Origin of the sequence: Priestia sp. JSM ZJ58, from assembly GCF_044383985.1 — a bacterium.
Taxonomy (GTDB): domain Bacteria; phylum Bacillota; class Bacilli; order Bacillales; family Bacillaceae_H; genus Priestia; species Priestia zanthoxyli.
Genome location: NZ_JBISEM010000001.1, coordinates 3,732,719 through 3,789,793, shown reverse-complemented (window position 1 = coordinate 3,789,793; position 57,075 = coordinate 3,732,719). Strand labels below are relative to the sequence as shown.

At 38.6% G+C, this 57,075-nt stretch carries 60 protein-coding genes and 3 riboswitches (2 of these 63 only partly in view); of the genes, 36 read left to right on the top strand and 24 right to left on the bottom strand.

What is annotated here, in order from left to right:
- Window positions 1–474, bottom strand: the 5' portion of a protein-coding gene (locus ACH6EI_RS19625) for a LysR family transcriptional regulator (RefSeq protein WP_028412217.1). Its footprint begins 402 nt before the window's first position; the window shows 474 of its 876 coding nt (coding positions 1–474); its start codon is at window positions 472–474; the stop codon falls past the left edge of the window.
- 161 nt (window positions 475–635) lie between these two features.
- On the opposite strand from ACH6EI_RS19625, the gene ACH6EI_RS19620 reads away from it, so the two are divergent.
- On the top strand, window positions 636–1,616 hold the full coding sequence (locus ACH6EI_RS19620; RefSeq protein ID WP_108674420.1) for a zinc-binding dehydrogenase: 981 nt from the start codon (window positions 636–638) through the stop codon (window positions 1,614–1,616).
- A gap of 235 nt (window positions 1,617–1,851) precedes the next feature.
- Window positions 1,852–2,418: a DedA family protein gene (locus tag ACH6EI_RS19615; RefSeq protein WP_223546326.1), complete on the top strand. Its 567-nt coding sequence runs from the start codon at window positions 1,852–1,854 to the stop codon at window positions 2,416–2,418.
- A gap of 117 nt (window positions 2,419–2,535) precedes the next feature.
- On the opposite strand, the gene atzF is transcribed toward ACH6EI_RS19615, so the two are convergent.
- From atzF to ACH6EI_RS19590, 5 genes are all read right to left on the bottom strand, one after another.
- Window positions 2,536–4,284 (bottom strand): allophanate hydrolase, encoded by a 1,749-nt coding sequence (gene atzF, locus ACH6EI_RS19610; protein ID WP_108674422.1) that lies wholly within the window; start codon window positions 4,282–4,284, stop codon window positions 2,536–2,538.
- 14 nt (window positions 4,285–4,298) lie between these two features.
- On the bottom strand, window positions 4,299–7,910 hold the full coding sequence (gene uca / locus ACH6EI_RS19605; protein ID WP_108674423.1) for an urea carboxylase: 3,612 nt from the start codon (window positions 7,908–7,910) through the stop codon (window positions 4,299–4,301).
- Between the two features lie 16 nt (window positions 7,911–7,926).
- The gene (locus tag ACH6EI_RS19600; protein ID WP_049163078.1) at window positions 7,927–8,580 is read right to left on the bottom strand and encodes an urea amidolyase associated protein UAAP2; all 654 of its coding nucleotides are present in this window, start codon (window positions 8,578–8,580) and stop codon (window positions 7,927–7,929) included.
- A 20-nt stretch (window positions 8,581–8,600) separates the two neighbouring features.
- On the bottom strand, window positions 8,601–9,338 hold the full coding sequence (locus ACH6EI_RS19595) for an urea amidolyase associated protein UAAP1 (protein ID WP_108674424.1): 738 nt from the start codon (window positions 9,336–9,338) through the stop codon (window positions 8,601–8,603).
- 47 nt (window positions 9,339–9,385) lie between these two features.
- A riboswitch (guanidine-I (ykkC/yxkD leader) is annotated at window positions 9,386–9,490 on the bottom strand.
- A gap of 124 nt (window positions 9,491–9,614) precedes the next feature.
- Window positions 9,615–10,964, bottom strand: a complete 1,350-nt coding sequence (locus ACH6EI_RS19590) for an APC family permease (RefSeq protein ID WP_108674425.1) — start codon at window positions 10,962–10,964, stop codon at window positions 9,615–9,617.
- Window positions 10,965–11,027: 63 nt separating this feature from the next.
- A riboswitch (guanidine-I (ykkC/yxkD leader) is annotated at window positions 11,028–11,129 on the bottom strand.
- Window positions 11,130–11,340: 211 nt separating this feature from the next.
- Window positions 11,341–11,442: riboswitch (purine riboswitch) on the top strand.
- A gap of 507 nt (window positions 11,443–11,949) precedes the next feature.
- Here ACH6EI_RS19590 and ACH6EI_RS19585 point away from each other — a divergent pair.
- Window positions 11,950–13,275: an amidohydrolase family protein gene (locus ACH6EI_RS19585; RefSeq protein WP_224979867.1), complete on the top strand. Its 1,326-nt coding sequence runs from the start codon at window positions 11,950–11,952 to the stop codon at window positions 13,273–13,275.
- Between the two features lie 29 nt (window positions 13,276–13,304).
- On the opposite strand, the gene ACH6EI_RS19580 is transcribed toward ACH6EI_RS19585, so the two are convergent.
- From ACH6EI_RS19580 to ACH6EI_RS19570, 3 genes are all read right to left on the bottom strand, one after another.
- Window positions 13,305–15,047 (bottom strand): putative ABC transporter permease subunit, encoded by a 1,743-nt coding sequence (locus tag ACH6EI_RS19580; RefSeq protein ID WP_108674427.1) that lies wholly within the window; start codon window positions 15,045–15,047, stop codon window positions 13,305–13,307.
- A complete protein-coding gene (locus tag ACH6EI_RS19575; protein WP_249887389.1) occupies window positions 15,044–15,823 on the bottom strand; it encodes an ABC transporter ATP-binding protein in 780 nt (259 codons plus the stop codon). The genes ACH6EI_RS19580 and ACH6EI_RS19575 overlap by 4 nt, the downstream gene beginning before the upstream one ends.
- 129 nt (window positions 15,824–15,952) lie before the next feature.
- Window positions 15,953–16,150 carry a cold-shock protein gene (locus ACH6EI_RS19570; RefSeq protein ID WP_013055689.1) on the bottom strand — a complete coding sequence of 66 codons (198 nt, stop codon included), beginning with the start codon at window positions 16,148–16,150 and terminating at the stop codon, window positions 15,953–15,955.
- A gap of 422 nt (window positions 16,151–16,572) precedes the next feature.
- On the opposite strand from ACH6EI_RS19570, the gene ACH6EI_RS19565 reads away from it, so the two are divergent.
- The 9 genes from ACH6EI_RS19565 to ACH6EI_RS19525 all read left to right on the top strand — a co-directional run bounded on the left by ACH6EI_RS19565 (window position 16,573) and on the right by ACH6EI_RS19525 (window position 23,462).
- The gene (locus ACH6EI_RS19565; RefSeq protein WP_108674428.1) at window positions 16,573–17,205 is read left to right on the top strand and encodes an NAD(P)-dependent oxidoreductase; all 633 of its coding nucleotides are present in this window, start codon (window positions 16,573–16,575) and stop codon (window positions 17,203–17,205) included.
- Window positions 17,206–17,379: 174 nt separating this feature from the next.
- Complete coding sequence (locus ACH6EI_RS19560; protein WP_028412234.1) at window positions 17,380–18,366, top strand: Gfo/Idh/MocA family protein; 987 nt, start codon at window positions 17,380–17,382, stop codon at window positions 18,364–18,366.
- A 573-nt stretch (window positions 18,367–18,939) separates the two neighbouring features.
- Complete coding sequence (locus ACH6EI_RS19555) at window positions 18,940–19,482, top strand: peroxiredoxin (protein ID WP_014461319.1); 543 nt, start codon at window positions 18,940–18,942, stop codon at window positions 19,480–19,482.
- Between the two features lie 116 nt (window positions 19,483–19,598).
- Window positions 19,599–20,042: a TlpA family protein disulfide reductase gene (locus ACH6EI_RS19550; protein ID WP_013055693.1), complete on the top strand. Its 444-nt coding sequence runs from the start codon at window positions 19,599–19,601 to the stop codon at window positions 20,040–20,042.
- A gap of 148 nt (window positions 20,043–20,190) precedes the next feature.
- On the top strand, window positions 20,191–20,325 hold the full coding sequence (locus tag ACH6EI_RS19545; RefSeq protein WP_255293446.1) for a hypothetical protein: 135 nt from the start codon (window positions 20,191–20,193) through the stop codon (window positions 20,323–20,325).
- Between the two features lie 244 nt (window positions 20,326–20,569).
- Window positions 20,570–21,181, top strand: a complete 612-nt coding sequence (locus ACH6EI_RS19540) for a sigma-70 family RNA polymerase sigma factor (protein ID WP_048020133.1) — start codon at window positions 20,570–20,572, stop codon at window positions 21,179–21,181.
- Window positions 21,174–21,320, top strand: coding sequence for a YvrJ family protein (locus ACH6EI_RS19535; protein WP_013055696.1), 147 nt, complete (start codon window positions 21,174–21,176; stop codon window positions 21,318–21,320). The genes ACH6EI_RS19540 and ACH6EI_RS19535 overlap by 8 nt, the downstream gene beginning before the upstream one ends.
- A 4-nt stretch (window positions 21,321–21,324) precedes the next feature.
- Complete coding sequence (locus ACH6EI_RS19530; protein ID WP_013055697.1) at window positions 21,325–21,552, top strand: helix-turn-helix domain-containing protein; 228 nt, start codon at window positions 21,325–21,327, stop codon at window positions 21,550–21,552.
- Window positions 21,553–21,929: 377 nt separating this feature from the next.
- On the top strand, window positions 21,930–23,462 hold the full coding sequence (locus ACH6EI_RS19525) for a diguanylate cyclase domain-containing protein (protein WP_226313276.1): 1,533 nt from the start codon (window positions 21,930–21,932) through the stop codon (window positions 23,460–23,462).
- A gap of 28 nt (window positions 23,463–23,490) precedes the next feature.
- Here ACH6EI_RS19525 and ACH6EI_RS19520 read toward each other — a convergent pair whose 3' ends face one another.
- The 5 genes from ACH6EI_RS19520 to ACH6EI_RS19500 form a co-directional block, all read right to left on the bottom strand.
- On the bottom strand, window positions 23,491–23,664 hold the full coding sequence (locus ACH6EI_RS19520; RefSeq protein WP_013055701.1) for a twin-arginine translocase TatA/TatE family subunit: 174 nt from the start codon (window positions 23,662–23,664) through the stop codon (window positions 23,491–23,493).
- A 73-nt stretch (window positions 23,665–23,737) separates the two neighbouring features.
- Window positions 23,738–24,052, bottom strand: coding sequence for a DMT family transporter (locus ACH6EI_RS19515; RefSeq protein ID WP_397377846.1), 315 nt, complete (start codon window positions 24,050–24,052; stop codon window positions 23,738–23,740).
- Between the two features lies 1 nt (window position 24,053).
- Window positions 24,054–24,395, bottom strand: a complete 342-nt coding sequence (sugE, locus tag ACH6EI_RS19510) for a quaternary ammonium compound efflux SMR transporter SugE (RefSeq protein ID WP_028412237.1) — start codon at window positions 24,393–24,395, stop codon at window positions 24,054–24,056.
- Between the two features lie 42 nt (window positions 24,396–24,437).
- Complete coding sequence (locus tag ACH6EI_RS19505) at window positions 24,438–25,028, bottom strand: TetR/AcrR family transcriptional regulator (protein WP_014461312.1); 591 nt, start codon at window positions 25,026–25,028, stop codon at window positions 24,438–24,440.
- Between the two features lie 83 nt (window positions 25,029–25,111).
- The gene (locus ACH6EI_RS19500) at window positions 25,112–25,765 is read right to left on the bottom strand and encodes a hypothetical protein (RefSeq protein WP_098999758.1); all 654 of its coding nucleotides are present in this window, start codon (window positions 25,763–25,765) and stop codon (window positions 25,112–25,114) included.
- A gap of 908 nt (window positions 25,766–26,673) precedes the next feature.
- On the opposite strand from ACH6EI_RS19500, the gene pgsB reads away from it, so the two are divergent.
- From pgsB to ACH6EI_RS19470, 6 genes are all read left to right on the top strand, one after another.
- Window positions 26,674–27,855 carry a poly-gamma-glutamate synthase PgsB gene (gene pgsB, locus ACH6EI_RS19495; RefSeq protein ID WP_014461310.1) on the top strand — a complete coding sequence of 394 codons (1,182 nt, stop codon included), beginning with the start codon at window positions 26,674–26,676 and terminating at the stop codon, window positions 27,853–27,855.
- Between the two features lie 16 nt (window positions 27,856–27,871).
- A complete protein-coding gene (pgsC, locus tag ACH6EI_RS19490; RefSeq protein ID WP_013055707.1) occupies window positions 27,872–28,321 on the top strand; it encodes a poly-gamma-glutamate biosynthesis protein PgsC in 450 nt (149 codons plus the stop codon).
- Between the two features lie 40 nt (window positions 28,322–28,361).
- A complete protein-coding gene (locus tag ACH6EI_RS19485; protein WP_028412240.1) occupies window positions 28,362–29,558 on the top strand; it encodes a CapA family protein in 1,197 nt (398 codons plus the stop codon).
- A 29-nt stretch (window positions 29,559–29,587) separates the two neighbouring features.
- Entirely contained in the window at window positions 29,588–31,150 is a 1,563-nt protein-coding gene (locus ACH6EI_RS19480) for a gamma-glutamyltransferase family protein (RefSeq protein WP_028412241.1), read from the top strand.
- A 20-nt stretch (window positions 31,151–31,170) separates the two neighbouring features.
- Window positions 31,171–31,374, top strand: a complete 204-nt coding sequence (locus ACH6EI_RS19475; protein WP_014461308.1) for a CapE family protein — start codon at window positions 31,171–31,173, stop codon at window positions 31,372–31,374.
- A 123-nt stretch (window positions 31,375–31,497) separates the two neighbouring features.
- Window positions 31,498–33,060, top strand: coding sequence for a gamma-glutamyltransferase family protein (locus ACH6EI_RS19470; RefSeq protein WP_063248241.1), 1,563 nt, complete (start codon window positions 31,498–31,500; stop codon window positions 33,058–33,060).
- 26 nt (window positions 33,061–33,086) lie between these two features.
- On the opposite strand, the gene ACH6EI_RS19465 is transcribed toward ACH6EI_RS19470, so the two are convergent.
- A complete protein-coding gene (locus ACH6EI_RS19465) occupies window positions 33,087–33,536 on the bottom strand; it encodes a staygreen family protein (protein WP_028412243.1) in 450 nt (149 codons plus the stop codon).
- 148 nt (window positions 33,537–33,684) lie between these two features.
- On the opposite strand from ACH6EI_RS19465, the gene ACH6EI_RS19460 reads away from it, so the two are divergent.
- From ACH6EI_RS19460 to ACH6EI_RS19450, 3 genes are all read left to right on the top strand, one after another.
- Window positions 33,685–33,852, top strand: coding sequence for a hypothetical protein (locus ACH6EI_RS19460; protein WP_014461305.1), 168 nt, complete (start codon window positions 33,685–33,687; stop codon window positions 33,850–33,852).
- 222 nt (window positions 33,853–34,074) lie between these two features.
- Window positions 34,075–34,548, top strand: coding sequence for a hypothetical protein (locus ACH6EI_RS19455; protein WP_028412244.1), 474 nt, complete (start codon window positions 34,075–34,077; stop codon window positions 34,546–34,548).
- Window positions 34,549–34,677: 129 nt separating this feature from the next.
- Window positions 34,678–35,337, top strand: a complete 660-nt coding sequence (locus tag ACH6EI_RS19450; RefSeq protein ID WP_028412245.1) for a haloacid dehalogenase type II — start codon at window positions 34,678–34,680, stop codon at window positions 35,335–35,337.
- Between the two features lie 30 nt (window positions 35,338–35,367).
- On the opposite strand, the gene ACH6EI_RS19445 is transcribed toward ACH6EI_RS19450, so the two are convergent.
- From ACH6EI_RS19445 to ACH6EI_RS19435, 3 genes are all read right to left on the bottom strand, one after another.
- On the bottom strand, window positions 35,368–35,550 hold the full coding sequence (locus tag ACH6EI_RS19445; protein ID WP_014461302.1) for a CsbD family protein: 183 nt from the start codon (window positions 35,548–35,550) through the stop codon (window positions 35,368–35,370).
- Window positions 35,551–35,690: 140 nt separating this feature from the next.
- The gene (locus tag ACH6EI_RS19440) at window positions 35,691–36,182 is read right to left on the bottom strand and encodes an NUDIX hydrolase (protein ID WP_108674431.1); all 492 of its coding nucleotides are present in this window, start codon (window positions 36,180–36,182) and stop codon (window positions 35,691–35,693) included.
- Between the two features lie 89 nt (window positions 36,183–36,271).
- Window positions 36,272–37,822, bottom strand: coding sequence for a glycoside hydrolase family 10-like protein (locus tag ACH6EI_RS19435; RefSeq protein WP_098999755.1), 1,551 nt, complete (start codon window positions 37,820–37,822; stop codon window positions 36,272–36,274).
- Between the two features lie 216 nt (window positions 37,823–38,038).
- Between ACH6EI_RS19435 and ACH6EI_RS19430 the strand changes: the two genes are divergently transcribed.
- The 12 genes from ACH6EI_RS19430 (at window position 38,039) to rpiA (ending at window position 48,332) form a co-directional block, all read left to right on the top strand.
- The gene (locus ACH6EI_RS19430; RefSeq protein ID WP_108674432.1) at window positions 38,039–38,893 is read left to right on the top strand and encodes a MurR/RpiR family transcriptional regulator; all 855 of its coding nucleotides are present in this window, start codon (window positions 38,039–38,041) and stop codon (window positions 38,891–38,893) included.
- A gap of 14 nt (window positions 38,894–38,907) precedes the next feature.
- Complete coding sequence (locus ACH6EI_RS19425; RefSeq protein WP_013082023.1) at window positions 38,908–39,213, top strand: PTS sugar transporter subunit IIB; 306 nt, start codon at window positions 38,908–38,910, stop codon at window positions 39,211–39,213.
- Between the two features lie 80 nt (window positions 39,214–39,293).
- Entirely contained in the window at window positions 39,294–40,595 is a 1,302-nt protein-coding gene (locus tag ACH6EI_RS19420; protein WP_014461298.1) for a PTS sugar transporter subunit IIC, read from the top strand.
- Window positions 40,596–40,649: 54 nt separating this feature from the next.
- Window positions 40,650–40,916 carry a hypothetical protein gene (locus tag ACH6EI_RS19415; protein WP_014461297.1) on the top strand — a complete coding sequence of 89 codons (267 nt, stop codon included), beginning with the start codon at window positions 40,650–40,652 and terminating at the stop codon, window positions 40,914–40,916.
- A gap of 16 nt (window positions 40,917–40,932) precedes the next feature.
- Entirely contained in the window at window positions 40,933–42,249 is a 1,317-nt protein-coding gene (locus tag ACH6EI_RS19410) for a 6-phospho-beta-glucosidase (protein WP_108674433.1), read from the top strand.
- 1 nt (window position 42,250) lies between these two features.
- The gene (gene anmK, locus ACH6EI_RS19405) at window positions 42,251–43,396 is read left to right on the top strand and encodes an anhydro-N-acetylmuramic acid kinase AnmK (RefSeq protein WP_108674434.1); all 1,146 of its coding nucleotides are present in this window, start codon (window positions 42,251–42,253) and stop codon (window positions 43,394–43,396) included.
- Between the two features lie 17 nt (window positions 43,397–43,413).
- Entirely contained in the window at window positions 43,414–43,749 is a 336-nt protein-coding gene (locus tag ACH6EI_RS19400; protein WP_013055725.1) for a PTS lactose/cellobiose transporter subunit IIA, read from the top strand.
- Window positions 43,746–44,834, top strand: a complete 1,089-nt coding sequence (locus ACH6EI_RS19395) for a DUF871 domain-containing protein (protein ID WP_108674435.1) — start codon at window positions 43,746–43,748, stop codon at window positions 44,832–44,834. The genes ACH6EI_RS19400 and ACH6EI_RS19395 overlap by 4 nt, the downstream gene beginning before the upstream one ends.
- Window positions 44,835–44,838: 4 nt before the next feature.
- On the top strand, window positions 44,839–45,732 hold the full coding sequence (locus tag ACH6EI_RS19390; RefSeq protein ID WP_108674864.1) for a BadF/BadG/BcrA/BcrD ATPase family protein: 894 nt from the start codon (window positions 44,839–44,841) through the stop codon (window positions 45,730–45,732).
- Between the two features lie 35 nt (window positions 45,733–45,767).
- Window positions 45,768–46,682: an N-acetylmuramic acid 6-phosphate etherase gene (gene murQ / locus ACH6EI_RS19385; RefSeq protein WP_028412256.1), complete on the top strand. Its 915-nt coding sequence runs from the start codon at window positions 45,768–45,770 to the stop codon at window positions 46,680–46,682.
- A 308-nt stretch (window positions 46,683–46,990) separates the two neighbouring features.
- Complete coding sequence (locus ACH6EI_RS19380; protein ID WP_098113749.1) at window positions 46,991–47,581, top strand: hypothetical protein; 591 nt, start codon at window positions 46,991–46,993, stop codon at window positions 47,579–47,581.
- 82 nt (window positions 47,582–47,663) lie between these two features.
- Window positions 47,664–48,332, top strand: a complete 669-nt coding sequence (rpiA, locus tag ACH6EI_RS19375) for a ribose-5-phosphate isomerase RpiA (RefSeq protein WP_108674436.1) — start codon at window positions 47,664–47,666, stop codon at window positions 48,330–48,332.
- Between the two features lie 32 nt (window positions 48,333–48,364).
- On the opposite strand, the gene ACH6EI_RS19370 is transcribed toward rpiA, so the two are convergent.
- Entirely contained in the window at window positions 48,365–48,958 is a 594-nt protein-coding gene (locus ACH6EI_RS19370) for a YdbC family protein (RefSeq protein WP_013055735.1), read from the bottom strand.
- A gap of 136 nt (window positions 48,959–49,094) precedes the next feature.
- On the opposite strand from ACH6EI_RS19370, the gene ACH6EI_RS19365 reads away from it, so the two are divergent.
- Complete coding sequence (locus ACH6EI_RS19365) at window positions 49,095–51,026, top strand: hypothetical protein (protein WP_108674437.1); 1,932 nt, start codon at window positions 49,095–49,097, stop codon at window positions 51,024–51,026.
- 58 nt (window positions 51,027–51,084) lie between these two features.
- Here ACH6EI_RS19365 and ACH6EI_RS19360 read toward each other — a convergent pair whose 3' ends face one another.
- Entirely contained in the window at window positions 51,085–52,131 is a 1,047-nt protein-coding gene (locus tag ACH6EI_RS19360; protein ID WP_108674438.1) for a L,D-transpeptidase family protein, read from the bottom strand.
- Window positions 52,132–52,696: 565 nt separating this feature from the next.
- Window positions 52,697–53,371: a class I SAM-dependent methyltransferase gene (locus tag ACH6EI_RS19355; protein ID WP_108674439.1), complete on the bottom strand. Its 675-nt coding sequence runs from the start codon at window positions 53,369–53,371 to the stop codon at window positions 52,697–52,699.
- Window positions 53,372–53,502: 131 nt separating this feature from the next.
- Here ACH6EI_RS19355 and ACH6EI_RS19350 point away from each other — a divergent pair, with 131 nt between their 5' ends.
- Complete coding sequence (locus ACH6EI_RS19350; protein ID WP_034269863.1) at window positions 53,503–54,372, top strand: LysR family transcriptional regulator; 870 nt, start codon at window positions 53,503–53,505, stop codon at window positions 54,370–54,372.
- 32 nt (window positions 54,373–54,404) lie between these two features.
- The gene (locus ACH6EI_RS19345) at window positions 54,405–54,758 is read left to right on the top strand and encodes a DUF4181 domain-containing protein (RefSeq protein WP_033578218.1); all 354 of its coding nucleotides are present in this window, start codon (window positions 54,405–54,407) and stop codon (window positions 54,756–54,758) included.
- 37 nt (window positions 54,759–54,795) lie between these two features.
- Here the strand turns inward: ACH6EI_RS19345 and ACH6EI_RS19340 are convergent, their stop codons facing one another.
- From ACH6EI_RS19340 to ACH6EI_RS19330, 3 genes are all read right to left on the bottom strand, one after another.
- Window positions 54,796–55,728 (bottom strand): aldo/keto reductase, encoded by a 933-nt coding sequence (locus tag ACH6EI_RS19340; protein ID WP_013055741.1) that lies wholly within the window; start codon window positions 55,726–55,728, stop codon window positions 54,796–54,798.
- A 184-nt stretch (window positions 55,729–55,912) separates the two neighbouring features.
- Window positions 55,913–56,635 carry a suppressor of fused domain protein gene (locus ACH6EI_RS19335; RefSeq protein ID WP_247807299.1) on the bottom strand — a complete coding sequence of 241 codons (723 nt, stop codon included), beginning with the start codon at window positions 56,633–56,635 and terminating at the stop codon, window positions 55,913–55,915.
- Window positions 56,636–57,058: 423 nt separating this feature from the next.
- Window positions 57,059–57,075, bottom strand: partial view of a YetF domain-containing protein gene (locus ACH6EI_RS19330; RefSeq protein ID WP_108674441.1) — the end only. 694 nt of this gene lie beyond the right edge of the window; the window shows 17 of its 711 coding nt (coding positions 695–711); the start codon falls outside the window, past its right edge — the gene reads right to left on this strand; it ends in the stop codon at window positions 57,059–57,061.

Sequence of the window (57,075 nt, the reverse complement as noted above, 5' to 3'; positions counted from 1 at the left end):
AATGACCGTATATTCGACTCCTGGTATTTGCAATCTTTGGGTTGTAATCGCAATATCAATTTCGTCGCTTTGTATCTTTTCAAGTAAAACAGAAGCAATACCAAACTGGCTGTAGCAGCGGATACCTGCATCTTTTATTCTTTCTAAAGCTTGTTCGGTAAAATACTCTACGGGAGAACCAATTTTTACGACCGGCAGCGCGTCGGGAGATGAAGCGGTCATTTTTAATTCAATTGAAGCAGCTTCTAGACTTTCAATTAACGGGACAATACGCGTGTACAGTTCTTTACCTTTTTCTGTTGGAATCATCTTTCTTGGTGCACGGATAAATAAACCTTCGCCTATTTCAGCTTCTAAAGCAGCTAAGTGCTGACTCATGGCCGGCTGTGTTAAGATCCTCGCTCTGGCTGCTTCAGAAACGGATCGATATTTGTAAATGCTAATAAAGCTGCGATACCATTCAAAATCAATCATTTATGCTATCCTTTCTTATAAATTTATTTATGGATATCTATTTATTTTCTAATTTGTATTATAGACAAGCTCTCTTTAAAATAAAAATAGTAAGCAAATCATTTTTAGATAAAATAATAAAAGTAACGCTAAGCAAATGATTTAAAAAGGAGAGTTAGACTGTGAAAGCATTATTATTGCAAGATAAAAATAAATGGACAGAAATGAAAGTAGAAGAAATAGAAAAACCTCTTCCAAATAAAGGGGAAGTAGTAGTTGAAGTTCACGCAGTGGGACTTAATCCAGTGGATTATAAAACGGCTACTAATGGAAATCCTCATTGGACATATCCTCACATTCTAGGTTTGGATGTAGCTGGGACAATTGATGAAGTTGGAGAAGGAGTAGTTGACTGGAAAAAAGGAGACCGCGTTGTCTATCACGGGGACTTTATGAAAAAAGGCGGATATGCTGAATATGCGGTCACAACTGCTCATTCAATTTCGCGCATTCCTGATGCTGTTACATTTGAAGAAGCTGCTGCTTTGCCTACTGCAGGTTACACGGCGTATGAAGCACTATTTCGTAAACTTCCAATGAACCATATTCAAACCATCTTAATTCACGGAGGAGCTGGAGGCGTAGGGGGCTTTGGCGTGCAGCTTGCTAAAAACGCTGGAAAAACCGTTTTCTCAACAGCTTCAGCACATAATCATGAGTATGTGAAGTCGTTAGGAGCTGATTATGTAATTGATTATCGCGAGGAAAACGTCGTGGAAAAAGTATTGGAGCTGACAAATGGCCGCGGCGTAGATGCTGTGCTTGATACGGTGAGCGCAAAGAACGCAACGGATTCTTTAGATATGATTGCCTATAGAGGACATTTAGCACATATTGCTGGTGCACCTGATTATACAAAAGTAAAGCCTTTTACAAAGGTGATTTCTTATCATGAAGTAGCTTTAAATGCTGCACACCACATTGATGACATGATGGCGCAAGCGGATTTAGCAAAAATGGGAGATGAGCTTTTAGCATTAGTAGCAGAGAAGAAAGTAGCTCCTATGATTGAGCGCATCATCTTGTTAAAAGAGGTGCCAAGTGCATTAGAAGAGCTTTCAAAACGACATGTGAAAGGGAAAATCATTGCTAAAATTAAATAATAACAGGACAGAAAAGACTCTTTTATTACAACTAATAAAAGAGTTTTTTTCTGCTATTTTCTTTTTTTGCGTTACTTCATTTATGAACTGCATATGATAGAAGATAATCAAATATAGCAAACGGGTGCGTATGAGCTTTTTTTACTAGTAAAATTGCTTTGAAATCGTGAAATTTTGAATAGTTTGAGTTATGATGAAAGAACGTGAAACTTGTGTGATTGAAAGGAGAAAAAAGGTGCAAGGGTTTATTGATTTTGTACAAAATTTAGGCATAGTGGGCATCTTTATTGCTACAGCAATCGAAGCTGCGGCAATTCCTTTTCCGTGTACGTTATCGATTTTGCTCATTGGCTCGGTTCTGCAGCTCTCAATATGGAAAATCCTTATGGTTTCAGCTGTCAATACCGTTATTTATATCGCATTCAACTATATTCCGTTCGTGATGGGATACAGGTTTGAATCTATTACCAAGCGCTGGTTTGGTGAAAAAAATATAAAGCGTGCCCAAAAGTGGTTTCATAAGTATGGAAAATGGAGTATTACGATTTCTCGGCCCATCAGTATCGCAAACTATATAACCTATTTGGCAGGCCTTAGTAAAATTAAATCTAAGGACTTTGTTTTATACAGCACATTAGGTATTTTTCCATGGTTTGTTTTTTTGCTCTATGTAGGAGGACTTGGAGATATTGAAAAAATCCAAAAATATTTGCATGATGTAGACCGTTTAATATTTGTTATTCTTATAATCGGAGTGATAGTTGGTGCAGGCTGGTGGATGAAAAAGAGAAAAAGTACATAAAAAAGACCGGACCAAATAAGTGATTCCTTAAAATAAGAGCGCTTTTATAGTAAGGTTTTTATAACTCAAAAGAGCCGCCTCTAAGTCGAAACCCTGACTTAGAGGCGGCTCTTTTATTCAACTATAAACAGCCCGCCAGCTTCTATAAGACGTAATATCCTCCGCATCTTCTGTCGCATGAGCTTCACAAAGAAAACCCGCTACTTCACTGCCGTCTTCAAGAGTGATTTTGCCTAGTCCGAGAGGAGAAGGGATAGAATCGGTAAAAGAGCCGAACAGTGATAAAGGCATTTCCCAAATTTCAACTTCAATTTTTTCTCCTTGTTGATGTGTTCGCAACAGCCCCGGTTTTGCTGGAGAAGTAGGCAGTTTAAAAAGCTGGTAATAAGGAGCGGTTTGGTCTTTTCGTACGAATGAAGCTCCGTGTTCAAGCATTTGAAATTCAAGTGGAAACCCGCGCATATGCAAACCGCAAACAGCTACTAAGGTTGTATCTTTTCTTGAATCAACCGTTCGTTCACCATTTAAAAATAATTCGCTAAGCCCGCAAATGAATTGTTCGCCGTCAAATGTAGAGAAAAATGAAATGCCAAACGGTAAATCAAGATCTGCATCTTGAGATGGAAGAGAGACAGCGCATAAGTCGAGCAAGTTACAATGGTTTGTAAAACGCCCCATGTCACTGTTTGTTTCAATTGGATTTTCTCTTACTTGTTCCCGCGTCCACGTTCCGCCTGCTGTCGGCATAACAAGAACAGCATTTTTAAGCTGATGATATGCTTTATGTTTAAAGGATTGAAGCTTATGTGAAGCTTGAAATAAAGCAGCAGCATCATATTCTGATTTAGCTCCTGAACGAAGGACTTGCTCGGTTACAGGAAATGCTGTTTCTTCATGAGAAGTAATAAATTCTCCTAAGTCAGCCCAGCGCTCCGCTACGTATGGGCCGTCATACAATAAAGCAGCTGCTTCGCTTAAATACGAGCCGTCAATGTATTCAATGGGAATAGATAAACCTTCAATCTTTTTCACTGCTTGCTTCCAAGCTTCCTCGTACTGCTCAGCAAACGGTCCGTAAAATGAGAGCGGTTCTTTTACCATACAAATTTTTTCAGGGAGAGCCGAAGAAGCCCGAACAACAGAGCGTGACCATGGATCTTGATCGTCTACCCCTCTAATAATAGAATCTACAAGCAGTACGTCACTCCATTCATGAGCAAAAGCAGTGACGCAGTCTAAGCTTTTACACGCCGGAACTACACCTGCAGATGGCCACGCTCCGAGAGAAGGTTTATAGCCAATTAAACGGTTTAAACCGGCTGGGACGCGTCCTGAACCTGCTGTATCGGTGCCTAAAGAAAAAGCAGCATGCCCGCGAGCTACGGATACAGCTGACCCTGAGCTCGATCCGCCGCTAATGAGCTCGGACTTTAACGCATTGTGCGTTTCGCCGTACGGGCTTCGTGTACCGACCAGCCCTGTAGCAAATTGATCCAAGTTGGTCTTTCCAAGAGGAATAGCACCTGCATCAGTAAGACGTTGAACAACCGTAGCATGTGCAGAAGGGATATACGTATATTCTTTACATCCGGCTGTCGTTGGTACATGTGCTATATCAATATTATCTTTAACGGCGAATGGAATTCCCCATAAAGGTAACGCTTCAGGGCTTAGGGTAGCTAAGCGATCGAGATAAGGTTTTAACTCACCGAGTGTAGGAGGGGTAATCCAAATGTTCATATCTTTGTCAGCTTCTACACGCGTAAGAATTTGATGTACTACATCTTCCGGAGTTAATTCTTTTTTGATATACATATCACGTAACCATTGAACCGAAAATGTTTTAGGCAAACTAACTGTTTTCATTGTATCCACCGTCCTTAATGAGTAATTGGAGAAAAGGCTTTTATACCGGCAATCAGCTGTCCAGCCTGTACTTCATCGCCGGGTTTTACATGAATAGAACTGATATATCCATCCATAGGTGCTAGCTGTGGAAACTCCATTTTCATGCTTTCTTCGATAATTAACGTATCGCCTTTTTTAACTTTTTGTCCTTCTTCAACAAGAACTTTCCATACGCTTCCCGGCATTGTACAGCGGGCGGCCTCCGTACCTTCAGGCAGCTCTTGTTCCGTAATTTCAGCTGTTTCATGTTCAGAGACGTACTCAGCTAAGCCGAGTGCTTTCCAATCTTCTCGTTCTGTTTGAAAAGCAGCCTGCTGGGTTTGACGAAAAGCAGCCGTGCTTTCTTCAATAGATGAAAGAAAATCTAAATATTCTCCAAGTTTAAACGTTGTCTCCGTAATATCTGCTTCAAATCTCCCGCGAAGAAAATCTTCGCGCAGTTTTAAAAGCTCATCTGCTTCTACTGGGTAAAATTGAATTTGATCAAAGAAACGAAGAAGCCACGGTTTTCCTGCTTCAAAACTTTCCGTTTGACGAAGTCGGTTCCACATTTGAATCGTGCGTCCCACAAATTGATAGCCCCCAGGACCTTCCATTCCGTATACGCACATATACGCACCGCCAATACCAACTGCATTTTCAGGCGTCCATGTACGAGCGGGATTATATTTCGTTGTCACTAAACGGTGACGAGGGTCTAGAGGCGTAGCAACAGGCGCGCCTAAATATACATCTCCAAGCCCCATTACAAGATAATTAGCGTCAAATACAACTCGTTTCACATCTTCAATGTGATCCAGACCGTTTACTCGGCGAATAAACTCTAGATTGCTTGGACACCAGGGGGCATCTGGACGAACGTTTTGCTGATAGCGTTCAATAGCCAATTGAGTCGCAGGATCATCCCATGAAAGCGGAAGTTTTACAATGCGAGACGGAACTTCCATTTCTTCAAGAGGAGGAAGCGCGCGATCAATAGCTGAAATGTGCTGACACAGTTCAAGAATAGACATCTTTGTTGCATCAATATGAATTTGAAGAGAACGGATACCAGGCGTTAAATCTAGAACTGGTAAATCCTTATGCTTTTGAATAGCTTCCATTAAAGCATGCACTTGGAAGCGAAGCAGCAGATCAAGCTCCATTTCTCCGTACTCCACAAGTATATTTGCATCGCCTGAGCAGCGGACGGAAAATGGGAAGCGTCTATTTTCCGTTTCGTTAATCAGCAGCGGATAATCGCTTTTGAGCGGCTGTGCTACTGGATTTGTAAGCACAGGAAGTGATGCAGATGTTCCGATATGCTGTAAAAAGTCTTCCTGCGTACATTTCAGTTTTTCAGCTTGTTCAAGGTCAATTAATTTAAACGAAATTTTATCTCCGGGATGAAGCTGTCCTATTTTCCAAAACTCTGCTGAAGCAGTCGTAACAGGGCAAACAAAGCCGCCAAGGCTCGGGCCGTCTGGGCCAAGTAAAATAGGCATATCTCCGGTTAAGTCTAAGGTGCCGATGGCATAGGCGTTGTCATGAATATTTGATGGATGCAAACCGGCTTCTCCTCCATCTTCACGGGTCCAAAAAGGAGCGGGACCTATTAACCTAACGCCTGTTCTAGAGCTGTTAAAATGAACTTCCCATTTTGTATCTGTTAGCTGCTGCAAGTACTCTGGCTGCAAAAACTCTTCTGTACAATGAGGGCCGGGAATCACTCCGATTGTCCATTCTTTAGACATGGTCGGCTGGTAGGAAAGAGCAAGTTCATTTTCAACGTGAGCGTAGTCAGAAACACGCAGTACATCTCCCGTGCGAAGTGCTCTTCCGCCGTGTCCTCCGAAACTTCCTAGTGTAAAAGTAGAAGAACTGCCTAATATTTTAGGCATATCAAGTCCGCCGCCAATCAGTAAATACGTGCGCATTCCTTCGGTTGCTTCACCAAATGAAAGAATTTGCCCTGGCTTTGCTTGAATGGTTTTATACATGGGAATTTCAGCGCCGTCTAATGTAGCCTGCATGTTAGCACCGGTAATACAAAAAGATACATTGTCTCTAAATTTATAAGAGCCGCCTCGGAGAGTCATTTCAATTCCCGGGGCATCCGGTGAATTTCCGAGAAGTTTGTTTCCTATGCGAAAAGCAAAAGGATCCATTGGACCGCACGGAGGAACTCCTACATTCCAGTGCCCGGTGCGTCCCGGGTAATCTTGAACAGTGGACTGAACGCCGCCGTCTAATACTTCAATTGCTTGTTCGCTCGGAGTATATGAGTTAAGCATTTGAGTATACACATCGCCTGTTTTACACGCTTTTTCTTCTAACAGTCCCTGCAAGTATTGAAGATTAGTAGTAACGCCGTATAATCTTGTCTCTTTTAAAGCAGCGCTCAATTTTAGAAGAGCTTCTTCTCGTGTTTTTCCATGAACGATAATTTTAGCGAGCATAGGATCATAAAGTGATGTTACAGTAATGCCGTCTCGCACCCATGTTTCAACTCGAGCACTTTTAGAGAAAATGGCTTGGTCGATTTGCCCGCCGCTTGGACGAAAATCATTTAAGCAATCTTCCGCATAAATACGCGCTTGGATACTGTGACCTGAAGGAATAGGAAGCAAAGAAGGAAGGTTTACCAGCTCATCGCATGCTTCTTTAAGCATCCATTCTACTAAATCGATGTTTAACACTTCTTCTGTAACGCCGTGTTCTACTTGAAGACGAGTATTTACTTCTAAAAAATAAAACTTCTCCGCTTCGGCGTCATATAAAAATTCTACTGTTCCTGCACTTCGGTATCCCACTTCTTTAGCTAGTCGAGTAGCTGCTTGCAGCATATTTTTCCGTATATATGAAGGGAAGTTTGGAGCTGGACTTTCTTCAATTACTTTTTGATTTCTTCGCTGAATAGAGCAGTCGCGTTCTCCTAAAGCCACTACTTCTCCAAAAGAATTCCCGAAGATTTGAACTTCCACATGGCGAGCTTTTTGAATGTATTTCTCTAAAAAAACACCGCTGTTTTTAAAGTTTGTTTGTGCTAAATGGCAAACTGAGTCAAAAGCGGCTTGAAGCGCTTTTTCATCCTGGCAAACACGCATTCCAATCCCGCCGCCGCCAGCTGTACTTTTTAACATAACGGGATAGCCAATCTCTTCAGCAGCACGTACAGCTTCTGATACATCTGTAATAAGAGGTGTACCAGGAAGCAAAGGCACGTCCGCTTTTTGCGCAATTTCCCGAGCTGAATGTTTCAATCCGAATATTTCCATTTGCTGAGGTGTAGGACCAATAAATACAATTCCTTCAGCTCGACAGCGACGAGCAAATTCCGCGTTTTCGCTTAAAAAACCGTAGCCTGGATGAATAGCTTCCGCTCCTGTTTTCTTTGCGATATCCAGAATAAGGTCTTCGTTTAAATAACTTTCTTTGACCGGGCCGCTGCCAATTAAAATGGCTTCATCTGCTTCATCAACGTGCAGGCTGTCTTGATCAGCTTCTGTATAAACAGCCACAGATTTCACTCCAAAATGTCGTAATGTTCGCTCAATTCTAACAGCAATTGCTCCTCGGTTCGCAATTAATACTTTTGTAAACATAGATGAACACTCCTTTTTATAATGAATCCCAAATAACTAAGCGAATAGGGGTAGGGTTATAATCGTTGCACGGATTATTAAGCTGAGGGCAGTTGCTGATCAATACAAGTGTAGGATTGATCGCTTCCATTTCTACATAGTATCCAGGTGCAGACACTCCGTCATTAAACGTTAATCCGCCGCTTGGCGTCACGGGTACATTCATAAAAAAGTTTACGTTCGGTGCTAAATCTCTTTTAGTGTAGCGGCTATCATATTTTGATAGCTGCAGCATAAATGTATCTCGGCAGTTATGCATAGGAAGCGTGTCATGTGCATAACGTACGGTGTTGCTTTGTGCGGAACAAGCTCCGCCTAGGGTATCGTGGCGTCCGCACGTGTCAGCTACAATTTTGACTAGTTCTTTGCCAGATTGAGAAAGCAGCACCGTGCCGGTGGATAAATAAATATTTCCTTGATTAGCAATCGTCGATACTGCACTGTAATGATCTTCTGGATTTTCTGCATCAAAGAATAACGTATCCGCTGCTTGATTGCCTTCTACATCTATTATTCTAAGAGTTTGGCCTGCTTTAAGTTCGTGCATCCAGCCGTCCCCAGCCAGTACCGTTTCATCATAAATTGCGTTCTCTATTTTTCTGCTGCTTTCCACTCGATTAAATAAAGCCATTATAGAAGCCTCCTTCATTTTTAAATCGTTGATAATGTTTTATTTCCAAGCAATAGGTCATAAGACCATGTGTTTTCAAACGCTCGTTTATTTTCAGGTCTAAAATTTAAACAGTAGTCGTCTGAGCTTACAGGAGCTGCTTCATCTACGGTTATTTCAATCGGAACAGAAGGATACGTTTCGCTCGGGTCTAGGGGGTTAGGTGTATTAGACAGTAGAAAAAGCAAATCCATCTCTGTTCTAAGCGTAATAAAATCTCCTTTTTTACAATGAGAAGAAACAAAATTCATATTGCCTTCTTCGTCGCAGTATACTTTTGAAAATAAGTTAAGATTAGGGACTAAATCCCGTGTTGTTAAACCGTTGCGCAGAAGCTCCATTGAGAAGTTTTCTTCGCCATTCCTTCGCCATTCGTTTCGGGATTCTTGATAAGTAGATGCACCGTATTTTTGATGAGTTAAGCTGCGCGTAGTATAGCCTGAAATGGTATCATGCCAGCCGGTGGTGTCAGCAGTAATGCTTGCAAATGCTCTGCCGTTGTCACTCATCAGAACGTGTCCTTTTGTTAAATGAGCAGTATGCTGAGCTTTTAAGGTATCAGGCATGTTGTATCGTTCCGTTAAATCATAAGCGTTGTACAATAGTAGGGATGCGTTTGCACCGGATTCTTGTGCGGTAAACGCCACTGATTTTCCTCTCCCAATTCGTCCTGACCATTTTCCGCCCGCTGGGATGGTTTGCTTCCAGATATAACTCATAAAATAACCTCCTTAGAATAAAAAAAGGATAAAAGCTTGGGAGAGTAGTCTCCCAGGCTTTTATCCTTCCGTGTTATACAGCATAGCGCCATATCGCTCTCTCTCGGACCAGTCTTTAACGTATGTTAAACGGAACCCTAGACAGCTTTTTTGTTCTTAACATCTGTAAGAACCTTTATCCATTTGTGGCTTTCGATTAATCGTAGTATAGTATGTTTGAAAATAAGTTGACAAGCAGTTTGTTAGAATACCTGACACAAAAACTGATTTTTCAGTTTATTTTTCAGGGACCGTCACTTTTGAATGATCTCTCTTTACAAAAGGAGCCGGTAGTCGAGATTTTACAAAAAAATAGAGAAACCCAACCGTAAGCCAGGCGACACCAATCAAAAGAGTGTCTTTGTTTAACAGTGTGAGCAGCCATCCGATAAATGCCGCTCCTATCAAAGGGAAGATTAAATAAAGTATTGTTTCAGTAAACGATCGTTTCTTTAACTTAATATAAAAATGGGCAATGACTGATAGATTAACAAATGTAAAAGCGGTTAAGGCACCGAAACTGACAAAAGTAACGGCTGTGTTTAAATCAATAAACATTCCCAAAAACGAAAAAGCGGTAACAAGCAAGATATTCACCACGGGCGTTTTAAACGTTGGATGAATATATGAAAATACCTTCTGAGGCAGCACGGATTCACGGCCTAAAGCATATAAAAAGCGAGTCACGCTTGTGACTGAAGAAACTCCTTGAGTAAAGGTTGCGATAATTAAGACCGTAATAAATAGACTGCTTAAAAGATTTCCGCCCACTAATTTTACAAGGGTGTAGGCAGCATTATCAGGATTAGTAAATATGAATTTCGGATAGGCAATCTGTGTAAAATACGAAATAGCGATGTACATAACAGCTGCAATACAAACAATAAGAAAAATAGCTTTTGGAATTGTCCTTTCCGGTTGAATCGTTTCTTCCGCCATTGTTGTAACTGCATCAAATCCTAAAAAGCAAAAGCAAATGAGCGCAGCTCCAGAAAAGATAGTCGTAAACGGTACATCTGAAGCCCAAAAAGGATGAAGTGAAAAAAGAGTAGAAGAACTAGCTTGACCTGTTGCAATATCTTTGATGATAAATAAACAAAACAAACTTATAAATAGAATCTGAACTACAACAGAGATGCCGCTTATACGAGCTACAGATTTAATACCAACAATATTGACTAAAGCTAAGATAATGTTCATGACAATGACCCATACGTATACAGGAATAGAAGGAAATTCCGTATGCATAAAAATACCAAATGTTAAAATAGCGATAATAGGGGAGAAAATATAGTCTAAAAGAAGTGCCCAGCCTACTAAAAAGCCAAGGCGAGGATGTATAGCTTTTTTCGTATACGTATAAGCAGATCCCGCTATTGGATATGCTTTTACCATTCGGCTATAGCTATATGCGGTAAAAAAGATAGCTAAAAAAGCAATTAAATAAGCAAGGACCATTTGCCCTCCAGCCGCATCGTAGGCTACTCCGTAAACTGTAAAGAAAATCATCGGAGTCATCCAGGCAAGACCCAAAAATACAATTTGATATACCTTTAGCGATTTACTTAACGCTGGTTGGTTGTTCATATAAATCCCTTCTTTCCTCTATTTTATACTAGTAAAAAAGAAAAGCCTGGGAGAATGATGTCATTCTCCCAGGCTTTTATCCTTCCGTGTATACGGACCGTTCCGTACGCTCTCTCTCGGACCAGCCTTTAACATGTGTTAAACGGAACCCTAGATCGCTTTTTGTCTTCAACAGAGCGAAGACCTTTATAGATAATGTAAGTAGTTCGAAGTATAAGCAGGATTATAGGAAGATGCAACTACTGTGTTAGATAGTTTAACAAACTTTTTAAAAAAGTAAACTTTTGTAAAAGACGAACTATATATAATTTAATTAAAAATATTATTCGTTTATAGTTGACTTATAGAGAGACCTATAGTATATTTGTAGACAAGAAAAAGCTAAATACGGTTCACTCATATATGTTTGAGAATATGGCTCAGACGTTTCTACCTTATCACCGTAAATGATAGGACTATGAGTAAAAAGTGAATCTAGGTTCCCATTTTTACGTTAGTAGAAAGTTTGGTCCAAGCGATTCACATATTCACTTTTGAAAGGAAGTGGATATGACACCGAAGGGATAAAAGCCCAGGCGGGTAGGTTTTTGCTCATTGTATTTGAGAGACCTGCCTTTGTTTGGGCTTTTTCTTATGTGTCTATTACAGTATAAGCGAGTAATGAAAATTTCTTGTTTGTATCTGCATTGCTTTCTGGGGAGAATAGCGATGTAAAGCATGAAATCACTCACTGAAGCTTTATCTGTAAGCCCTCATTTAACCATGGGAAGTACATTCTATCTATTTTCTAGCATTTTTTCTTTGATGAGCAGCGTGGGGACGCTGCTCCTTTTTTTGTTCTCGCTTTTTTCTCTGTAAATAAAGGCCTTTAAAGAGAAGGTGATTTGCGAAATTTGGCGAATTAATGCTTTAAACAATAAATAATAGAGAAGATAAAGCGGTCTATGAAAAATGAAGAAGTTGAAAAATTGAGGAGGGAATTATATTGCTTCACTTAATTAATGTTCGCTTGCCAATTATGCACGATCACGCTCTTTTTGAAGTGAAAATTTCAAATGGAATGTATACTTCTATCGTTTTACAAAACGGTTATCTTGAAGGTGACGAGTTTTTTCCGCTACACGCAGCCGTGTTAGGAAAAGAAACGTCACTTGATGCACAGGGTCGTGTGCTATTACCAGGATTTGTAGATATGCATATGCATTTAGACAAAGCTCATTCGCTTCCTCAAGTGCCCAATTTATCTGGAACTCTTCAAGAAGCCATTAAAAATTACAGCAGCAGCCTGCCGACATTTCCAGAAGAAGAAATTAAGCAGCGAATGTTTAAAACTGCTTTGCAGGCATTAGCTAACGGTACGACTACGATTCGAACGCATATTGATTTTGACTGCAGCATGGAAGAAGATAGTTTATTTCGAAGTTTACAAGCGGCTGTCGAAGTGAGAGATGAATTAAGCCCATATATGGACGTGCAGGTTGTTCCGCTATTCTCTAACCTAGACATTGATGATATGCATAAGATGAATAAAATTGAACGAGCATTGAATCTTGAAATTGATGCGATTGGAGGCTGTCCTCATTTAGCTAGAAATCCAGAAAAAGAGATTGATGCTCTATTTTCGCTGGCTCAAGCCTACAATAAACCTCTTGATTTACATGTGGATGAAAGCGATGATCCGTCTGTTGATACAATAATTAATATTGCTCATAGAACGATTGAACTGAATATGGAAGGAAAAGTGGTAGTGGGGCATCTTTGCTCGCTTGCAGGAATGACTGATGCAAAAGTGAAAGAAATCTTAAATCTTTTGAAAGAGGCAAAAATTGGAGTTGTCACATTACCTGCTTCTAATTTATATTTACAGGGAAGAGAAGATAAAGGAATTATAAGACGAGGCGTAACGCGTATTCGAGACATACAAAAAGCAGCGATTCCAATTGCTACTGCATCTGATAACGTGAACGACCCCTTTCATCCGTTTGGAAAAGCAGACTTGCTGCAAGTAGGGTTACTAACTGCCTATGCTGCACATATGGGAAGTCCAGATGATCAGCGGCAGTTGCTCCGAATGATTACAAGTATACCAGCCCGGCTGATTGGAAAAGAAAAGTATGGAGTGGAAGAAGGAAACGAAGCAAACTTTGTTCTGTTAAATGTCCAGTCTGTACAGGAAATATGGACTGAACTTCCTGAAACTCGCTTTGTTTTCAACAAGCATCGCTGGCTTAGCGTAAAAGAGACGCATCAGCGGCTCGCGGATACAAACTTGACCAACCTTTGGCAGGAAAATCAAATTTTAATTGGTTAAAAATAGCTGCCTTTTAAAGGCAGCTATTTTTATAAACTCTTTTTGTAGCTTTGGCGCCCTAAAGTAGAGCCGGAGTGTACTTTTGCCACTCGAATGCCTTTTTTTAAGCGTGTTGTGCTAAGTTTTAACATTAGAAAAGCAATTCCTCCTGAAAAGATAATGATTAGAACAATGCCTATTAGATAAGCTATAGCAGGATATGCCATTTTAAATGAAAGCAAACTAGAAGCTAGACCAGCTATGAAACCAATAAATCCGCTTCCTGCAAGTTCGTCTGCAAATACTTTAAATGAAGGAGGGAGGTTTAGTAAAGCAAATGGAATAAGCGCTATAAACAAATACACATAGGCTAAAATTGCTAAGAGAATTGAAACTCCAAAAGTAAGACGGTTCTGAGGATTGTTAGGATTGTGTTTAGCTCCAATAGTACCTAACCAAATCCCGATACTGCTAATTCCAACGGTTAAAATTCCTTTTAGCAAAATACCACCAATTATTTGTAAAGCAGACCAATGAATGAACAAGCCTAGAACAATTTCAATGGTTGATAGCAGGATGAAAGGAAGCAGCCAGCTAATCCACAGCTTACCTAGTGCGAGTTGCCAACTTGAAATCGGCAGACTTTTTATAAGTGAAGCTGTTTCTGCTTCACGCGCGATGGAAGAGGCAGACATTGATCCGTTAAAGAGAGCGTAAAAGAAGAGGAAAAAAACTTGTACGCCGAGCCATACGTTATCTTTATAAGAAATTAAATTCTCTAAGGTAGCTCCACTTTTTAAAAAACCAACGGTAGGAAAGATAAGAAAGAATACAAAAGGCATAAAAACGAGCCATTCTCGCAAATCTCTTTTTATGTTTTTCCAGTCTGTCAAACCAATAACCATAATCCGATGATGAACTTTATACTTTTTGCTTGATGAAATTTTAGCTCTCTTTTTTCCTTTTCCTTCACTTAAACGAACCCATCCAGTTCTAAAACCTTTCTCCACTAAAGAAGAAGATAAGAGAATACTTAAAAAAGCTAACACCATAATACTTAACGCCGGTACAAAAGCATGAACAGATCCTTTAGCACTTGAAGTTATCGCTATGCTTGCCCAGTGAAAAGGCGTCCATGTAGGAAATAAGGGAAGGCCTGCTATTGCTTTTTCAAAAGGTGCTCCATTAGAACTGAAATTAGGAAGTTGAAATAATACATACACAATGACACCTGATAAAGCACTCATGGCTGTCATAAGTTCGTTTGCTCTCTGTGCAGGAATGAGTTGAACCAATATAAGGTTAAGTAAATAACAAAGAGAAAGTCCAATTACCACTGTACTTAATAAAACTGCAAATGAAATAATGTAAAATAAAAAGTTAGTATGAACTCGAATACCGTATACGATAAACGGTATATAAAATAGAAAAAACATTATCAACGGTGTAGAAAGAAAACTCTTAATATATTTTACCCAAAAAAGCTGTTTTGTCGGAATGGGCAGTGTAAATAAAAAAGATAGGTCCAAAGAAGAATACAAGTTTTTAAATACCTGTGGGATCCCCATTAAGACCAGCATCCCTATTAATAATAAACAGCTATAAGAAAATAAGCTGCTCATCAACTCAAAAGAGAGAGAGGGTGCGATTCTCCATACGCCTTTTGATAAAAAATACACAATGAGAGCAATAAATAAAGTAGAAAATCCAACCGTGGCGTATGCCTGTTTTTTAGAAGATCTAAAATGATTAAGAAGTAGTTTTCCTTCTGTTTGAAGCAAGAGTTTCATCATTGAATTTCACCGGCTTTTGCAAGTTCTTCTATGATGTTTTGCTGCTCTTCATTCCCTGTTAAATTGAGGAAGATGTCTTCGAGGGTGGACTGATCATTGTTCGCTTGCTCTCTAAGCTCTTTCATGGAACCTAAAGCAATAACTTCTCCATTTAAAATAATGCCAATTCGATCACAAAGCTGTTCAGCAATTTCTAAAATATGAGTAGTGATAAAGACTGTTACGCCGCTATCGCAAAGGCTACGCAATAGATTCTTCAGCGTTCTTGCGCTTTTGGGGTCAAGTCCTACAGTTGGCTCGTCCAAAAAAATAATTTCAGGGTTATGTAAAAGCGCCCCACATAAGGCTATTTTTTGTTTCATACCGTGTGAATATCCCTCAATAAGTTCATTTGCTCGTTCTTCTAGCTGAAAAAGGCTTAGCCATTTATTGGAGCGTGTCTCGAATTCATCAGCAGATAATTTAAAAATAGAGGCAATAAACTGTAAGTATTCCATACCAGTGAGTTTTAAGTAAAGTGTAGGTTGATCAGGAACGTATGCAATTTTTCGTTTTGCTTCAATGGGCGCATCCCATACATTAATCCCACATACATCAATAGAGCCTGAAGAAGGTTCTAAGAGGCCTGTCATCATTTTAATAGTAGTTGTTTTTCCTGCACCGTTAGGACCTAAAAATCCGAATAGTTCGCCACTTTCTACAGTTAAGTTAAGATCTTTGACGGCTTTGTGCGACCCATAGCTTTTAGATACATTTGATAGTGAAATAGAGTGCATCTTCATCCTCCTCGTTTGTTTTTCTACTATCATATACGAATGAAAAAGGATAAAGTTTCATAAAATGTAATAAAAAACAAAAAAGAGCATAAAAAGAAGCTGTCACATTAGTGACAGCTTCTTAATCAATTACTTTTGAACGTTAGCAGCTTGTGGTCCACGAGCTCCATCTTCGATTTCAAATGTAACTTCTTGACCTTCTTCAAGTGATTTGAAACCTTCGCCTTGGATAGCTGAGAAGTGTACGAATACGTCGTCTTGTCCTTCTACTTCGATGAATCCAAAACCTTTTTCTGCATTAAACCATTTTACTTTACCTTGTACCATTGTAGTACCTCCTGTGTGGAAAATCCACGAATATATTACTATCTCTGCTCAATTTCAATAAGAATCACTTTAAAGAAAGTCTTTCTATTTGTTAACACCGAACAAGAAATAATATACCTAGTATAACACTTTTTTATAAAAAAGAAACCTTTTTTCATAAAAAAGTACTCTGAGATAAAAATAAGTTGAAAATATGGATATATTTTGAAATAGTAAATAAGCTATTGTTTTGTGGATTTTTTAGCGATCCCTAAAATCTTTTATCTCGTAAAAAAATGAATAGTGAGGTTGACAAATTGAATGACGTGTAACTATAATGGTTACAACGAGCTGAAAAGAAAAAGCAGTGTTATAAAAGCTCAAATTTTTTGTGTAATGTGTAACTATTGTGGTTACAACGAAAATAAAAGGAGAGAATAAAAATGAAAATTGGCGTTATTGGAGCAACAGGAAAAGCAGGTCAATTAATTATGGAAGAAGCAAAACAGAGAGGACATGAAGTAACAGCCATTGTTCGAAATGCTTCTAAACTAAAAAATCAAACAAACGTAATTGAAAAAGATATTTTTTCCATTACTTCAAAAGACATTGAACAGTTCGATGCTGTGGTAGACGCATTTAATGCACCTCCCGGAAGTGAACAGATGCACGTTGAGTCTATACAATCACTTATTAAAGCATTTCAAGGTGTTCAAACGCGACTCGCAGTAGTGGGCGGAGCAGGAAGTTTATTTGTAGATGAAGAAAAAACAATGCCTTTAATGAGCACAGAAGGTTTTCCAGCAGCTTATTATCCAACGGCTTCAAATATGGGCAAAGGTTTAAAAGAACTAGAAAAATCAACTATAGATTGGACTTATTTAAGCCCAGCCGCTTTTTTTGACCCAGAAGGTGTTCGCACTGGAGCCTATCAATTAGGAAAAGATCACGTGATCACAAATAGTCAAAATGAAAGCTATATTAGCTATGCTGATTATGCGATTGCTTTAATAGATGAGTTAGAGAATAAAAACTATGTAAACGAACGTTTTGCTGTAGTGGGTGAGAAAGCATAAGCTTACGTTTGAGTCATATAAAAAAACAGCTTACATTTGTTGTGAGCTGTTTTTTTTATATAGAACAAAATAGATATAAAGCAATGGAAAATGGTATAGATTTTGTATTATTTCTTCGTTTTTCTTTTTAAAAACGATACAATACAACATAGATGATAAAAAGGAGATGAAAAGATGATTCGTTTTGGTGTAATAGGAACAAACTGGATAACAGATCGACTATTAGAATCAGCTCAGTATGTAGACGACTTTCAGCTTGCAGCTGTTTATTCTCGAACCATTGAAAAAGCAGAAGAATTTGCAGGTAAATATGATATTCCTCATATATTTACTGATTTAGAGGAAATGGCAGCAAGTGCTGAAATTGATGCAGTGTATATTGCTACTCCAAATGCTTATCATGCAGAACAGGCTATCTTATTTTTGAAAAATAACAAGCATGTACTGTGTGAAAAACCGCTCGCAGCCAATGCAGCAGAAGTAACTCGCATGATTCAAGCAGCCAAGAATCACAAGGTGTTACTAATGGAAGCGATGAAATCAACCCTTCTTCCTAACTTCAACGTGATTCAAGAGAACTTACATAAAATTGGTCCAATTCGGAAATACGTGGCATCTTACTGTCAGTATTCTTCTCGTTACGATAAATACAAAGAAGGTATCGTGCTTAATGCCTTTAAGCCAGAGCTTGCCAACGGTTCACTGATGGATTTAGGTGTATATTGTCTGTATCCTCTGATTACGTTGTTTGGAGGGCCTCATAAAATAAAGGCAACGGCGTTTATGCTAGAATCTGGAGTAGATGGAGAAGGATCAGTTGCTTTAGAGTACGAAGATCGCGACGCGGTCATCATGTATTCTAAGATTACAAATTCGCATTTACCAAGTGAAATTCAAGGAGAAAAAGGCAGTATGATTATTGACAAAATACATACCGCTGAAAAGGTAGAAATTCGATACAATGACGGACGGGTAGAAGAGTTAACAGTCGATCAGCCTTACCCTGCTATGTACTATGAAATAAATGAATTCGTAGAGCTGTTAAAGCAAGGAAAGATGGAATCGGACACAAATTCTTATGAAAATTCGTATCTAACAATGCATGTGATGGATAAAGTGCGAGAGCAAATCGGTCTTGTATATCCAAATGATAAGAAATAAATAAAAGAGGCTGGACAAAAGTAGTTTAGTTGAAGGAAGATCCGAACGAGTTTGATTCTTGATGGAGAATCAAACTCGTTCGGATTTTTTTATGGGTAGGATAAAAGCAGGTTTTAAGTAACAAGTAGTGACCCTTATTAGAAGATTTATACCATATGTTCGTCTCTAAATTGGATTTAGATCGTTATGTCTCATTCTCTTTTATTGTAGTTATAAAGAACATAATTGAGATTCGAAATCTTGTTGCAGCACACTGTAAAAGCAAATATGTTGAAACAAGGGAAGTTTTTTAGTATCTTCTATGTTCATTCACCCCTGCATACATAGGATTGATCAAGGGAAAGAATAAAAAGAGTGAGAAATATTCGATAATCAATCCTAGATTAAAATGATTATAAAAAAGTATTGACTATAATAATAGCTCGTGTATAATAAAGAATGTAATCAATAGTTATTACTAGTTTATAATGATACTAATAATCGTTATCAAATAGTAAATAGTGCTGATTGCATTAAAAATAATACATACAAGCATAGGCTTGTTAAATACATTGTACAAGGAGAGGTTTTGACATGGCAGAACGTATGGTAGGAAAACAAGCACCACGCTTCGAAATGGAAGCTGTACTTGCAAATAAGGAATTTGGAAAAGTAAGTTTAGAAGAAAATATGAAAAACGGTAAATGGACAGTATTGTTCTTCTATCCAATGGACTTTACATTCGTATGTCCAACAGAAATTACAGCTCTATCAGATCACTACGAAGAGTTTGAGGATCTAGATGCTGAAGTGGTAGGTGTTTCTACAGATACAATTCATACTCACTTAGCTTGGATTAACACAGATCGTAAAGATAATGGGCTTGGAGATTTAAATTATCCATTAGCTGCAGATCCAACTCATGCAGTAGCACGTGATTACGGCGTATTAATTGAAGAAGAAGGCGTAGCGCTTCGCGGATTATTCATTATTAATCCAGAAGGTGAATTACAATATGCAGTTGTAAACCATAACAACATCGGCCGCAGCGTAGAAGAAACATTACGTGTACTTCAAGCACTTCAAACTGGCGGACTTTGCCCAGCTAACTGGAAACCAGGTCAAAAAACACTTTAATAAATAACGGTGGCGTAGAGGAGAACTTCCTCTACTGCTGCCATTAAGATAGAAAAGATAGTTTTCTAATTATAAAAGACGGAATATTCAGTTTCATTTATGAGGAGGATTTTAACATGAAATTACGTGAACAAATGCCTGAATTAACTGGAGCAACATCTTGGATTAACGACGAAGTAACAAAGGAAGATTTAGTAGGTGATAAAGCAACGCTTATCCACTTTTGGTCAGTAAGCTGCCATTTATGTAAAGAAGCAATGCCTGAAGTTAATGATCTTCGTGATGAGTATGATGATCAATTGAATGTTGTAGCGGTTCATATGCCTCGTTCGGAAGATGACTTAGATATGGGTGTTATTGAGGCAATGGCAATGGGACACGATATTACTCAGCCAATTTATGTAGACAGTGAGCATAAGTTAACAGACGCTTTTGAAAATAAATATGTACCAGCATATTATGTATTTGATAAAGAAGGTCAGCTTCGTCATTTCCAAGCGGGTGGAAATGGAATGCCAATGCTTCGCAAACGTATCAATCGCGTTTTAGGAGAAGAATAATCTATACATGAAGAAGAAATAAAAAGGGCCGGGATAAAAATATTTTAGCCGAAGTGAAAAACGAAACACTGATCAACATGTTTGATTAGTGTTTCGTTTTTTTTGATATGCAGAACGTAGATTTCATCTGTTTCGTTCCTTCTAGCAGTTGATTAGAGGGCAAGGCGAAGACTCCTGCGGGAAAAGCGGAACAGGTGAGACCCCGCAGGAGCGCCAGCGACGAGGAGGCTCAGCGGCCGCCCGCGGAAAGCGAAGTCTTGCACGGAAATCAACTGCGGTGTAATAAGCAGTCCAGCTCATGTATCCTATTTGTTCGTCTTTAGATTGGATCCATTTCGTTATGTCTCAATCTCTTTTTTTTATTTTTACTGAGTCGTTTTGATTATTAATGAGCATTTCATCATATTGACATAAAAAACCTAATATAGTTAAATTTATATAAGAACAAACGTTCGTTTTTGGTGTTGTTATTTTACTCTTTTCTCCCTTTTTAATAAGTATAAGAAAAAAAGGAGGAGATTTGCACAATGACTCAGCTCTATTCGCAGCAAGAAAAGCGGCACGACAAAGAATGTACCTTTCATACATTTCTTACAAACCACAGCGCAACTCTTCAGACTCATATAATGAATACATTTTTGACACCAGAACGCTATGAGCGATTACAAAAAGCGGTTGTTAAAAATGATACAAAAGAACAAAGACTTCTAAACAAAGAATTTCATCAGTTTTATAGTGAAGTTAGATTGCTTCATTATATTAACAAGCTTTGCAGACATTATTCCAGAGATGTTATGCGTGTAAAAGAAAAAGAGCGTTCATATATTCCTCTTCGCCTGCAGCAGCCGGCTGCGCTAGATGGAAATCGAACAGTTGAAGATATGCTAGGAGTACAGGACGGAGCTGTATGGGAGCATGAATTTTTAGGAAATCAACTTGAAAATCGTATTCTTCATCATGCATTTCGCCAATTAACGGCCAAGCAGCAGTGTATGCTGCACTTGATTATTGTCGAACGCTGGACTCATAAAGAAATAGCTGCTTATTTTTCTATTTCTCAGCAAGCGGTTTCTAACCATTACCAACGTGCGCTAAGCAAGTTGAAAAAAATTATGAAGGTGAGTGATAGATATGTTTGATCCTCAATGGCTTCAACTTGTTGGAAACGTAGGATTTCCCGCTGTCCTTTCTTTTTATTTATTACTGCGTGTAGAAAACAATATAAAGCGACTCGAAGAAAAAGTGGAAGAATTAACAACTGACTTAAGAAAGAAGTGAAGAAATGGAAACTCTATATGAGCTTGTAAATAAAGTGAAAGCCGGAGATGAAGAAGCGTCAAGGCGTTTATTAAAAAAGCTGGAACCAAAACTAAATAAAGCTGTCCAAAGCTTTTCACTGCATGAGAGAGAAGACGTAAAGCAAGATTTAAAGATTAAAATTCTTTCCGCTGTTAAGACGTTTGATTTTTCCAAAACGCCAGGGCTTTGGGAATTTTTACGCCATAAATAAAAAAGAGCGCTCGTTGTATCGACGCTCTTTTTTTTATTTTTGCTGCATTTCGACTACGTACCTTTCAGTGAAAAATACAAAAAATAGAAAATGGATAAATATTTTAAAAAAGGTAAAAGGTGATGTGTACACATAGAGTTTAGTAGTATACTAACAAGTAGAATTTCTTGTAGAAAAGGAAGATAAACACTCTTTATATAGTGAGGATGGTCGGCAACAAATAGAGTATAGAACAGTTTTATTTAATGAAGAAAAAAAATGATAGTACTGTTCGATAAATCAAACAGTACTAGTTATAAAAAAGCAGCTGTAAACAATATGTAAGCTAAGAAGCCTATTGTTTTTGTTTTAGCTTTTGGAAAGAGGTGAAGAATAGAGTGAGTCAACTTCTCTTTAATATCACGTTAATTATTTCTTTCTTGTTTGCTGCGAGTATAGTTCGAGAGCAAATCATTTATAGAGTAGAAGGAATAAAACGGTATAAAATGTATCGCTTAATTTATTACGGATGTTCTTATGGACTATTAGGCAGCATTTTAATGATATATACAATTAAAATAGATTCTACTATTATTCTTGACCTTCGCTTTTTAGCGGTGACAATTGTTTGTCTTTATGCAGGAATGATACCGGCTATCATTGCAGCTTGTATTATAGGAGTAATGCGTTTGCTTTTATTTGGAATTACGGAAAGCGGAATAATAGGCGCTGCTACAATTATCGTAATGGCTTTACTGTCTGGGTGGACGGTTCGCTTACCTTATCGTCCATTTATTCGTTTTCAATTAATGAATTCTATTAGCTTGCTTTGCGTATTTTTCTCATTGTCCTTTCTTTTTAAAGATATGAAGCACGCCGCTGCGACTATCGTCTATTTACTCCCTGCTTCCTTTATAGGGGGGTGTTTAGTGTATCTAGCAGGTAGATATATATATGTATCTCGCGTAACGACAAGTCAGCATAAAAAACTGTCTAAAATGTTTTCGGTTATGGTTCAAAATGCAAAGACAGGTACCATGATTGAAACGCCGGAGCGCGAAGTAGCCGTTATTAATCAAACTTTTTGTGACATGTTTGATATACCCGGGCCTCCTAATCAATATGTTGGACTGGAAAGTAATCAGCTGTTTTTATCTCACGCTCCTATGTTGAAAGATCCTGCTAGGTTTTTAAAAACGGTAGAAAGCACCGTTTATTCAAAAGAGTCAATAGTAGATGAAGAAATTACGTTTATTAACGGTAAAATTTATGCGCGTGACTACATTCCAATCTATGAAGGTCACGTGTATATTGGCCACTATTGGGAATATCGAGATATTACGGAGAAAAAGAAGGCTGAGTGTGATCTTCTCAAAGCTAATAAAAAGCTTGAAATGCTGTCCATGAAAGATGGCTTAACGGGTCTGAACAACCGCCGATCTCTTGATAAACAGCTGGAAATCGAGTGGGAATACGCACGGAAAGAAAAAGAGCCGCTTTCTTTTCTTTTATTTGATATTGATTATTTTAAAGCGTATAACGATACCTATGGCCATATTCAAGGAGACGAATGCTTAAAAGAAGTAGCGAATATCGCTAAAAGCGTTGTCTTTGACGAATCGGTTTTTGTCGCAAGATACGGAGGAGAAGAGTTTGGTATATTGCTTCCTCGAGCTAATCAATATGAAGCGATAAAAATGGCAGAAGCTATTAGACAGCAAGTGGAGGGCCGTGGAATTGTCCATCAAGCTTCTGAAGTGTTTAAGTGCGTCACTATCAGCGTTGGAATAATGACAGTCGTTCCATCCGAAAACATACAGCCCATTTCAATTGTTCATCAAGCAGATCTGGCTTTATATGAAGCAAAGCGTACGGGTCGAAATCGAATTTCAGTATATTCTCACCACAAAGAAGCTGACTCAAACGTTTGAGTCAGCTTTTAAAAGAGATATAAGCCTCTTATTTAGGAGGGGCTTTTTCTTTTTCGTCTTCTTCCATAATTCCTTTTGTAGCGTTTTTAAACTCTTTTAACGTTTTTCCAGCAGCTTTTCCTAATTCCGGCAGTTTCTTTGGACCAAAAAGCAATAGAGCGACAAATACAATTAAGGCAATTTCTCCAAACCCAAGGTTCATTGTCATCGTCTCCTATTTTTTGAAAGTGTTTACAAGTTTAGTATAGCACGAAAAGAGGGGAAGTAGTATACCCTTATCCAGTGATTTTAAGGCCGATTACACCTGCTACAATACAAAAAATAAATAGAATTTGACGCATATCTTTTGCTTCGCGAAAGAAAAGCATGCCAAGAAGTACACTTCCGGCAGCGCCTACTCCCGTCCATATACCGTAAGCTGTTCCAAGAGGTATTTCTTTTAACGCTAAGGAGAGAAGATAAAAACTTCCTGCACCGAAAAGGATAAATTCAATTGAAGGAAGCAATCGCTTAAATCCATCCGAAAGTTTTAAGAAAATCACAAATCCCACTTCGCAGAAACCAGCAGCTATTAATGCAATCCAGGCCATGTTACGATTCCTCTCTTTCTGTTTCTTCAGTAGAAATTAACTTTAAACCGATAATTCCAAAAATCATTAATCCTAAAAATAAAATCTTTCCAATATTTACGCCTTCGTCTAAAACAGTCATACCGAGTATCGCTGTACCAGCAGCTCCTATACCAGTGAACACTGCATAAGCTGTTCCCACAGCAATTTTTTTTAAGGCATTTGAAAAGAAATAAAAGCTGATGACAATTGTGACGATCGTAATGATTGTTGGAGTTAATTCAGTAAATCCGTGTGAATATTTTAAGCCGATTGCCCATACAATCTCGAGCAAACCAGCGATAATAAGGTAAATCCAAGCCATTTTAATTCCTCCTTACATAATAATAAGCCCTTTTTACAGGGCCTATTTAGCGCGTATGCCTTCCCAAAATATTGTCCAAGCATCGTGGATTTTTTGATCATAATACTCTGGTTCATAGTAAAAGCGCTGAATGAACAGTCCGTCGGTTAAACAATAAAAGCTATTGATATACAAATCAATCGGACGTTCAATTATTTCGCCTTCAGCCATTCCCTGTGTAAAAATAGCATGCAGAATTTGATCAGACAATCGTTCGCTTCTTAAGAAAATAGCTTTTACTTCCGACTGCAAATGCTCAGGTGGAAACAAAATAAGACGACGGTACATCTGGCCAAAAGAATCTTTTTCAATCATCGTGCAGAAATCTACAACAAAGCAGTGAAGCTGTTCTTTAGCAGACTTTGTTTTATGCTGTTCGTATATAACAGATAACTTTGTTAAAAATAAATTCATTAAATCATGCACGGTTAGTAAAAATAAGTCGTCTTTGTTCTTAAAATGAGCGTACAGGGAAGGTTTTTTTATGCCTACTTTTGATGAGATATCAGCAAGCGATGTTTCTGTATAGCCTTTTTCTCCAAAGAGCTCCATTGCGGCAGCTCTAATTTTTTCTACAGTTGATAATTCACTCAAAAAAGCTCCTCCTCAATCTAACTAACGGTCGTTAGGTAAAAGATATCAAATATAAAAAAAAGAAGCAAGGGAATCGCTTCTTTTTAATGTATTTTTACTAAATGACGCTGAGTTAAAAATAAAGAAAAGATAAAAATAAGCTCAAACGTATTTGTTACGGCTGTGCTTGGTATAGGAATTGACACGGCACTTCCTACAATCATCACGGCTACTCCAATCATCATGCTGCTCCACCTGGTCTTGCGAAATAAAGAAATTCCAACAAAAAGCAAAATAATCGCCACAATAAGAACCATAAGAGGAGGACCGGATGATCCCACTAATGTATAGCGAACAATGCCATATTCACGTACAACTTCCATACGCTGACTAATCGTCTCGATTATTTCATAGCTAATTAAGGCAAACGTAGTCAGCAAAAAAACAATGCTGGCAACAGGTTTTTTAGCCCATGTGATCGTCGAATATTTCGCTACGCCATACGCAAAGAGCACCAAAGTAGGGGTAAATAAAGCGTGAAACCAAAAGCGAAGCATGCTGAGTGAACGTAAAGTATCGCCTTCACCGATAAATGAACCAATCCCAATCATTACATTATCGTAAATTAGTCCAGCTATTACTAAAGGAAGAAATAGCATGTAAAACGGCGAAGTGTTTTTTCGTACTACATATATGCTAAAGAAAAACAGGACAATGTAGCAAAAAGAAAATAGAAAATAAAGGATTGTATCAACCATTGTTTTCCTCCTTTTGATGATACTTCTTCTTTTTATGATAACATCATATGCCAAAAAAGTGAGAAATCATGCATTTTTCTAGGCAATCTTAACGGACAAAAGATGCCTTTATCGGTAGAAAGATTCAGAAAATATTGAAATAAAAATAGGAAAAGAGGCCATAGTCAAGAGATTTAGATTTACTGAATTGATTATTAAATAAAGGGAATCTATAAAATAACAACAAAAGAACTAGGTACATATGGAGTCTAAATGCTTATAAAATTAGAAAAAAATATTTAATGTCCTTTCTATTTAAGTAAGTTAAATGTAAGCAGAAAATGATAAATAAATGTATTTTTCTTACTTTTATATCTATCTATCATCCTCACAAGTACGGTTGTTAGACAAATTCAATTGGTATATCCATAAAAAGGAATTAATGGGATAAACTATTTTTTATTCCACCTTTATATTACAAAACGTTTTCTAAAGTTAAGAAATTTTTAATTACGTAATATTTCCGTGTGTTAATTGTAAGAGTGATGTATAAAATATTCCTGTTGTTATGGTAAAAAAAGGTATCGATGGGATTTTTCTAGGTAATTAAACTTTAGACCTATTCTGTAAATTTTAAATAAAACGATGAGTTTTTAATTCTGTAAATAGACAATCGGAATTGTAAGAATATATAACATTTGAGCTATTGACCACTAATGAGCGCAGATGATAGTTTTAGAGCTGTTGAAATTGGTACTCGAGTCCATTTTTCAAAGCAGGTGTTTTAGCAGCATGCTAGCGCTGTTAATTGATTAGCTCCCATACATATATAAAGGGAGTGAAACTATGAAATCGTATATCTATCATTATGAATCAAAAGCATTCATAACGTATCCAACAGGAGAAGTTTGGAAGGAGAAGAATGAAACATGATCTTAATTATCCTCTGCTGCCTATTTTTAGTAGGGTATGGCGTTTGGGAGTATCGCAGACATTTACGCAAGCTGCATTCAATTCCTGTACGAGTGAATGTTAATGGTATTCGCGGAAAATCCACCGTTACACGATTGATTACAGGTATTGTAAAAGAAGCAGGTTACAAAACAGTAGGGAAAACGACAGGAACACAAGCACGTATGATCTACTGGCATACAAGTGAAGAAGAACCAATTATTCGTCGTAAAGAAGGTCCGAACATTGGAGAACAGCGACGAGTGGTAAATGAAGTTGCCGATATTGGCGCGGAAGCTCTTATTTGTGAATGTATGGCGGTACAGCCTGATTATCAAATCACATTCCAAAATCAGCTGATTCAAGCCAAGGTAGGCGTTATTGTAAACGTACTAGAAGATCACATGGATGTAATGGGTCCAACTCTAGATGAAGTTGCTCAAGCGTTCACTGCTACTATTCCTTATGATGGTCACCTTGTTACAATTGAAGGTCCATATTTGGAATATTATAAAAAAATAGCCGCAGAGCGCAACACAAAGGTTATTGTAGCTGACAATGATAAAGTATCTGAAGCGTATTTACGTGAATTTGATTATATGGTTTTCCCTGATAATGCTTCCATCGGTTTAGCAGTAGCAGAAGCACTTGGCATCGATGCTGAAACAGCGATGAGAGGAATGTTAAATGCCCAGCCTGACCCAGGAGCTATGAGAATTACAACGTTTGGCGATGAAAAAAATCCAGCATTTTTAGTGAATGGATTTGCTGCCAACGACGCTTCTTCCACGCTTCGTATTTGGGAACGTGTAGATTCAATGAACTATAGTGAAAAGCTTCCTATTGTCATTATGAACTGCCGTCCGGACCGTGTAGATCGCACCGAGCAATTTGCTGAAGATGTAATGCCATACATTGAAGCGGATGTAATGATTGCAATTGGTCAGACGACCTCACCAATCGCTGCTGCACACCAAAGAGGCGAATTACCAACAAAAGAATTCTGGGATATGGAAGGCGCTTCTACAGAAGAAATTTTAGAGCGCATGAAGCCTTATTTAAAAGATCGTATCGTATACGGTGTCGGAAATATCCACGGTTCAGCCGAGCCGCTTGTTGAAGCTATTATTGAAATGAAAAAGATGAGAAAAGCAGTTTAATCTAGGAGGCCATTTCATGTTCGGATCAGATTTATATATTGCCCTTGTGTTAGGGGTTACACTAAGCTTAATTTTTACAGAAAAAACGGGCGTATTGCCAGCCGGTCTTATCGTACCGGGGTATTTAGCTCTTGTATTTGATCAGCCAATTACCATTTTAATGATTTTCTTAATTAGTATTTTAACGTATGTTATCGTCGTGTACGGAATCTCAAAAGTAGTTATTTTATATGGACGTCGCAAATTTACAGCGATGTTAATTACGGGTATTGTGATTAAAGTTGCATTTGATTATTTCTTCCCGATCTTGCCGTTTGAAGTGTTTGAATTACGCGGAATTGGTATCATTGTACCGGGCTTAATTGCAAATACAATGCAAAAGCAAGGTCTTCCTTTAACAGTTGGAACAACGGTTTTATTAAGTGGTGTAACATTTGGAATTATGCAAGTTTATTATTTATTTTAATACACAAACAAACCGCAGCTGGTAAAGGAAGGTGAAAGCGTTGAAAGAGAAAAAATTAAACTTTCAAGAAAAAGTATTGATGTTTATAAAGAAAACAAAGCCTACAACGGGCAAGCAAGCTCTTATCTTAACGCCAATTTTAATCGTAATTTTAGCTCTTTCAGGATGGATGGAGCGTTCGGACGCTCTTGAAAACCCTGAGACGGCTAATCCAGAGGCCAATAATGATTTAACGATGACTATGGTCGGAGACATTATGATGGGTCGCCATGTAAGAGAAGTAACTGAACGCTACGGAGAAGATTTTGTATTCCGCAACGTGGAGCCGTTCTTTAAAAATTCGGATTACGTAAGCGGGAACTACGAAACGCCGATTTTAACAAACGACGTAGATTCATATAAAGCAATGGAAAAAGGTATTCATTTATATAGTAAGCCTGCTGATCTAGCGACCGTTAAAAATGCAGGTTTCGACGTATTAAACTTAGCGAACAACCATTCAATGGACTACAGTGCAAAAGGGTTAGAAGATACGATCTCGACTTTTGAAGCAAACAAATTAGATTTTGTTGGTGCTGGCCGTAACTCTGAAGAAGCAAAGCATATTTCATATAAAGATGCTGACGGCATCCGCATTGCAACCGTAGGGTTTACGGATGTACATTCAGACGGAATGTCCGCTGGAAAAAACAACCCAGGTATTTTAAAAGCAGATCCGGATCTTATTTTCAGCACGATCCAGCAAGCGAAAGCAAATGCTGATTTAGTTGTAGTAAATGCCCACTGGGGTGAAGAATACGATGCACAGCCAAGTCCTCGTCAAGAAGGACTAGCAAAAGCGATGGTAGACGCTGGTGCGGACATTATCATCGGTCACCATCCGCACGTTCTACAGTCATATGACGTATATAAAGGTTCGGTTATTTTCTATAGCTTAGGAAACTTTATCTTTGACCAAGGATGGTCAAGTACAAAAAATACAGCGATGGTTCAGTATCATTTAAACAAGCAGGGCCAAGCTAAAATTGATGTTATTCCAATGGTTATTAAAGCAGGTACACCAACTCCAACGGATAACCCTTGGCGCATGAAGCGTATTTATAACGATTTAAACAAGTTTTCTTCAAACCCTGAACTGTTAGAAAAAGAACGAAACAAGTTTGAATTAAACTTAGATCATTCTCGCATTATAAAACATGCAGAGGAGCGCAAAAAGAAAGAAGCACAAGCTAACTAATAGCCCGTCATACACAGAGGAGGTAAAAGATGATAAATAAACGTAATACGATTATTGTTTCCATTGTCATCTTTTCACTCATAGTAGGTGTATGTGTTTATCAATTTATGTTTCCAAAACAAGAATATGCAGTAAGTACTTCAGATCCTCGCGCCACAAAAGTAGGTATGGAAATTCTTAAACAAGGCGGTACAGCAGTTGATGCAGCCATTGCCATTTCCTACACGCTTGGTGTTGTGGAACCGTACGGATCAGGACTTGGGGGAGGCGGCGGAATGCTGATTGATCCAGCAGATGCCTCTCCAACATTTATTGACTACCGAGAAATTGCACCTAAGAATGATAAAGAAGATGAGATTGGCGTACCAGGGTTCGTCGCTGGTATGGATTATATTCAGCACCACTACGGATCTCTGTCGATGAGCAAACTAATCGACCCGGCCATTAACTATGCCGAGAAGGGGTACAAAGTGGACAAAGATTTGCACGATAGGCTGGTTTCATACAAAGGTAATGTGAATGAAGATGAAATTCCTAGCTTTTACCCAGATAAAGACGCCATTAACACAGGTGAAATTGTCAAACAGCATGAATTAGCGAACACGCTGCAAAAGATTAAGGAAGAAGGGCCAAATGCTTTTTATAGAGGGAAAATTGCAGACGATATTACAGAAGAAACGAAAGTAAGTCACAAAGACTTGCGAAAGTATGCGCCTGTTGAGCGCAAACCTCTATCAACTAATTATAAAGGTCATCAAATTATTTCAGCACCTCCTCCTTTTGCTGGTGCTACGCTCATTCAAATGTTAAAAATGACGGATCAAGAAGATATTTGGAAGCTGAAGGAATCGCATCCTAGTCTTTATTATCATTTTCTTGGTCAAATTTCAAAAGTAGCTTATCAAGACCGCTTGAAGAAAATTGCCGATCCGGCTTTTATAAAAGAAACGCCAAATGATTGGATCGACGATCACTACGTGCATTTACTTCGTAATAAATTAAATAATACTGAAACAGATCACACCAAAGTAAGCGACGTCGAAGAACATGAAAGTACCACTCATTTTGTTGTGATGGACGGTGACGGAACCGTTGTATCGACAACGAATACGCTGAGTAATTTCTTCGGCAGCGGTGAATATGTAGATGGATTCTTTTTGAATAATACGCTCAATACGTTTGGACAAGGAATTAACAAGCGTGAACCTGGTAAGCGTCCAAGAACATTTACAGCCCCTACCATTATTCGTGAAGGTGATGAATGGGTAATGTCGATTGGCACACCGGGAGGAAATCGTATTCCGCAAGTGTTAACGCAAGTAATTGGGGATTATTTTGAGGACAAAGATTCCATTAAAAAGGCAGTAGAAAACAAGCGTGTGATTTTTGATTCTCATAAGTTTTATTCAGAAGCTAAGCTTAAACAGTCAACTAAAGATGGTTTAAAAACGTACGGCTATGACTTAAAAAACAATGATAACGCGATGTTTTACGGAGGCGTTCAAGCTCTTGTGAAAGACTTAAAGAAAAATAAAATTCAAGGTGACGCTGATCCGCGCCGCCACGGTTTATGGGAAAAAAGTACAGACTAATTTAATTGGAGGAATAGAAAATGATCGCAAAACGTATCGTAGGGATTGTAGGACCAATTGCTATTGTAGCAGGAGTAGTAGCAGGACTTGGAGCTTTAAAACATCCGGCTACTCTTTCAACAGATGAACAGCAAAAAATCGAAAATAACGTAAAAATGATTGAACAAACAAAATCTGCTGCTACAGATGCAGTAAATGATGCTGCGGCAGCTTCTGGGAAATAAAACATATATAGTAATAAAAAGGCATCGTCCGGGGCGATGTCTTTTTTGTGTGCAATTTAATGTATGGATAAAAATGAAAGCGCTTCACAAAATATACATATGAGTAAAAATGGAGGGGAATGTGTGAATAAAAAATTACTGTTATTTAATATTGTTGCTGTTTTGTTGTTAATTGGGGTTATAGCCGCTTTTTTTATGACTCAATCGAATACAGATCTTAGTCCTAAAAAGCTGCTTAAAAAAAATAATGATCATTCTTATGGTGTGAGTTCATCGAATTCTCTGGCAGCAAATGTAGGGATGGACGTATTAAAAGAAGGCGGGAATGCAGTAGATGCGGCCATTGCTATTTCGTATGCCCTCAATGTAGTCGAACCTTTTGGATCTGGAATTGGCGGAGGTGGAGGTATGCTGATTGCCAAAAAAGATCAGCCTGCTACCTTTATCGATTACCGGGAAACCGCTCCAACTTCTATGAGAGGTAAAAACGGCGTGCCGGGATTTGTGGCTGGCATGGAATATATTCAGCAGAAGTATGGCACAAAATCAATGAGTGATTTAATTCAGCCGGCCGTTGAATACGCTGAAAAAGGGTTTGAAGTAGACTCTCTTTTATCTTCGCGATTGTATTATTCTAGAGGAAGGATGGATGTGGATGATCTATCTGCTTTTTATCCGAAGGGAGAAGCAATCGAAGAAGGAGAAACGCTGTCCCAGCCAGTGTTGGCTAAAACGTTAATTAAGATTCAGCGAGAAGGTGCATCTGCATTTTATAAAGGAGATTTGGCACAAGATCTTGCTGATGCAACGCCTATTTCTAAAAAAGACCTATCTTCCTATCAAGTGACAGAAACCAAGCCTGTCGTTTCTGCTTACAATGGAACGGAAGTGATTTCAGCGCCTCCGCCTTTTTCCGGGATTACACTGATTCAAATGTTAAAAATGGCAGAGAAAGAAAATCTTGAAACAATGCCTGACAAAGACTATTACGAAACGATGAACAGAATTAAAAAAGCAGCTTACTCCGACCGGTTAAAACAAATTGGCGATCCTGACTTTCATAATCAAAACTCAAGTGAGTTAGTTAGTGATGATTATATAACAAACTTGGTCAATCACCCGACACGTTCTTCAGGTGAAGGGGATGAAGAACACGAAAGTACAACACATTTTGTAGTTATTGATTCAGAAGGGACCGTCGTATCAACAACCAATACGTTAAGTAACTTCTTTGGTACAGGCGAACAAGTTGACGGTTTTTTTCTTAATAACAATGCTGATACGTTTGGAAGCAAAGAACCGAATAATCGTGAGCCAGGAAAAAGAGCAAGAACCTTTACAGCTCCAACTATTATAAGAGAAAAAGGCGAGTGGGCGATGGGAATAGGTTCTCCTGGCGGAACGCGGATTCCTCAAATTTTAACTCAGGTACTTTCTAAAAATCTTGAAGGAAATGAACCGCTTCAAGAAGCTGTAAATGAACCGCGATTTATTTTTGACGATTCGACTATTTATATAGAGCCTGATTTAGATACAAAAAATATCCCTTCTGCGTTTCGGATAGAAACAAAGGAAAGCGACGTCTTTTATGGAGGTATCCAAGCGTTAACCATTAATTTTCAAGATAAACAAATGGAAGGGGCGGGAGACCCTAGAAGAAATGGAGTTTGGAAAACAGGAGATTAACGAAGTAAAGATCCCTTCTCATATGCTTAGGCATAGTGAGAAGGCGTTTGAAAATATCGAATGGAATGAAATTCTTTGTCACTGGAATGAAAATGTACGTAAATGGGGGAACGATCTAAAGCAGGGTGAGCGTTGAAAAACGTGGCATCACCGTAGCGCAATGCTTTTAGTAAGTAAGGCATTTCTTGTTTGAAAATAGCATACCGTATGGCTTGAACAGACTTTTCCGTGTGTTCATTTCCAATAAATACGTATACATACAGCGTATCAACACCGTCTTTGTGGAGCCATTCGGCAAAAAGCTCATTTCGCTGCTCATTTAATTGATCAACAGCAAACTTTTCGTCGATCCAAAGAAATAAATCGTCTGTTTGTTCAGAATGGGTGAGCGTATAGCGACGCCCAATAAAAGGAAAGGTGGGCGTGCTTCCTTGCCGGTATGTGACGCTAAATTGCTGAGGATTAAAAGCAGACAAAGGGCATCTTCCTTTCACGCTTTTAAGTAGTTTATGCATAAAAAAGAGAAATTTCACACATTCGTCAAGAATTTTAAGCTGCTTTTTTTACATGCATACTTATGAAAAAGTTGTTACACTGAAGAAAAGAAATAGTGGGTGATAGAAGATGGAGCCGCTGTATATTGTTTTAACGATTTTTTTAGCAGCCATGCTATCGTATGATATTGCTAAATTTGTTCGAGGAGACCGGCCAGATTGGAAAGAGGGTCTCGTGACGGGCCTTGTGTTCGTGGGCTTTTTAGCAGCCATGCAAATGGCTTTTCACATTGTATAGCGCAGAAAGAGGCTGGGACAAACGTAGTTTAGTTGAAGGAAGATCTGAACGGTGAATTGTTCGGATCTTTTATGGTTAAGGTGAACGTAGATTTCATGTGTGTAGTTATGTCTCAATCTCTTTTTTGAGGATATGTCCGATAAGTTTAGTTCGGCAATACTAAAAAGCCCTGATATCGAATAAGCTGTTGTATACTGCATTTTTGATAAAGGGGCTTTTTACTTGTATCGAAAAAAAACACTGCTTTTGAAGCGAAGTTTAGGAGTAGCTGTGTTTCTTGCTTTGATTGCGCTGGGAATTTGGATGTTTCAATTTACATTCTTTTCTCCGAGTCATCAAGCCAAATCTGCTGTAAAAGAATTTTATACGCTAGAACAGGAAGGGAACTTTTCGGAATCATGGAACCTTTTTCATTCGTCCATGAAAAAGAAGTGGACAAAAGGTGCATACATACAAGATCGAGCACACGTATTTCTCAATCATTTCGGAGTAGACACTTTTACGTATTCCATTGAAGATGTTGAAAAAAGAAAGAGCTGGAAGATGGAAAATGATCGTAAAGCGTTTCCTGTTGTTTACGAAATGACCGTTATCCAAACGTATAAAGGGAAATATGGAAACTTTGATTTGGTGCAGAAAGTGTATGCTGTTCGTGAAAAAGGAGAATGGAAAGTCGTGTGGGATTATAAACAGTAGGAGAGCCTGCTGTTTTTTTATCTTCATAAGAAATGAGCATACTTCAGCTGGTAATATGCCTCTTTTTTAACAGAAAAAACGTTATGTTTTTTTACGAGTGGGTAAAATGAAAGAAGGAGGCGAACACAGATGAAATTTAAAACGATTTTATTTGATGCATATGGAACACTGTTTGATGTACATACCGTTATTGAAACGTGTGATAAGCTGTATCCGGAACGAGGAGAAAGTATTAGCCATTTATGGCGTTTGAAGCAAATTGAATATGCAATGCAATATCAGCTGATGGGACGATACGTTGACTTTTATACATTAACAAATCAATCCCTGAAATATGCAGCAGAAGCAAATGATATTGATTTAACGGAACATGAAGAAAAAATGCTGATGAGTGCTTACATGAAGCTGAATGTCTACGATGAGGTCAAAGAGGTGCTCGCCTATTTAAAAGAAAAAGGATATCGTCTGGCTATTTTTACGAATGGTCCTAAGCATATGATTGATCCGCTTGTTTCTTATCACAATATGAATCATTTATTTGAAGACGTTATTTCCATAGACGAAATCAAACAGTACAAGCCTACAATGGCAAGCTATCATTATGCAAAAAATAAAATGAATGCAAAAAGAGAAGAAGTATTGTTTCTGTCATCGAATACATGGGATATTGCCGGTGCTAAAAACTACGGGTTCGCAACGGCTTGGGTTAACCGAAAAGGAAATGTAGCTGAGCATAAAGAGTTGCAGCCAAACGTAATCATTAAAAGCTTAAATCAGCTTATTAAATAAAAAAAGAACGAGCATTAAGCTCGTCCTTTTTTATTTATTGCTAAATGTATCTTTTGTTTCGCCTACTGCTTTTTGAGCATTTCCTTTTGCTTTCTCAGCTTTTCCTTCACGCTGAAGATCGCGGTTATTCGTTGCATTTCCGACTTGATCTTTTACTTCACCTTTAGCTTTTGATACATTTCCTTTAACTTTATCTCCTAAACCTTTACTCATTATAATCTTCCTTTCTATTAGTGATTAAGTAGTGTTACTTGTCTATTCCACCGTTAGAAAGAAATTAAACATATTTTCTGATTTTGGCCTAAACAGAAGCTAAGCCTGCGATATTTAGAAGTACTGTTTAGTCACTATCATCATTCGGAGGTTTTAAGTTCCCACTCATCATAAATCTGAGATTCATAAGGCCATGATAATAAGCTTAAAGATTCCACTGCTTTTAGAACAAGAGGAGAAGCATTATCGATGTTAAGATCTTGCGGTGCGATCCACAATGCTTCCAAAGAATCTTGTCCTTCAAACTGGACGGGGTTGGAAAGAAGCTCACCGCCGGCAATGTCTACGTAATAAAAAACAGCAATGTGATGTACATGGGTAAATTCTTTCCACTTACAGGGATACTGAAAATCCGCTGTACCGGCTTGAGAAATAATAGTAATTTCAAAGCCAGTTTCTTCACTAAATTCTCTTTTCATCGCATCTGTTAATGTTTCGCCGTGCTCTAGCTGTCCGCCTGGCAAATCAAAGCGATGAATATACGGCCCTCTATTTTTTCGAATAACAAGCAGCTTGTCATCTCGCATACAAATTCCATATACGCCAAAGGCACGATCATAGTTTGGTTCCATCTTTTTTCACTACTTTCTATAACAGAATGGCTTGATAAAGCATCATTTGATTTCTTTATCCTACCATACATTTTGTTATAGAACCTTTTTTAATGAGGTGCTTTTACAGTAAGCGTACGGGAAACATCACTTTCGTTATGCAAACGGTCAACAGAGGTTACAACATATGTGTACGTTTGATTTTTGAGTGCGCTTTGATCTACAAATAATTGTGTTTCTCCTGTTTTCCGAACGGTTGTCAGTAAGTTTTCTGCGTTGTTGATGTCACCTCGTTTATTGCCTTGGAAGCGATAAATGGCATAATAGGCGGAATCATTCTGCTGATGATCTCGAATTTCAAACGCCGCTTCTTTTGTATGAGGGCCCGCGTTTTTTAATTTTGGTGCTTTTGGAGCCGTATCATCAAGCCAAGGCATTGCCGGAATAAGAGCAGGATGTTTATAAATATCGTTTTGCAGCTTATCTTTTATTCCTAGCGGGTTTCGGTTCAAATCTTTCAGGCTAAAATGCATGCTCCCGTGTACTTCTGGAAATTGATGATTCAGAGCAATTTGCCTTGGATACTCATCGGGATCAGACCATGCTTCCACCGCGTTGTTATTAATTTTATAAGCAGCTTGTCCAATATAAAGGTGAACTGGCTTTCCGCGAACTTCATCTCTCCACCAGTTGAGCAGCGTATCGTAAGCAGCGGGTTCAAATCCAATATTCCAATAAATTTGCGGAGTGATGTAATCAATATATCCATTTTGAATCCACGTACGCGTATCAGCATACAAATCATCGTAGTTTGTTTGTCCAGCAGTCGTCTCAGAGCCAGTTGGATCATTAGCGATGTTTCTCCACACGCCGAACGGACTGATGCCAAACTTCACGTATGATTTTGTTTTTTTAATAGCCGTATTTAAATCTCGAACAAGCTGATTAACATTGTCTCGGCGCCAGTCTTCAATATTCGAAAACGTTTGAGCACCGTAGGTTTCATATGTTTTTTGATCTGGAAACGTTTGACCTGCAATTTTGTAAGGATAAAAATAGTCATCCATATGAACAGCATCAATATCATAGTTTCTTACGACTTCGAGCACTTCTTCAATAATAAAATTTTTTACTTCAGGAATACCTGGGTTGTAGTAGAGTTGTTTTCCATAGGAGACGACCCAATCAGGATGTTGTTTGGCAGGATGATTATCGGCAAGTTTGTTTAAATCAGTATGATTCATGGTAATGCGGTAAGGGTTAAACCATGCGTGGAATTCTAAGTTGCGCTTATGTGCTTCCTCCACCATAAAAGCTAGAGGATCGTAGCCGGGATCTTTACCTTGTGTACCCGTTAAATATTCTGACCACGGGCCATATTTCGACGGATAAAAGGAATCAGCGGTAGGTTTAATTTGAACGACCACAGCATTCATTCCCATCTTTTGTACTTCATCTAGCAAATAGGTAAACTCTTTTTTTTGCTGCTCAACCGGAAGACCAGGCTGAGAAGGCCAGTCAATATTGTATACGCTTGCAATCCAAGCCGCTCGAAGCTCCCGTTTTTGATACGTAGTAGGTACGTCTGCTTTAGCAGGTAATGTGCTCGAACAAAACAGCAGTAAAAACAAGATGCCTCCAACCCATTTTTTAATATGCATGTTCGTTCCTCCTTCTTTTTTTGGTTGAGATAAAATTTCTTTCATAATATAGCATGCGGTCGTTATATTCACAATAGATTTTAATAAAATATTCTGAAAAATAAAATAAAGTTTTAAAAATACCAGAAAAATATTGAAATTAAACTTCAGAAAAAATATAATAATGGTAATTTAAAGAATATTTTAGAAATACGTTACTTAACGATGGAGGAATTCATGCGCCAATTTTCCGTACTTACTTTAATCGATGCACAAATGAATCATTACAGTCCTGCTGAAGGAAGAGTAGCTGATTACGTGTTAGAAAATCCTACGACCACGTTGAACTTAACGACCAAACAGCTAGCTAAGCAGTGTCAGTGCAGCGAAGCTACGATTATCCGCTTTTGTCAGCGTGTAGGGATCAATAGTTTTAAAGAATTAAAGATTGAATTAGCAAAAGATGCCCATAAGGTGAATAACGAGCAGCTGCCGAATCTTCCGGTTAATTTTGAAGACGATACCGAAGCTGTGCTTGAAAAAGTCATGAGCAAAAGTATGAGCGCACTGATGAACACAAGTCGATTAGTGAGCTCTTCTGCAATTGATGCAGCTACGGAAGCTATTCATGGAGCGAAACGAGTGTTTTTATACGGAGCAGGAGGGTCATCAGTGGTTGCACTAGATGCTCAGTATAAACTGCTTCGAATTGATATTTCAGCGCTGTTTTCATTAGACAGTCATGTTCAAATGGTGATGGCTACGAATATGACAAAAGATGATGTGCTGTTTGTAGTATCAACTTCTGGTCAAACAAAAGAAGTGGTGGAACTGATGCAAATAGCCAAAGATAAAGGAGCAGCGGTTATTTTGCTAACGCAGCACGGCTCATCGCCAGCTTCTAGATTAGCTGATATTCTGCTGACTATTTCAGTAGAAGAGCAGCATATTCGAATTGGAACGATGAGCGCTCGTATTGCTCAGTTAGCCATTGTAGATGCGATGTTTATACGGTTATGTATTCAAAAAGGCAATCAAGTGTTTGAACGCATAATCGATACACATAATGTAATTCAAAAAATAAAGAGGTAGGGGGAAACGAGAAAATGAAGGTATTGTTTGTATGTTCTGGAGGAATGTCAAGTTCAATTGTGGTAAAAGCATTAAAAACGGAAGCACAAAAGCACGGAACGGATATGGAAGTGCTGGCAATTGGGACAAATGAAGTGGCAGAGGAAATTCAAAAGGGCTGGGACGTTGTAATGGTTGCACCGCAGATTCGTCACCGGTTTAACGCAGTGAAAGCGGAAGCGGATAAAGCTTCTGTTCCATGCGGGCCCATTCCGCCGCAGGCTTATACGCCGCTTGGAGGTCCGACGCTTTATAAAACGGTTCAACAGCTCGTTAGCTGAAGAAAGCAGGTGTATTCCTGCTTTTTAAATAAATAGGGGATTTATTACACAAGGGGAGAATATAGAGGGGGAAAGGGTATATGAGCAAATTTGTGTCGTTTTTAGAGAACAATTTATCGGGACCCATGGCCAGGTTATCAGAACAGCGGCATCTTCAAGCCATTCGTGATGGTGTTATTTCCGCTTTGCCGTTTATCATTATCGGAAGTTTTTTCTTGATTCTAGCATTTCCGCCTGTGCCTCAAGATAGCACAATTGCGAAATGGGCAGCTGACAACAGCGCCAACATTTTAATACCGTATCGAGTAACGATGTTTATTATGTCTTTATATATAGCCTTTGGGATAGGGTATAACTTGTCCAAAAGCTATAATCTCGATCCGCTGTCAGGAGCACAAATTGCAGTAGCTGCACTACTTCTTACGCTGACTCCAAAGCTGATTGAAGAAGAAGGGTTTATGCTTCCAATGGCCAATCTGGGAGGTCACGGTTTATTTGTAACGATGATTGTATCGATTTTATCGGTCGAGATTCTCAGGTTTTGTAAAGCAAAAAATGTCACCATTAAAATGCCGGAACAAGTGCCGCCTTCGGTATCGAGGTCTTTCGAAGCACTAATACCGGTTGCGATTGTTGTTGTACTTATGACGATTATTACGATTGTTTTAGGTATCGATCTTCACCATTTAGTTGATAAACTAGTTGCTCCGCTTGTGGAAGCCGGAGATAGTTTAGCAGGAGTGTTAATACCGGTTTTCTTAATTACGTTTTTCTGGTCATTTGGAATACACGGCGTTTCTGTTGTTGGGACAGTGGCACGGCCTGTATGGGAAGTGTACTTAGCGAAAAATGCTGAAGCGGTGGCAGACGGAGCTTCCACACTTCCGTATATTGCACCTGAAACGTTCTTTCAGTGGTTTGTGTGGATTGGAGGATCTGGAGCAACGCTGGGCCTTGTTTTAGCGATGCTGTTTTTCTCAAAATCTAAGTATTCGAAAGCGCTTTCTAGAACATCTTTTATTCCAGCGGTTTTTAACATTAATGAACCAATTATTTTCGGTCTGCCAATTGTCTTAAATCCTATTTTAATTATTCCATTTATCATCATCCCAATTATTACAACGATTATTTCGTATGCAGCAACGGCGACAGGTCTTATTACTCCAACCTACGTAATGGTTCCTTGGACGCTACCGGCGCCAATCGGAGCTTATTTATCAACCGGAGGAGACTGGCGGGCGGTTGTGCTAGTCGTTATCAATATTGCTATTTCTGTTGTCATTTATCTTCCGTTCTTTAAAATGTACGACCGAAAAATGGTTGAAATGGAAAAAAGCGATGAAGCAACGGTTACACCATCCGATAGTTCAGTTCAAATGTAAAGAAAGAGAAGCCAACTTGTTTGGCTTCTATCTCTTTAATAGGAGTGAGGGTCAATGTTTGTTCGGTTTCGTTATAAAACAGTGTTTTTATTTCTATTAACCATGGTTCTTTGTAACGTTATTTTTACACCTCTGCTGCAGTATGCTGGTTTGTCAGCACAGCATAGTTTATTTGGCATTACAAGTCTGTCAGCAGCTTTGCTTACAACATTTATTTCTATTCGGCTTTCAACAGCAGCTTTATCTAAAACCGCTGTTTGTATACGCTTTGTTTTGCTCGGGGCAGGGTGCACAGCCGTTACATATTTAGCCGTTTTTTAACAAGGAGGGTCAAAAAATGAAAGTAGTGACAATAGGGGGAGGATCAAGCTATACACCGGAATTGGTCGAAGGGTTTATTAAACGATATAATGAGCTTCCAATTCGAGAGCTATGGCTTGTAGATGTTGAAGAAGGAAAAGAGAAGCTTGAAATTGTAGGAGCACTTGCTAGAAGAATGGTCAAAAAAGCAGGTGTTGATATGGAAATTCATTTAACGCTTGATCGAAAAAAAGCGTTAATGAATGCTGATTTTGTAACGACACAGCTTAGAGTAGGCCAGCTTGATGCGCGTATTCATGATGAACGTATTCCTCTTAAGTACGGAATGATTGGTCAAGAGACAAACGGGGCAGGAGGGTTATTTAAGGGCTTGCGAACAATCCCGGTTTTGTTGAAAATTGCCGAGGAAATACACGAAATTTGTCCAAACGCCTGGCTTATTAATTTTACAAATCCTGCTGGCATGGTAACGGAGGCGCTGCTTCGCTACGGAAAGCATTCTAAAGTAGTAGGAGTCTGTAACCTGCCTGTACATATGACAAACTCAATCGCCAGCTTGCTTCAAATCGAAAAAGAAGATGTTCACATTGAATTTGCAGGGTTAAATCACTTGGTATATGGGCTGCACGTGTATGCAAAAGGAAAGGAAGTAACGCAAGAAGTCATTCAGCGTTTAAGTGATCCAAAGTCCCAAGTAACAATGAGAAACATAGCTCCTATTCCATGGCAACCAGACTTTTTGGAAGCTCTTGGCGTGATTTTATGTCCTTATCACCGTTATTACTACAAAACAAAAGAAATATTAGCAGAAGAGCTTGTGGCCTTTCAGTCAGGTACTACGCGCGCTGAAGTGGTCAAAGTACTGGAAGGAGAGCTTTTTGAACTCTACAAAAACCCAAATCTAGAAAGTAAGCCTCCGCAGCTGGAAAAACGAGGAGGCGCTTACTACAGCGATGCCGCATGTAATTTAATTTCATCCATTTATAACGATAAAGGTGATATTCAAACATTAAATGTAAGAAATAATGGCGCCATTTCTTCACTGCCAAACGAATCTGCGGTTGAAGTAAACTGTGTTGTAACAAAGCAAGGACCAGTACCACTCGCTGTCGGTGAACTTCCGGTAGAAGTGAATGGACTCGTACAGCAAATTAAATCGTTTGAACGAGTAGGAGCAGAAGCTGCGGTTACAGGGTCTTATGAAAAAGCACTTGTTGCCCTGACCATTAATCCGCTTGTTCCAAGTGACGAACTGGCTAAGGCGGTCTTAGACGAACTGCTTCAAGCTCATCGCAAGTATTTACCCGCTTTTTTTAAGGAAGTGAAAGCATAATATGTATGCCGTTGGACTTATGTCGGGAACGTCACTGGACGGAATTGATGCAGCTCTTGTGGAGATTGAAGGAAGCGGCTATGGAAGTAAAGTTAAGCTTCTTCAGTTCATTACCATGCCGTTTTCACCGCCGTTAAAAAAAGAAATTGAACAGGCGCTTTCTCTCGAACATTCAAATGTACAGCTGATCTGCAGCTTGAATTTTAAACTTGGCTACGCGTTTGCAGATGCAGTGAAAAGAGTGTGCCAAGAAGCCGGGTTTTCTCTTGAACAAGTAGATTTCATCGGATCGCATGGTCAAACCATTTACCATCAGCCGTATGCTTCAGGAAATACAGCGATGTCTACACTCCAAATTGGAGAGCCCGCTGTTATTGCCTATGAAACCAAAACGAAGGTAGTGGCAAACTTCAGAGTGATGGACATGGCAGCGGGCGGGCAAGGTGCTCCGTTAGTTCCTCACACCGAACGAATTTTGTACAGCCACGCTGACCGTACAAGGCTGCTTCAAAACATTGGAGGTATTGGGAATGTAACGTTGATTCCGCCAAAACACTCTCCTATACCCGTAGTAGCTTTTGATACGGGGCCGGGAAATATGATGATAGATGAAGCGTGTCAGCAGCTTTTTCATGTTTCATTTGATGAAAATGGGTGTTTAGCAGCTGGAGGAACTATTATTTCAGAGCTTTTAGAAGACTGTATGAACCATGATTACATGAATCTTTCTCCTCCTAAATCGACGGGAAGAGAGCTGTTCGGTACACAGTACACAAGGAGACTGCTAGAGAAATATAGCAACCATAAAAAAGAAGATTTGCTAGCTACGATTACCATGTTCACGGCATCATCCATTGTACATCACTATGAAACATTTATTTTTCCTGCCTATTCTATTGACGAAGTGATTATTGGAGGAGGCGGAAGTTATAACAATACGCTGATGAATATGATTAAACCCAAGCTAGGGAAGCGCTGCAGTGTGTATACACAAGAAGAAATAGGGATGTCTTCAGAAGCAAAAGAAGCCGTAGCTTTTGCGGTGCTCGCAAATGAAACACTTGCAGGTTATCCAAGCAATGTACCAAGTGCAACCGGTGCTTTGTCTCCTGTAATATTAGGAAACATTACGCCTGCACCACTATAAAAAAGGGGATGGAAGAAATGACAGAAGCAGCAAATATGGAAAATGAAATTTTTGAACTTATTGCATACGGAGGAAATGCTAGGTCACTGGCATATGAAGCGTTAGAAGCAGCTGAAGATTATGATTTTAATAAAGCTGACGAACTTTTAAAGCAGTCTCAAGAAGAGCTCAGTCATGCTCATAAAACGCAAACTGCGCTTATTCAACGTGAATTGAACGGAAAAACAATTGAAAAGTCGCTGCTTTTAATTCACGCACAAGATCATTTAATGACGGCTATTTCAGAGCAAAAATTAATTGAACATATGATTAAGCTTATTAAAAAATTTAAAAAAGAAGGCGAAAATCAATGAAAAAGCTAGGTATTGCGATTTATCCGGAACATTCGACTGTGAAAAAAGATAAAGCGTATATAGCACTTGCGCATCAATACGGATTTACCCGCATTTTTACGTGCTTGCTTTCTGTTGAAGGCGATCAGAAAAAAGTAATGGCAAATTTTAAAGAAATCATTGAGTTTGCCAATGAGCTAGAGATGGAAGTAGTAGTTGATATCGCTCCTCGCGTATTTGGAGCGCTTGGCATTTCTTATGATGATCTATCTTTTTTTCAAGAATTAGGGGCTTATGCTATTCGTCTTGATCTAGGCTATACGGGAAATGAAGAGTCCATTATGACCTTTAATCCATACGGCTTAAAAATTGAAATTAATATGAGTAATGCAACAAAGTATGTTGATAATATTTTAAGTTACCAGCCGAATCGAAAACAGCTATTGGGGTCGCACAACTTCTATCCTCATCGATATGCGGGATTGTCGTATGATCACTTTATGAAGTGTTCAGCGTTGTTTAAAGAACATAACCTTGAAACAGCAGCGTTTATTAATTCACCAAGCGCTACTTTTGGACCGTGGCCTGTTACTGAAGGACTTTGTACGCTTGAAATGCATCGCACGCTTCCGATCGACGTGCAGGCTAAGCATCTTTTTAAAACGGGATTAATTGATTGTGCAATCATTGCGAATGCTTATGCATCAGAAGAAGAAATGAAGGCGCTGCGTGATGTTGTTCAGCAAGAGCGCTTTACCTTTAATGTGACCCTGTATGATACGATTACTGAGCTTGAGAAAAAAATTGTGCTGGAAGAGTTTCATTTTTACCGCGGAGACGTATCCGATTATTTAATTCGCTCTACGCAAAGCCGAGTAAAATATAAAAAAGAAGAATTCAAGCCTACGCATACTCCACCAATTCGAAGAGGCGATATTTTAATAGAAAATGAACTCTACGGTCAGTACAAAGGAGAGCTGCAAATTGCGCTGTTAGACATGGAGAACTCAGGTAAAACAAACGTAGTAGGCCGCATTGCGGAAGAGGAAATTTTCTTATTAAATGAACTGCAGCCATGGGATAAATTTGCTTTTTGTGAGCGGTGATGAAATGGACTATATTATTGGTATTGACGGCGGGGGAACAAAAACAGAAGCCGTTGCGTACAGCTTAGACGGCCAACAGCTCGCTGCTTCAAAAAGCGATTACGGCAATTTACTCATTAATTACAACACGGCTATTACTCATATTGATGAATGTATTATGGCGTGCAAAACTGAGCTTGCTGGTCATACATGTAAAGGCATTTCACTAGGACTTGCTGGAAGTAAAGCATTATCCAAAGAAGAAATAAAAAGATATTTTTATAATCGTTATCAAGTAGAAGTAGGTTTATATGATGACGCCATGATTGCACATGAAGCACTACTGCATGGAAAAGAAGGGATTTTAACCATTGCAGGAACTGGAGCCGTCAGCATTGGTAAAAAAGATGGAGTGTATGAATACGGTGGAGGGTGGGGACACCTTCTTGGAGATGAAGGAAGCGGATATTGGATTGGTCTTCAAGCACTGATATTGCTGACGAAAGAGCATGATCAAAACCGTCCGTACAGCAGCCTTAGTCAGACAATCTTGCAACATGTAAAAGCAGACACCATACACGACATAAAAAAGTTTGTCTATTCATCTCCTAAATCAGAAGTTGCTTCACTCACTCCGCTTGTTGTAAATCAAGCGAGAAATTATAAACAAGAAGCAAGTGACATTCTTCAACGGGCTGGAAAGAACCTTGCAAACATGACTCTTCATTTGTATAAGAAACAGCGGTTTGAAGGGAGCTGCTTGCTGGCATGCAAAGGCAGCATTTTAATGGAAGTTCCAGAAGTGTTTGATGTTTATAAAAAAACATGTGAAAAAGAAATAAAGCATATCCAGTGGGCAACACAGCGAGTATCATCTGCTAAAGGAGCTTATCAGCTGTTCATGAAAGAGTATCAATAGAGAAAAAATGATCGTGGAAAAGGCAGGGGATCACAGTGAACTTAAATCATATCTTAACAGAAAAACGCAATCCGCAAACGTTAAACATTGATGAATTATCAAGCCTGGAAATTGTAAAAAAAATTAATGAAGAAGATCACCAAGTGCCTCAGGCAATCAATAAGGTACTGCCTGTTATTGCTCTGTTAGTAGATGAAATTGTCAGTGCTTTTAAACAAGGAGGACGTCTGATTTATATCGGAGCAGGTACAAGCGGGCGGCTAGGCGTGTTAGATGCATCTGAATGTGTACCAACATTCGGTACACCTGCCGAACAAGTAATTGGGATCATAGCCGGGGGAGACAAGGCGCTCCGGCACGCGTTAGAAGGAGCAGAAGATAATAAGAAACAAGCGATAGAAGATTTGAAAGCGATTAATTTATCAAATAAAGATATTCTTGTAGGGATAGCTGCAAGTGGAAGAACGCCTTATACACTCTCAGCGCTTGCGTATGCAAACAGCCTGGGGGCAGTAACGGGCTGCGTTGTAAATTCTCCTCAATCAGCTATGGAACAAGAAGCAAACTATGCAATAGTAGCAGAATCAGGCCCGGAAGTTGTAACAGGTTCTACCAGAATGAAAGCCGGAACTGCTCAAAAGCTTGTTCTTAATATGCTGACGACGGCTTCTATGATTCAAATTGGTAAAGTCTACAGCAATCTAATGGTAGACGTACAGCCGACTAATGATAAACTCGTCCAGCGTGCTAAAAATATTATTGCAGAACTAACAGGCGTCTCATCAGAAGAGGCAGCCGAAAGTTTACAAACATACAAAACGCCAAAAGCCGCTATCCTTGCGCTTCTTACTTCTATAGAAGGTGATGAAGTGCACCGGTTGCTTGCTAAACATGACGGACATTTAAAAAAAGCCATTGCAGAAGCAAAGGAACAGTCGACTAAAGATTAACCCCTAAAAGAAGTGCATACAGCACTTCTTTTTTTGTTGAGTACATTTTTTGCACAATGTATGTGGGTGAATTCGGTCTAATCATTTTGCGAGCAGGAATTACTAACGTATACGATAGAGCCCGGCAAAGCAAACCGGCTGTTAGCTCAGCGCTTGTTATCCAATTTACTATTGTAAAAAAGTTTATTTTTCTAGTTAAATTAGCATGTGCGCTCTGATAATCCTTTGGTTATTTCTCCTTATGACGATGTAAACATGAATATGGTATTATCGAAAGTTAAAGGGGTATTAAAAGGTGTGTGGAAACAATGGATCGAAAAAAAGCCGCATCAGTAGCTGGAGCATTGGTCATTGCCGTAGGAATTTGGCTGTTTCAAAGCGGGAAATTTAAAAGTGAAGCCCAGGCAGATAAGTTTACGAGTACGTTTTTGGTCGATCATGAACAAACAGACAATGGATTTGAATTATTTACTTCGGATACCAATCAATATAGCATGTGGTTTCCGCTTCAGTATGTTATTCATAAATCTTCTTATAAAAGCAGTGAAGATGAAAGTGAAGTATGGACAGCATCAACGAAGGAAAATGATTCATACAATGCTGGGAAAATAACGGCTTTATTTTCTAAGAAAAAAAGCAAAGCAGCTCAAAAAAAAATGGATGCGTTTCAGCCTGATTACATGTTAAAAGGTAAAAATGCAACGATTTATGTGAAAAAACAAACAAGAGATGGAAAGCATAGCATTTATCATGCTTATGTGAATGATGATTATTCAAGCAGGTATATTTACTATACGTTTGAACTAAAAAGCAGCGAACAGACAAACAGTACAAAACAGCAGTATTGGGTAGAAAAAATTCTTCTAAATACACAGTTTCAAAAAAACTCAGCTGAATAGTCAGCTGAGTTTTTTCGTAAGGATTCATAATGCTTTTGCTTTTTTATGTAAACGGGTACAATATGAGTAAGGAGGCCTTCGTATGATTGAAAAACAAGCAGTTGGTGAAAAAGCAGCACAATTTGTTGAAGATGGAATGATTGTAGGGCTAGGAACAGGTTCAACAGCTTATTATACAATTGTCAAACTAGGTGAACGAGTAAAAAATGGATTAAACATCAAAGCGGTTCCTACTTCTCAAAAAACAGAAGAACTGGCAAGGAAACTAGGTATTCCTATTGTTACCTTAGCGGATGTTGAATATATTGATATAGCAATTGACGGAGCGGATGAAGTGGATAGCGAACTTTCTTTAATTAAAGGAGGAGGAGGCGCGCTGCTTCGAGAAAAAATGATTGCGTACGCAGCGAAGCGGTTTATCGTGATTGCGGATTCTAAGAAAATAGTGAAGACGCTAGGAGCTTTTCCTCTTCCTGTTGAAGTTATACGTTTTGGCTGGGAAATGACGGCGAAGCATATTCGTAGTGCAGGTTGTGTACCTCAGCTTAGGCTTTTAGATGATCATACGCCGTTTATCACCGATAACGGAAATTACATTCTAGACTGCCATTTTTCAGAAATTGAAAATCCTGCTGTGCTGGAAAAACAGCTTACATTGATTCCAGGCGTAGTAGAAAGCGGTTTGTTTGTAGGAATGACAGAGGAAGTCATTACCGTACAAAATCAAGAGGTTCATATCATAAAAAAATAGAAGCTTTGGCGTCGGGCCTAGGCTTCTATTTTTTAATTGGAAAGAACGTTCCAATTTTTCTCTAATTGGTATATGTATTGAGACGCGTTCAGTACATTTGGATGAACGAAGGTATCAATTGTTTTTTGCGGACAAGCAGATCCGTATAATGAAAAAATGACAAGCTTGCTATGCTCGATTGGTGATACAACGTGAGATAAACAGCGATAAGAAGGATTTATCAAGCTTTTTACCATCTCATGAATATCTTCTTTGTCGTAAAAATCGACTTCAATTTCCGTCTTTACTAAATAACGGCTTTCAATGGCGCTGCTTCTATAATAATTGTAGCGTGCTCCGATGAAGTAGGACGGATCTGATGTTGAAACGTCCAAATTCGTATATGTTTGATCCTGCTTGCTTTTATAAAAAATAGAATCATGAGTATGCTTCATGAATTCTTGATAAGTTGTTCCATCTTCCCACAGAGCTAGAATACAAGCATCTGTTTCATCTTCCACGTTCCAACCCCCTAATTGGCCAATGAAACCATTCACGTGTGCAAGAGCAGCCCAATGCTGTTGCGTATATGAAAAAGATGCTTTTTTATCAGTCGGTATGCTGCATTTCACAATTTTTGTCAACATTCTCCCATCACCTCAATTAATTACTTCGATAAATGCAGGAAAAATCCTTCTAAAAAGAGGAAAATGATAGACATATCCCCCCTTTAAAAGCCATACATTTCAAATAGGACAATGTTAGGGAAAGAAGGGGAAATGAATGAAAGTTTTTCGTGCAAAAGCCTGTCAGTCTCCTATGCGAAAAGGCTGGTCAATTATGTTTCAGCATCCGTTTAAAAAAGATGAAAGAGGAAGATCGCACCCGTTTGTTAAACGGTTTATGTATACAGAGCAACACGATGAAATTGACATTCTGGTTGAAGAGATGAACGAACTGCTGAGAGTGCAGGATTTTTGGACAAGTACTGCAAAAGGCAGAGCAAAAGCAAGATATGATGAACGAGTAGTGAATGCTTTTTATAACGATATTGAAAAAAGGACGAGCGAACAAATTGACAGCGAGTATGAGTATATTCATGTTATCGGAGAACAAGGAAGCGGCAAAACAGCCTTAATCCGCCAGCTTCTTGGTATAAAAAAAGAATGTGGCTTTCTAGGAATAGGCAGTAAAGGCGCTTATTCTGCTACGTATAAGGTGAAGGATTCCCAACACTATGAAGCTGCTGTCTGTTTTTTTACGCGAAGTGAAGTGCAAAGAAAATTGGAGAATATCCTACTAAGAAGCGCTGAAGTGTATGCTGAAGGAGGCACGGATTATGACTTGGTCTTTGAGTTATTACACGGAGATTCTTCTTTTAATCTGCGCGCTCTTTTAGGGGATATCCCATACAAAGCCCGTTACTTTAATGATGATGTTCCTTTAAGAATGAGCGATGAAAATAGTTCATTCAAACAATTTGTAGATGCAATTAAACGAGAAAGTGAAATAGTAAAAGACGCTGTTGATCAAGAAGGAAGAGATTTTGCAGAGGTATGGCATAAGCGGCTTGAATGTAGGAAGATCACTGAGCAAATGCTTCTGGCAATTGAATCTCGGTTGAGAGAATACAAGGAAGGAACGTGGGAAATAGGGGAAGACGACTGGCCAATATCCTGCCGTCTCACAGCAAAAGAGCCGTCTTCCTTTGGTCCGCTAACAAATGAAGAAGAAGAAAATAACGGACGTCTTATTTATCCATTGTTTCGTAGAATTGAAGTTTCCGGCCCTTTTTCTTTTAAAAAAGGGGTAGCGATTTGCGAGCATTCATCTGTTGAATATACGAGCACCATCCACGATTCTTTTAAACAAGCAGCTTCTATTTTATACGTACATCATGGGCTTAAAGAATTAGATATTCAATTTCTTCAACAGCTCATCGTACATGGTCACGGCGCTAAAGTAAACGTTTGTGTTACACACGGAGATTTGCTTACCTCTCCAAGCTGCCGTACGGATTATGCTAAAAAACATGCCATGGCTAAAATGATAGATGGTGCACTTAAAAGCGTTTCACCTCTTATGAGAAAGCAGCTTCACTACTATTTAACAGTAGGGAATACGTCTATTTTAGAATGTGTACACGAAGAATCCGAAGAGAGTCACTTTCTGTATAAAGACTTAAAGACAGCTTTAGTATCAGAAACGAGAAAAAAGCAGCAAGAGCTGCATCCTATTTATTTAAACTTGACGGTCTCGCAGGCTTTTTATGAAGCAATGGAGTCGCTGAACATTCCTTATATGGACAGAGAAACGTGTTTAAACATTTCCTTAGGAGAGCATGAAGGACCGGTACCAGCTATTGCCTCAGCCGTTATTTCATCTGTGTATGAGCATTTTTTAAGCCAGCCGTCTGGATGGTCAAGTACCTATCATTCTGTCACGGAACGACAGCAGGTTATTCAAGAATTGGCAGGTGAGTTTGCAAGCGTTGTTTATTCCTATTTGAACGAGCAGCTGCTTGAGAATTCCCGTAATGACTGGCTTGCTCTTTATAAAGAAAAAGAAGACGATCAGCCGTATAAATATAGCAGGGTCATAGAAAGTGTAATTCCTGCCAAAAACGATATCTATCAGCAGCAAATTCTTATGAGAACCGTTTATCAATTGATTAAGTATGTGGTAGAAAAGAAAGACGGGGTAATGGTTCATTAAGGAGTCCCTGTAAAAAGAGGTTTATAAATAAAAAAACAGAGCCTGATTTCAGGCTCTATTAGCGTTTGGAAATAGCAGTTAACGTATTAGGTCCGGCAATGCCGTCCACTGCTAGCTTATTGTCTTTTTGAAACTTACGCACAGCAGCTTCAGTATTGGCGCCGAAAATACCGTCCGTGCCTTTTGTATCATAGCCAAGCGCCGTTAATTTCTTTTGAAGAGCTTGAACATTGCTGCCTTTGCTTCCTTTTTTAAGCATTTGTTTTATGTTAATTGTTGTATCTGCTGGTGGATTTGTTGGCTTTGGATTTGTCGGAGTCGGGTTAGTTCCAGGGTTTCCTAAAGCTTTATACGTCGCTGGCCCAACAATACCGTCAGCCGTTAAGCCGTGGTCTTTTTGGAACTTACGAACAGCTGAATCTGTATTGGCACCGAACACACCGTCCGTACCTTTTGTGTTATAGCCAAGTGAAGTTAGCTTCTGCTGAAGTTCTTTAACTGCATTTCCTTTACTGCCTTTCTTTAAAACAGTTCCTGTAGAAGGAGCTGGAGTAGAACCTGAGTTTCCAGAAACATTGTATCCGTTTGCTGCTGCAATGTCATTAAATGATTTAGAAGAAGTTGTAATCACAACCGGTGTACCGACGGTCACTTTACTAAATAACCATGCCACTTCTTCATCGTACATACGAACGCATCCGCTGCTTACATATTTGCCAATGGAAGCAGGATTATTATTTCCATGAATAGCATACGTCGTGCCGTATGTACCTCTCGCATTTAGACCCAGCCAGCGGTTGCCAAGAGGATTTCTAGGGTCTCCACCAGGAATGTTCCCTGAGTAATAAGGGCGATTGACAATTTTATTCACTACTTTGAAATGGCCCTCTGGTGTAAGAGACTGCGTGCGTCCTGTTGCGACTGAAAACGTTCGGACAAGTGAACCATTTTGGTAATAAGCCAGTTTATTTGTTGCTTTGTTAATGATAATTAAATGAGATGGTGTTGAAGCAGCTTCTGTTTTTGGAACCCCTACAAACAAGCAGGCTAGAGCTAGGATAGCCGCTATGAGTACGATTGTTGTTCGTGATATTCTATTTGCCATGTGCTGCGCCTCCTTAGGCTGCATTAATGAAAAACGTATGGTGCGGCAGTGCTATAAATTCTTCACTAATAAAATAAAAGACGAATAGCTGCATTTTCTATACCTGTATGTATAAGCTTAATAAGGAAATCATTAAGTAGAAAGACTTTACTAGCGGGAATTTATAATAATAAGAATAACTAAGTTTTTCTTGATGCTTTGTACAACTTTAAGAATATAAGTTTACTAATCTAGCGGATTCATATTTACATAAGCATCACATCCTTTCCAGTTCTTTATTTTCGTGTAAAGAAATGAAAGCGTTGTACAGATTGTTTTGTAATCATATTGTAACATAGTTGTATTTTTTATACCATAAAAAGACATAAAATAGTATAAAAATACTTTATATGGGTTTTATGTACAAAAAATTCAAAAGTTCAGGAGAACGAAGCTATTATTAGATATACGAAACTGGAAAAGAAGTATGCGTAGTTTTGTGGAAATAGATAAATATTCTTATTCGAATATAGGGAGGAAAAGAGTGAAAAAACTACTTGCAAAGAGACAAGTAGTTTTTAAACCGTTATTTTTGAGCATACATTACAACAAAATTAAAAAATTTATAGATGCAATCCACCGTGCTAAACCCGCTTGCTGTTAGCCAATTTAACTGATCATGTAAAGTTGCCATTTTATCTAACTTCGTACGTTCATGAGCAGCCTTAATTTGCTCATGCGTTAATCCGCTTGCGGCAATTCTTTCACTCCAGTCTTTTTTATATAACTCTTCAATAATGGAAGAATGGCCTAATACTTGATCGGCATTAATAAATATTCCTCCTGTATGCAGTAAATTATGAATTTGACCATACAGCTTTTGCTTTTGTTCGTCTTCTAAATGATGAATAGCAAGTGAAGAAATCACAATGTCGAATGAGTACTCAAATTCGTAGCTTGTTATATCTGATACAATAAATTCCATGTGCTGTTCGTTTTTAAAGCGCTCCTTGGCTTTTTCAAGCATTTGATCTGACACGTCAATCAACGTGAAATGAGCACCTGGGTATTTTTCTTTGACAAAAGAAGAAAACAATCCTGTACCTGCTCCGATATCAAGTACGCGAAGCGGCTTATTTGAAAAGTGAAGAAGAGAAACGGGAATGGAATAAAAATCAAAAAAACAAGGAATAAGTTTGCGGCGCTGCTCATCATACTGAGAAGCATGAGCATTAAATTTTTCTTTCACGTTATTTTCCATTTTTACAGCTCCTTTATTTGGTAATATTGAGATACATATATCGTATAGAAGTTTGGTAGAAAAGAAAATAAACAAAAATAAGCAGTATTGATTCCAGTTTGTTATGAATAGAAAGAGATGGAGAGAAGAAAATGGAGATCAAATGGTTAAAAACATTCATCATAGCGGCTTCTTATGAAAATTTCAGGCAAGCGTCTGAAGATTTATTTTTAACACAGCCTGCTGTATCAAAGCATATTCAGCGACTGCAGCAAGAGTTAGGTGCTGAGCTTTTTGAAAAAAAAGGTAAATACATCACGCTGACTGAGGCAGGACGCTTTTTTTTGCCTCATGCTCAAAAAATGGTGAGGGCATATGAAGAAGGAGTAGGAAATTTTAAGTTATGGAAGCAAGGATATAACCGAAAACTGACTATATCCGCTGCTCCTCAAATAGCAGCATCTGTTTTACCAAGCCTCATCAAACAATTTGTAGAGAGATATCCCCATATTGAAGTAACGGTTAATATCACAAATTCGTTTCAAGTGGGAAAAGACATCAGCGACAGAAGGTCAGATATTGGATTAACAAGGATGCTTCCGGGTCAGGCAGACGTTTTTTATGAGTTAATTCATAAAGAAAAAGCAGTCTTAGTTGCCCCGTTTTCTGCAGAGGCACGTACGGAACAGGAGCTGTTATCTTCCTACCGGCTGCTTACGAATAATCATCCTGTTTATTGGGAAGATTTACTCCTTCAAATCAAGGCTTGTTATCCTCACATTCAGCTGCTTCCTGTGACGCAAGTAGAAATTACAAAGCGCTTTATTGAAGAAGGTTTAGGCGTATCTTATTTGCCATTTTCTATGGTGAAAAAGGAAGTTGAAAATCAAACGTTAAGCGTCATTTCACAGCAGAAAATTATCCGACCTTCTTCACATACATATATCGTAACAAAAGGTGAAACGGAAGAAACAAAGCAGTTTAAGCACTTTGTAGCTGAGACCTTAACAGAAACGAGTTGAAATGATACCATAAAAAGGAAGGGGGGATGGCAATGTATATATTAATAATACTTGTAGCAGCAGCGGTCTTAGCAGACGTTATCTTGAGAAAAGTCCTTGATATCCCTCGCAGCAAATTTTGGGGAAAATATGAGTATGAAAGTCTAGCTTTAGGCCGATGGGATAAATATGTGACGATAGCTTTTGTTCTTTGTCTGTTACTTGATATGATCTTTATGTTTGTAGAGCCTTATATCGTATCTTTCCTATTTTTAGTCGTGAATATTTTGTTAAAAAGTATAGATGAATGGAAATACAAACAAGAAACGAAAGAGTACGTAACAAGCTTTGTACAGATGGGATTCTTCTTTACAGCTTTTGTTCTATTAGTCAGCGGAATTGTATAGAAAAAAGAGCTTTACCTATGGCAAAGCTCTTTTTGTATTATTTAAAAATATGATCAATGTCTTTAATTTCAGAAGAAGTGAGCTGAACATCTAATGTTTTTAAGTTATCAAGTACTTGATCAGCGCGTTTTGCTCCTGGAATTAATACATCAATTGAATCGCGCGTTAAGTACCAAGCCAGAACAAGATGAGCTACTTCTACGCCTTTTGCGCTAGAGATTTGACGAAGACGCTCTACTTTTTCTAGGTTTTGCTGAAATGCTTCGCCGATAAAATGAGGCATATCTTCGCGCAGGTCATTAAACTTTGTATTTTTATCATATTTCCCAGCAAGTAAACCAGCAGCTAGCGGAAAGTATGGAATAAATGAAATGCGGTTTGCAGCCGTATAAGGTAAAATATCGTTTTCTGCTTCTCGCTGAATTAAGTTATATTGGCCTTGTACCACGTCTACATAACCATCTTTATTTGCTTCTTTTAACTGATCTAACGAGAAGTTTGATACGCCAATAGAACGGATCTTACCTTCATCTTTTAATTCTTTTAACGCACCAACCGCTTCGTCTTTAGGTGTGTTCTTATCTGGAAAGTGAATATAATATAAATCGATATAATCTGTTTGAAGGCGTTTTAAGCTATCTTCAACCGACTGTTTTAAAAATGCAGGAGAATTGTCTAGCAGTACTTCATCTCCAACAATTTTATGTGCTCCTTTTGTAGCGATCACCGCTTCTTCACGATTCCCGCGTTCTTTTAGCACTTCGCCAATTAATTCTTCAGAACGTTTAGGACCATAAATGAACGCTGTATCAAGTAGGTTTATGCCATTATCTAGCGCCTTATGAACAAGGTCTTTGCCGACTTCTTCGTTTAGGTTAGGATATAAGTTATGTCCTCCTACAGCGTTTGTTCCAAGTCCAATAGGATTAACATATAATTCGGATTTTCCAATCTGCACTTTTTCTGCCATGTCTAACGTCCATCTCCTTTTTTATATCTTCTTTTTTACTATAGCAAAATATACCACGAATCAAAAATAGTACGCTCATATGAAAAGCAGCTTTAAAAAAGTATGTGAACTTGAGTTACACGTAAATAAGGAGTATATTCTACGTGGCTCTATTTCAATAGCAGAAATAAAAAAAGAACCTCTTTTAAATAAGAGACTCTCTTTTAGTCATGGTAATATGATAACTTTTTGACAGCTGAAATGTTTCAGCGAGCTGCCTGCGTCCTTGCGCTCCTTGTTCGCGCACATAGTCTAATTCGTTTGGTGTAAGAAGCTTCATGCTAATCAGTTTAATAGATTCGTAAGGTAAAGAGAGGCTAGGTGAAACAGAAGGAGACTGAACTCCTAGCAATACACCAATATCTCCATTTTTATTTACAAAATGAGGCGGTACGTCCAAATCCGTAAATTCAATTGAAAGAACATCATGTTTCATGAATAGTTCTAGCATATTAGGGTGAGCGGCAGCATTTTGACTCATTTGATAAAGAAGGTCAAATGCCCAGTGATCCTGGATATCCGATAAAGGTCCGCGAAGAGATTCATCATCGCATTCGATATAGAATTCTAATCCTTTTCCTTGCGTTCGGCTATTTTCTTCGGGGGATTGAAACGGATCGGACAAGCCGTCGCTTGCTAAAATAACCGTCTCTGTTTTTTGAACACGAATAAAAGTTTGACGTCCAGACGGCCAAGCAGGCCCGCCAAAAAACATGGGATTTAACAAATGAGTTAATACGTCTCCGTCTACATGTCCAATTGTGTTCCAGTAGTCTTTTCTTTTTGAGATTGATTCCTTAAGAACACGCTCTACTTCTTTTTCCTGCTTCTTTTGCTTCCACTTTAAAAATAATGACAAGTATCCCACACCTCTTTACGACTTCATAGTACCCAATATATACCTCATTTAGGGAACTCGTAAACCATTATTAGAGTATAAAAGGAAATTTGATCATTAAATTAAAAATATTTTCAAGAGGACTATAAGCTATTATTAGGGATCTTACGTTATTTGTGGTGGAGGTAGGACTTCCTATTAGGTAGATTTAGTATCATGTTAATGTGTTTGTTTTGTATTATGGATTATCTAACTAGTCAATTTTTGTAGTTTTGAACTTCTTAACTGTAACTATAGAAGAATTAAAATAAAATGGGTATGAGCTCAGGCTGAGCATCATACCCATTTTATTTCCCGTTTTTTTGTTGAGTCATATATAAGATAAGGGTACTGAGGAAGAAAAATTACAATTATAGAGGTTTTAGCAAAGTGTCATATACTTTACGCCTATGACTAATTGTCGTTTTTTA

Excerpts from the sequence above, each read along its gene's own strand:
- atzF (WP_108674422.1), bottom strand. The coding sequence starts at position 4,284 with ATGAAAACAGTTAGTTTGCCTAAAACATTTTCGGTTCAATGGTTACGT.
- uca (WP_108674423.1), bottom strand. The coding sequence starts at position 7,910 with ATGTTTACAAAAGTATTAATTGCGAACCGAGGAGCAATTGCTGTTAGA.
- ACH6EI_RS19600 (WP_049163078.1), bottom strand. The coding sequence starts at position 8,580 with ATGGCTTTATTTAATCGAGTGGAAAGCAGCAGAAAAATAGAGAACGCA.
- ACH6EI_RS19595 (WP_108674424.1), bottom strand. The coding sequence starts at position 9,338 with ATGAGTTATATCTGGAAGCAAACCATCCCAGCGGGCGGAAAATGGTCA.
- ACH6EI_RS19590 (WP_108674425.1), bottom strand. The coding sequence starts at position 10,964 with ATGAACAACCAACCAGCGTTAAGTAAATCGCTAAAGGTATATCAAATT.
- ACH6EI_RS19580 (WP_108674427.1), bottom strand. The coding sequence starts at position 15,047 with ATGATGAAACTCTTGCTTCAAACAGAAGGAAAACTACTTCTTAATCAT.
- ACH6EI_RS19575 (WP_249887389.1), bottom strand. The coding sequence starts at position 15,823 with ATGCACTCTATTTCACTATCAAATGTATCTAAAAGCTATGGGTCGCAC.
- ACH6EI_RS19570 (WP_013055689.1), bottom strand. The coding sequence starts at position 16,150 with ATGGTACAAGGTAAAGTAAAATGGTTTAATGCAGAAAAAGGTTTTGGA.
- ACH6EI_RS19565 (WP_108674428.1), top strand. The coding sequence starts at position 16,573 with ATGAAAATTGGCGTTATTGGAGCAACAGGAAAAGCAGGTCAATTAATT.
- ACH6EI_RS19560 (WP_028412234.1), top strand. The coding sequence starts at position 17,380 with ATGATTCGTTTTGGTGTAATAGGAACAAACTGGATAACAGATCGACTA.
- ACH6EI_RS19555 (WP_014461319.1), top strand. The coding sequence starts at position 18,940 with ATGGCAGAACGTATGGTAGGAAAACAAGCACCACGCTTCGAAATGGAA.
- ACH6EI_RS19550 (WP_013055693.1), top strand. The coding sequence starts at position 19,599 with ATGAAATTACGTGAACAAATGCCTGAATTAACTGGAGCAACATCTTGG.
- ACH6EI_RS19540 (WP_048020133.1), top strand. The coding sequence starts at position 20,570 with ATGACTCAGCTCTATTCGCAGCAAGAAAAGCGGCACGACAAAGAATGT.
- ACH6EI_RS19535 (WP_013055696.1), top strand. The coding sequence starts at position 21,174 with ATGTTTGATCCTCAATGGCTTCAACTTGTTGGAAACGTAGGATTTCCC.
- ACH6EI_RS19530 (WP_013055697.1), top strand. The coding sequence starts at position 21,325 with ATGGAAACTCTATATGAGCTTGTAAATAAAGTGAAAGCCGGAGATGAA.
- ACH6EI_RS19520 (WP_013055701.1), bottom strand. The coding sequence starts at position 23,664 with ATGAACCTTGGGTTTGGAGAAATTGCCTTAATTGTATTTGTCGCTCTA.
- ACH6EI_RS19515 (WP_397377846.1), bottom strand. The coding sequence starts at position 24,052 with ATGGCCTGGATTGCATTAATAGCTGCTGGTTTCTGCGAAGTGGGATTT.
- sugE (WP_028412237.1), bottom strand. The coding sequence starts at position 24,395 with ATGGCTTGGATTTACCTTATTATCGCTGGTTTGCTCGAGATTGTATGG.
- ACH6EI_RS19500 (WP_098999758.1), bottom strand. The coding sequence starts at position 25,765 with ATGGTTGATACAATCCTTTATTTTCTATTTTCTTTTTGCTACATTGTC.
- pgsB (WP_014461310.1), top strand. The coding sequence starts at position 26,674 with ATGATCTTAATTATCCTCTGCTGCCTATTTTTAGTAGGGTATGGCGTT.
- pgsC (WP_013055707.1), top strand. The coding sequence starts at position 27,872 with ATGTTCGGATCAGATTTATATATTGCCCTTGTGTTAGGGGTTACACTA.
- ACH6EI_RS19480 (WP_028412241.1), top strand. The coding sequence starts at position 29,588 with ATGATAAATAAACGTAATACGATTATTGTTTCCATTGTCATCTTTTCA.
- ACH6EI_RS19475 (WP_014461308.1), top strand. The coding sequence starts at position 31,171 with ATGATCGCAAAACGTATCGTAGGGATTGTAGGACCAATTGCTATTGTA.
- ACH6EI_RS19460 (WP_014461305.1), top strand. The coding sequence starts at position 33,685 with ATGGAGCCGCTGTATATTGTTTTAACGATTTTTTTAGCAGCCATGCTA.
- ACH6EI_RS19450 (WP_028412245.1), top strand. The coding sequence starts at position 34,678 with ATGAAATTTAAAACGATTTTATTTGATGCATATGGAACACTGTTTGAT.
- ACH6EI_RS19445 (WP_014461302.1), bottom strand. The coding sequence starts at position 35,550 with ATGAGTAAAGGTTTAGGAGATAAAGTTAAAGGAAATGTATCAAAAGCT.
- ACH6EI_RS19440 (WP_108674431.1), bottom strand. The coding sequence starts at position 36,182 with ATGGAACCAAACTATGATCGTGCCTTTGGCGTATATGGAATTTGTATG.
- ACH6EI_RS19435 (WP_098999755.1), bottom strand. The coding sequence starts at position 37,822 with ATGCATATTAAAAAATGGGTTGGAGGCATCTTGTTTTTACTGCTGTTT.
- ACH6EI_RS19430 (WP_108674432.1), top strand. The coding sequence starts at position 38,039 with ATGCGCCAATTTTCCGTACTTACTTTAATCGATGCACAAATGAATCAT.
- ACH6EI_RS19425 (WP_013082023.1), top strand. The coding sequence starts at position 38,908 with ATGAAGGTATTGTTTGTATGTTCTGGAGGAATGTCAAGTTCAATTGTG.
- ACH6EI_RS19420 (WP_014461298.1), top strand. The coding sequence starts at position 39,294 with ATGAGCAAATTTGTGTCGTTTTTAGAGAACAATTTATCGGGACCCATG.
- ACH6EI_RS19415 (WP_014461297.1), top strand. The coding sequence starts at position 40,650 with ATGTTTGTTCGGTTTCGTTATAAAACAGTGTTTTTATTTCTATTAACC.
- ACH6EI_RS19410 (WP_108674433.1), top strand. The coding sequence starts at position 40,933 with ATGAAAGTAGTGACAATAGGGGGAGGATCAAGCTATACACCGGAATTG.
- anmK (WP_108674434.1), top strand. The coding sequence starts at position 42,251 with ATGTATGCCGTTGGACTTATGTCGGGAACGTCACTGGACGGAATTGAT.
- ACH6EI_RS19400 (WP_013055725.1), top strand. The coding sequence starts at position 43,414 with ATGACAGAAGCAGCAAATATGGAAAATGAAATTTTTGAACTTATTGCA.
- ACH6EI_RS19395 (WP_108674435.1), top strand. The coding sequence starts at position 43,746 with ATGAAAAAGCTAGGTATTGCGATTTATCCGGAACATTCGACTGTGAAA.
- ACH6EI_RS19390 (WP_108674864.1), top strand. The coding sequence starts at position 44,839 with ATGGACTATATTATTGGTATTGACGGCGGGGGAACAAAAACAGAAGCC.
- ACH6EI_RS19380 (WP_098113749.1), top strand. The coding sequence starts at position 46,991 with ATGGATCGAAAAAAAGCCGCATCAGTAGCTGGAGCATTGGTCATTGCC.
- rpiA (WP_108674436.1), top strand. The coding sequence starts at position 47,664 with ATGATTGAAAAACAAGCAGTTGGTGAAAAAGCAGCACAATTTGTTGAA.
- ACH6EI_RS19370 (WP_013055735.1), bottom strand. The coding sequence starts at position 48,958 with ATGTTGACAAAAATTGTGAAATGCAGCATACCGACTGATAAAAAAGCA.
- ACH6EI_RS19365 (WP_108674437.1), top strand. The coding sequence starts at position 49,095 with ATGAAAGTTTTTCGTGCAAAAGCCTGTCAGTCTCCTATGCGAAAAGGC.
- ACH6EI_RS19360 (WP_108674438.1), bottom strand. The coding sequence starts at position 52,131 with ATGGCAAATAGAATATCACGAACAACAATCGTACTCATAGCGGCTATC.
- ACH6EI_RS19355 (WP_108674439.1), bottom strand. The coding sequence starts at position 53,371 with ATGGAAAATAACGTGAAAGAAAAATTTAATGCTCATGCTTCTCAGTAT.
- ACH6EI_RS19350 (WP_034269863.1), top strand. The coding sequence starts at position 53,503 with ATGGAGATCAAATGGTTAAAAACATTCATCATAGCGGCTTCTTATGAA.
- ACH6EI_RS19345 (WP_033578218.1), top strand. The coding sequence starts at position 54,405 with ATGTATATATTAATAATACTTGTAGCAGCAGCGGTCTTAGCAGACGTT.
- ACH6EI_RS19340 (WP_013055741.1), bottom strand. The coding sequence starts at position 55,728 with ATGGCAGAAAAAGTGCAGATTGGAAAATCCGAATTATATGTTAATCCT.